Origin of the sequence: Pantoea sp. NGS-ED-1003 (assembly GCF_000738765.1) — a bacterium.
GTDB classification, from domain to species: domain Bacteria; phylum Pseudomonadota; class Gammaproteobacteria; order Enterobacterales; family Enterobacteriaceae; genus Pantoea; species Pantoea septica.
Map to the genome: position 1 here is coordinate 1 of NZ_JPQA01000014.1, position 57,671 is coordinate 57,671.

At 56.7% G+C, this 57,671-nt stretch carries 51 protein-coding genes and 3 pseudogenes (1 of these 54 running past the window's edge); 30 read left to right on the forward strand and 24 right to left on the reverse strand.

Features of this window, described 5'->3' with window-relative positions:
- Positions 1-318 (reverse strand): annotated as a pseudogene (locus tag JS46_RS23675) (IS1-like element IS1A family transposase); the annotation flags it as partial.
- A 132-nt stretch (positions 319-450) separates the two neighbouring features.
- Between JS46_RS23675 and JS46_RS23000 the strand changes: the two are divergent.
- Complete coding sequence (locus tag JS46_RS23000) at positions 451-771, forward strand: hypothetical protein (RefSeq protein ID WP_081876086.1); 321 nt, start codon at positions 451-453, stop codon at positions 769-771.
- Positions 772-902: 131 nt separating this feature from the next.
- On the opposite strand, the gene JS46_RS21470 is transcribed toward JS46_RS23000, so the two are convergent.
- Positions 903-1,862, reverse strand: a complete 960-nt coding sequence (locus JS46_RS21470; protein WP_033755754.1) for a diguanylate cyclase — start codon at positions 1,860-1,862, stop codon at positions 903-905.
- Positions 1,863-2,149: 287 nt separating this feature from the next.
- Positions 2,150-3,043 (reverse strand): annotated as a pseudogene (locus JS46_RS23005) (LysR family transcriptional regulator).
- Positions 3,044-3,140: 97 nt separating this feature from the next.
- Here JS46_RS23005 and JS46_RS23010 point away from each other — a divergent pair.
- The 3 genes and pseudogenes from JS46_RS23010 (at position 3,141) to JS46_RS21490 (ending at position 6,849) form a co-directional block, all read left to right on the forward strand.
- A pseudogene (locus JS46_RS23010) lies at positions 3,141-4,199 on the forward strand (SDR family oxidoreductase).
- 461 nt (positions 4,200-4,660) lie between these two features.
- Positions 4,661-5,872, forward strand: a complete 1,212-nt coding sequence (locus JS46_RS21485; RefSeq protein ID WP_033755685.1) for an AAA family ATPase — start codon at positions 4,661-4,663, stop codon at positions 5,870-5,872.
- Positions 5,869-6,849 (forward strand): ParB family protein, encoded by a 981-nt coding sequence (locus JS46_RS21490; RefSeq protein ID WP_033755686.1) that lies wholly within the window; start codon positions 5,869-5,871, stop codon positions 6,847-6,849. The genes JS46_RS21485 and JS46_RS21490 overlap by 4 nt, the downstream gene beginning before the upstream one ends.
- A gap of 129 nt (positions 6,850-6,978) precedes the next feature.
- Here the strand turns inward: JS46_RS21490 and JS46_RS24285 are convergent, their stop codons facing one another.
- Both JS46_RS24285 and JS46_RS21495 read right to left on the reverse strand, forming a co-directional pair.
- Complete coding sequence (locus tag JS46_RS24285; protein WP_127908357.1) at positions 6,979-7,248, reverse strand: hypothetical protein; 270 nt, start codon at positions 7,246-7,248, stop codon at positions 6,979-6,981.
- 796 nt (positions 7,249-8,044) lie between these two features.
- Entirely contained in the window at positions 8,045-9,025 is a 981-nt protein-coding gene (locus tag JS46_RS21495) for a RepB family plasmid replication initiator protein (protein WP_033755755.1), read from the reverse strand.
- Between the two features lie 931 nt (positions 9,026-9,956).
- On the opposite strand from JS46_RS21495, the gene JS46_RS21500 reads away from it, so the two are divergent.
- Together JS46_RS21500 and JS46_RS21505 are read left to right on the forward strand one after the other, a co-directional pair.
- Positions 9,957-10,202: a hypothetical protein gene (locus tag JS46_RS21500; RefSeq protein WP_033755687.1), complete on the forward strand. Its 246-nt coding sequence runs from the start codon at positions 9,957-9,959 to the stop codon at positions 10,200-10,202.
- A gap of 1,639 nt (positions 10,203-11,841) precedes the next feature.
- Positions 11,842-13,266 carry an amino acid permease gene (locus JS46_RS21505; RefSeq protein WP_033755689.1) on the forward strand — a complete coding sequence of 475 codons (1,425 nt, stop codon included), beginning with the start codon at positions 11,842-11,844 and terminating at the stop codon, positions 13,264-13,266.
- 1,274 nt (positions 13,267-14,540) lie between these two features.
- Here the strand turns inward: JS46_RS21505 and yddG are convergent.
- Positions 14,541-15,452 (reverse strand): aromatic amino acid DMT transporter YddG, encoded by a 912-nt coding sequence (gene yddG, locus JS46_RS21515; RefSeq protein ID WP_033755691.1) that lies wholly within the window; start codon positions 15,450-15,452, stop codon positions 14,541-14,543.
- Between the two features lie 119 nt (positions 15,453-15,571).
- Here yddG and JS46_RS21520 point away from each other — a divergent pair, with 119 nt between their 5' ends.
- The 10 genes from JS46_RS21520 to JS46_RS21565 all read left to right on the forward strand — a co-directional run bounded on the left by JS46_RS21520 (position 15,572) and on the right by JS46_RS21565 (position 23,543).
- Entirely contained in the window at positions 15,572-15,868 is a 297-nt protein-coding gene (locus JS46_RS21520; RefSeq protein WP_033755693.1) for a hypothetical protein, read from the forward strand.
- A gap of 140 nt (positions 15,869-16,008) precedes the next feature.
- On the forward strand, positions 16,009-16,542 hold the full coding sequence (locus tag JS46_RS21525) for an SRPBCC family protein (protein ID WP_033755694.1): 534 nt from the start codon (positions 16,009-16,011) through the stop codon (positions 16,540-16,542).
- On the forward strand, positions 16,543-17,709 hold the full coding sequence (locus JS46_RS21530) for a zinc-dependent alcohol dehydrogenase (protein WP_033755695.1): 1,167 nt from the start codon (positions 16,543-16,545) through the stop codon (positions 17,707-17,709).
- A 76-nt stretch (positions 17,710-17,785) separates the two neighbouring features.
- Positions 17,786-18,061 carry a putative quinol monooxygenase gene (locus JS46_RS21535; RefSeq protein ID WP_033755756.1) on the forward strand — a complete coding sequence of 92 codons (276 nt, stop codon included), beginning with the start codon at positions 17,786-17,788 and terminating at the stop codon, positions 18,059-18,061.
- 233 nt (positions 18,062-18,294) lie between these two features.
- Positions 18,295-18,783, forward strand: coding sequence for a (2Fe-2S)-binding protein (locus JS46_RS21540; RefSeq protein ID WP_033755697.1), 489 nt, complete (start codon positions 18,295-18,297; stop codon positions 18,781-18,783).
- Positions 18,780-19,772 carry a xanthine dehydrogenase family protein subunit M gene (locus JS46_RS21545; protein WP_033755699.1) on the forward strand — a complete coding sequence of 331 codons (993 nt, stop codon included), beginning with the start codon at positions 18,780-18,782 and terminating at the stop codon, positions 19,770-19,772. Before JS46_RS21540 ends, JS46_RS21545 begins: the two co-directional genes overlap by 4 nt.
- Positions 19,773-19,796: 24 nt before the next feature.
- The gene (locus JS46_RS21550) at positions 19,797-22,064 is read left to right on the forward strand and encodes a xanthine dehydrogenase family protein molybdopterin-binding subunit (protein ID WP_033755700.1); all 2,268 of its coding nucleotides are present in this window, start codon (positions 19,797-19,799) and stop codon (positions 22,062-22,064) included.
- 201 nt (positions 22,065-22,265) lie between these two features.
- Entirely contained in the window at positions 22,266-22,586 is a 321-nt protein-coding gene (locus JS46_RS21555; RefSeq protein WP_127908358.1) for a hypothetical protein, read from the forward strand.
- 191 nt (positions 22,587-22,777) lie between these two features.
- Entirely contained in the window at positions 22,778-23,260 is a 483-nt protein-coding gene (locus tag JS46_RS21560; protein ID WP_033755757.1) for a MarR family winged helix-turn-helix transcriptional regulator, read from the forward strand.
- 52 nt (positions 23,261-23,312) lie between these two features.
- Positions 23,313-23,543 (forward strand): hypothetical protein, encoded by a 231-nt coding sequence (locus tag JS46_RS21565; protein ID WP_033755703.1) that lies wholly within the window; start codon positions 23,313-23,315, stop codon positions 23,541-23,543.
- 9 nt (positions 23,544-23,552) lie between these two features.
- On the opposite strand, the gene JS46_RS21570 is transcribed toward JS46_RS21565, so the two are convergent.
- The 7 genes from JS46_RS21570 to JS46_RS21600 all read right to left on the reverse strand — a co-directional run bounded on the left by JS46_RS21570 (position 23,553) and on the right by JS46_RS21600 (position 29,650).
- Entirely contained in the window at positions 23,553-23,816 is a 264-nt protein-coding gene (locus JS46_RS21570) for a hypothetical protein (RefSeq protein ID WP_051905664.1), read from the reverse strand.
- A 299-nt stretch (positions 23,817-24,115) separates the two neighbouring features.
- The gene (locus tag JS46_RS21575) at positions 24,116-24,589 is read right to left on the reverse strand and encodes a heme-binding protein (RefSeq protein WP_033755705.1); all 474 of its coding nucleotides are present in this window, start codon (positions 24,587-24,589) and stop codon (positions 24,116-24,118) included.
- Positions 24,570-25,949, reverse strand: a complete 1,380-nt coding sequence (locus JS46_RS21580; protein WP_033755706.1) for a cytochrome c — start codon at positions 25,947-25,949, stop codon at positions 24,570-24,572. The genes JS46_RS21575 and JS46_RS21580 overlap by 20 nt, the downstream gene beginning before the upstream one ends.
- Positions 25,950-25,951: 2 nt before the next feature.
- On the reverse strand, positions 25,952-27,544 hold the full coding sequence (locus JS46_RS21585; RefSeq protein ID WP_033755708.1) for a GMC family oxidoreductase: 1,593 nt from the start codon (positions 27,542-27,544) through the stop codon (positions 25,952-25,954).
- The gene (locus JS46_RS21590; protein WP_051905665.1) at positions 27,541-28,197 is read right to left on the reverse strand and encodes a sugar dehydrogenase complex small subunit; all 657 of its coding nucleotides are present in this window, start codon (positions 28,195-28,197) and stop codon (positions 27,541-27,543) included. Before JS46_RS21590 ends, JS46_RS21585 begins: the two co-directional genes overlap by 4 nt.
- Before the next feature lie 43 nt (positions 28,198-28,240).
- Complete coding sequence (locus JS46_RS21595) at positions 28,241-28,654, reverse strand: DoxX family protein (RefSeq protein WP_033755710.1); 414 nt, start codon at positions 28,652-28,654, stop codon at positions 28,241-28,243.
- A 108-nt stretch (positions 28,655-28,762) separates the two neighbouring features.
- The gene (locus tag JS46_RS21600) at positions 28,763-29,650 is read right to left on the reverse strand and encodes a LysR family transcriptional regulator (RefSeq protein WP_033755712.1); all 888 of its coding nucleotides are present in this window, start codon (positions 29,648-29,650) and stop codon (positions 28,763-28,765) included.
- A gap of 94 nt (positions 29,651-29,744) precedes the next feature.
- On the opposite strand from JS46_RS21600, the gene JS46_RS21605 reads away from it, so the two are divergent.
- From JS46_RS21605 to JS46_RS21620, 4 genes are all read left to right on the forward strand, one after another.
- Positions 29,745-30,725 (forward strand): hydroxyacid dehydrogenase, encoded by a 981-nt coding sequence (locus tag JS46_RS21605; protein WP_033755714.1) that lies wholly within the window; start codon positions 29,745-29,747, stop codon positions 30,723-30,725.
- Positions 30,722-31,414 carry an RraA family protein gene (locus JS46_RS21610; RefSeq protein ID WP_033755715.1) on the forward strand — a complete coding sequence of 231 codons (693 nt, stop codon included), beginning with the start codon at positions 30,722-30,724 and terminating at the stop codon, positions 31,412-31,414. The genes JS46_RS21605 and JS46_RS21610 overlap by 4 nt, the downstream gene beginning before the upstream one ends.
- A gap of 20 nt (positions 31,415-31,434) precedes the next feature.
- Positions 31,435-32,565: an L-dopachrome tautomerase-related protein gene (locus JS46_RS21615; RefSeq protein WP_051905666.1), complete on the forward strand. Its 1,131-nt coding sequence runs from the start codon at positions 31,435-31,437 to the stop codon at positions 32,563-32,565.
- A gap of 269 nt (positions 32,566-32,834) precedes the next feature.
- Entirely contained in the window at positions 32,835-34,130 is a 1,296-nt protein-coding gene (locus JS46_RS21620) for a CitMHS family transporter (protein WP_033755717.1), read from the forward strand.
- A gap of 64 nt (positions 34,131-34,194) precedes the next feature.
- Here the strand turns inward: JS46_RS21620 and JS46_RS21625 are convergent, their stop codons facing one another.
- From JS46_RS21625 to JS46_RS21635, 3 genes are all read right to left on the reverse strand, one after another.
- Positions 34,195-35,241: an SDR family oxidoreductase gene (locus tag JS46_RS21625; RefSeq protein ID WP_033755718.1), complete on the reverse strand. Its 1,047-nt coding sequence runs from the start codon at positions 35,239-35,241 to the stop codon at positions 34,195-34,197.
- 117 nt (positions 35,242-35,358) lie between these two features.
- On the reverse strand, positions 35,359-36,531 hold the full coding sequence (locus JS46_RS21630) for a M20 aminoacylase family protein (RefSeq protein WP_033755720.1): 1,173 nt from the start codon (positions 36,529-36,531) through the stop codon (positions 35,359-35,361).
- 16 nt (positions 36,532-36,547) lie between these two features.
- Positions 36,548-37,885 (reverse strand): MFS transporter, encoded by a 1,338-nt coding sequence (locus JS46_RS21635; protein WP_033755723.1) that lies wholly within the window; start codon positions 37,883-37,885, stop codon positions 36,548-36,550.
- 167 nt (positions 37,886-38,052) lie between these two features.
- Between JS46_RS21635 and JS46_RS21640 the strand changes: the two genes are divergently transcribed.
- On the forward strand, positions 38,053-39,000 hold the full coding sequence (locus JS46_RS21640) for a LysR family transcriptional regulator (RefSeq protein ID WP_033755724.1): 948 nt from the start codon (positions 38,053-38,055) through the stop codon (positions 38,998-39,000).
- Between the two features lie 110 nt (positions 39,001-39,110).
- Here the strand turns inward: JS46_RS21640 and JS46_RS21645 are convergent, their stop codons facing one another.
- Positions 39,111-40,037: a LysR family transcriptional regulator gene (locus JS46_RS21645; protein ID WP_033755726.1), complete on the reverse strand. Its 927-nt coding sequence runs from the start codon at positions 40,035-40,037 to the stop codon at positions 39,111-39,113.
- Between the two features lie 94 nt (positions 40,038-40,131).
- Between JS46_RS21645 and JS46_RS21650 the strand changes: the two genes are divergently transcribed.
- Entirely contained in the window at positions 40,132-40,620 is a 489-nt protein-coding gene (locus tag JS46_RS21650; RefSeq protein ID WP_033755728.1) for a GNAT family N-acetyltransferase, read from the forward strand.
- Between the two features lie 96 nt (positions 40,621-40,716).
- On the forward strand, positions 40,717-42,159 hold the full coding sequence (locus tag JS46_RS21655) for an amidase family protein (RefSeq protein WP_051905667.1): 1,443 nt from the start codon (positions 40,717-40,719) through the stop codon (positions 42,157-42,159).
- A 57-nt stretch (positions 42,160-42,216) separates the two neighbouring features.
- Here JS46_RS21655 and JS46_RS21660 read toward each other — a convergent pair whose 3' ends face one another.
- Positions 42,217-42,426, reverse strand: coding sequence for a DUF1471 domain-containing protein (locus JS46_RS21660; protein ID WP_033755729.1), 210 nt, complete (start codon positions 42,424-42,426; stop codon positions 42,217-42,219).
- 249 nt (positions 42,427-42,675) lie between these two features.
- Between JS46_RS21660 and JS46_RS21665 the strand changes: the two genes are divergently transcribed.
- Both JS46_RS21665 and JS46_RS21670 read left to right on the forward strand, forming a co-directional pair.
- Positions 42,676-43,170, forward strand: a complete 495-nt coding sequence (locus JS46_RS21665) for an Hsp20 family protein (protein WP_033755732.1) — start codon at positions 42,676-42,678, stop codon at positions 43,168-43,170.
- Positions 43,171-43,251: 81 nt separating this feature from the next.
- Positions 43,252-43,548, forward strand: coding sequence for a hypothetical protein (locus JS46_RS21670; protein ID WP_033755733.1), 297 nt, complete (start codon positions 43,252-43,254; stop codon positions 43,546-43,548).
- Between the two features lie 206 nt (positions 43,549-43,754).
- Here the strand turns inward: JS46_RS21670 and JS46_RS21675 are convergent, their stop codons facing one another.
- The 4 genes from JS46_RS21675 to JS46_RS21690 are packed head-to-tail and all read right to left on the reverse strand — an operon-like array spanning position 43,755 to position 48,532.
- Positions 43,755-44,576: an alpha/beta fold hydrolase gene (locus JS46_RS21675; RefSeq protein ID WP_033755735.1), complete on the reverse strand. Its 822-nt coding sequence runs from the start codon at positions 44,574-44,576 to the stop codon at positions 43,755-43,757.
- 35 nt (positions 44,577-44,611) lie between these two features.
- Positions 44,612-46,240: an MFS transporter gene (locus tag JS46_RS21680; protein ID WP_033755737.1), complete on the reverse strand. Its 1,629-nt coding sequence runs from the start codon at positions 46,238-46,240 to the stop codon at positions 44,612-44,614.
- Positions 46,227-46,649, reverse strand: coding sequence for a DoxX family protein (locus JS46_RS21685; RefSeq protein ID WP_033755739.1), 423 nt, complete (start codon positions 46,647-46,649; stop codon positions 46,227-46,229). The genes JS46_RS21680 and JS46_RS21685 overlap by 14 nt, the downstream gene beginning before the upstream one ends.
- 5 nt (positions 46,650-46,654) lie before the next feature.
- A complete protein-coding gene (locus JS46_RS21690) occupies positions 46,655-48,532 on the reverse strand; it encodes an amidohydrolase (RefSeq protein WP_033755740.1) in 1,878 nt (625 codons plus the stop codon).
- A 335-nt stretch (positions 48,533-48,867) separates the two neighbouring features.
- Here JS46_RS21690 and JS46_RS21695 point away from each other — a divergent pair, with 335 nt between their 5' ends.
- From JS46_RS21695 to JS46_RS21715, 5 genes are read left to right on the forward strand one after another with little or no spacing between them, the layout of a single operon-like run.
- Complete coding sequence (locus JS46_RS21695; RefSeq protein ID WP_033755763.1) at positions 48,868-49,560, forward strand: hydrolase; 693 nt, start codon at positions 48,868-48,870, stop codon at positions 49,558-49,560.
- Positions 49,561-49,618: 58 nt separating this feature from the next.
- Complete coding sequence (locus JS46_RS21700; RefSeq protein WP_033755742.1) at positions 49,619-49,870, forward strand: DUF1427 family protein; 252 nt, start codon at positions 49,619-49,621, stop codon at positions 49,868-49,870.
- Positions 49,871-49,872: 2 nt separating this feature from the next.
- Positions 49,873-50,127 (forward strand): DUF1427 family protein, encoded by a 255-nt coding sequence (locus tag JS46_RS21705; RefSeq protein WP_033755743.1) that lies wholly within the window; start codon positions 49,873-49,875, stop codon positions 50,125-50,127.
- Between the two features lie 44 nt (positions 50,128-50,171).
- Positions 50,172-50,558 (forward strand): response regulator transcription factor, encoded by a 387-nt coding sequence (locus JS46_RS21710; RefSeq protein ID WP_033755744.1) that lies wholly within the window; start codon positions 50,172-50,174, stop codon positions 50,556-50,558.
- A complete protein-coding gene (locus JS46_RS21715; RefSeq protein WP_033755746.1) occupies positions 50,555-56,119 on the forward strand; it encodes an AAA family ATPase in 5,565 nt (1,854 codons plus the stop codon). The genes JS46_RS21710 and JS46_RS21715 overlap by 4 nt, the downstream gene beginning before the upstream one ends.
- Positions 56,120-56,185: 66 nt before the next feature.
- Here JS46_RS21715 and JS46_RS21720 read toward each other — a convergent pair whose 3' ends face one another.
- Entirely contained in the window at positions 56,186-56,800 is a 615-nt protein-coding gene (locus JS46_RS21720; RefSeq protein WP_033755747.1) for a response regulator transcription factor, read from the reverse strand.
- A 142-nt stretch (positions 56,801-56,942) separates the two neighbouring features.
- Positions 56,943-57,671, reverse strand: the 3' portion of a protein-coding gene (locus tag JS46_RS21725) for a tyrosine-type recombinase/integrase (RefSeq protein ID WP_033755749.1). 279 nt of this gene lie beyond the right edge of the window; the window shows 729 of its 1,008 coding nt (coding positions 280-1,008); the start codon falls outside the window, past its right edge; it ends in the stop codon at positions 56,943-56,945.

Sequence of the window (57,671 nt, forward strand, 5' to 3'; positions counted from 1 at the left end):
CCGCGCAGACGATGACGTCACTGCCCGGCTGTATGCGCGAGGTTACCGACTGCGGCCTGAGTTTTTTAAGTGACGTAAAATCGTGTTGAGGCCAACGCCCATAATGCGGGCAGTTGCCCGGCATCCAACGCCATTCATGGCCATATCAATGATTTTCTGGTGCGTACCGGGTTGAGAGGCGGTGTATGTGAACTGTAACTGCCATGTTTTACGGCAGTGAGAGCAGAGATAGCGCTGATGTCCGGCAGTACTTTTACCGTTACGCACCACCCCGTCAGTAGCTGAACAGGAGGGACAGGTGATAGAAACAGAAGCCACTGGAGCACCTCAAAAACACCATCATACACTAAATCAGTAAGTTGGCAGCATCACCTGCATTGACTAACCGGTACAGACTTGTAAGCATGTGAAAAGACAAACAGCATTAGCGCGCAAAGTAAACATGAAACAGTGCATATCTATTCGACAGGCAGCTGCAACGGGCAGAAGCGCGAAGGGCTGGCGCGTGTGCTGATCGAGCGGGACAGCGGGAAAACAGGACTGACATTCCATTATTACGACACTACCTCAAAACGCTGCCTCATGCAGGGGTTAATTGACGGCGTCCTTCAGCTTGATGCCTCTTACCATGTTGTGCTGGTAACCTCCTCCAGGCTGGCGCTGGAAAAAGCCGAAGAGGGCGAAGGGCCAAACCGCGATCTTATTTATGAACTGTACCGCGTTCTGATGGCGAAAGGCTGTACGGTTGGAGGCCGTTTCTCCCTGAGCTAAACAGGACTCGCCGTTGATCTTGTGAACAGTACGGTCCAGTATCATGTAAAATATTTTGCGGGTCATCCTGTTATTACTTATAAAAACGTTTGCAACTTCTTTGGCAGGAGAGTAGCTAAATTTTATCTCTACTAGACTAGTTTCTTCCGGCGCTTTTCGGAATACATGACGCTATCGCTCTCTTTAATCATTTCCATAAGCGAGCTGTATTTACTGGGACTACTGTTAATTACGCCATAAGAGTAGTTGATATTATAGGGCTTGCCTGATTGCTGATTCCAAGCATTCAGGTTTTCGCGCAGCCGGTTCTGAAAGATTAAAGGCTCTTTACCGCTGGCAAGCAGGACGGCAAACTCGTCACCGCCAAGCCGTCCGATAACATCTTTTGAGCCCATTAGCTGACGCAGGTGCGCCGAAAAGACTTTCAGCACTTCATCACCCTCGGCATGGCCCCACATATCATTGATAGGTTTGAATTTATCCAGATCGAAATAGAGAATGCTGAAAGCGTTGCCGTTATGCTGATACTCCCTGAAGCGCTTCTCGCCGCTGTGGTAAAATCCGCGCCGGTTAGGAATGTCGGTGAGGCTGTCGGTCATCGCCATGTTAATGACCTGAAATTCATCTTCTACAATGAACGCGAGATCTTTTAGCGAGGCAACATCTTCGTCAGTAAATTCGCGCGGTTCGCTGTTGACCAGACATAACGTCCCCACTACCGCGCCGTCAGGCAGGCGCACCGGGTAACCGGCATAGAAACGGATAAAGGGCTCGCCTGTTACCAGCGGGTTGTCGTGAAAGCGTTCATCCAGTCGGGCATCGCTGATAATCAGCGGGTCTTCCTGCAGGATCGCATGGGCGCAAAAAGAGATATCCCGTTTCATTTCGCGACCGCTAAGGCCTTGACAGGCAAGCGTCCACTGGCGATCGCGGTCAAGAAGATTAATCACCGCTATGGGCACCTGGAACAGTCTCTGGCCAATTCGCGTCAGTCTTTCAAAGCGCTCATCATCCCTGGTATCGAGCAGATCAATCATATAAAGCGACTTCAGTCGCTCTTCTTCATTTTCCGGAATACCAGGAAATTTCATTTTTACCTCAACATCATCAGTAATACGCGCATCGTTCTGTTCTTTAGCGCTATTGTGGCAAACAATGTACGCCTTCAAACGCAGGATCAAAGAAAAAAAGCGCCCTTTTTCCTTCCTGTTAGCGGGTACGTATTCTTTATAAATCCCAGAGACGTTACGCGGTAGTTTTTATACGACCGACGCCAGCCAGCTGCGCTTGCCGAAACACCATTCATTTTCATTCTATCGGAGCAGGTTTAAGCAAGCGTCTGAGTAAATGTCTTAATTCATATCCTCTCATTTTTCGTTTAAGAACAAAATGTCATCCTAGGCAGATCCCTCAGCAAAGATTCACCCAGCTGCACGATGTGCCTGATTCACCAGGGAATAAAAGGGCATCAGGAAAGACCGCATATAAAAAACGATCTGGCAGACGCTAGATCGGTAGTACTCTAACCAGTTCGCCGGACTGCAACGCCTTCGCAGCCAGCAGCAGCTGTATACCCACAACGCTGATACCGGTCTACAGTGCCTGAAGCAGCCCTTCGCTGTTGCTTGCGTGAAAAATGGTATTGACCATCAGCTCAACCGTTTCATTATCTGCTACCAAAGGAAGCGGCGATGCCTGCGAGATGTCCCTGAAGCGAATGTGAGGCAGCCTAGCCACTTCCGCCAGCGATTCAACCGGCGCTAAATCGGGCGCTGCAAATAATAGCGTTTCAATGCATGCCAGCATGCGCGCTGTAAGCGTATCCGGCTACTCGCTGCTGAGCCGCAGCGCTACATCTACGCCTTCACTTACCAGCTCTGACAGGCGTTCATCAAGTGCCAGCGTCAGGTTTAGATCCGGATTATCTTTTTGCAGCGTCAGCAGGTGCGGCAGAAAAAGCTGTCCCAGCCCGTTTGGCAGCTGTATATGTAATATACCCCGCAACTGCTGTTGTCTGAGTCGCAGCTGATTTTCGATTTCCTACATCGCTTCCAGGAGCGGCACTATTTGACGGCGGTAGTATTCGCCCTGCTCGGTATGCACCTTAACCCGCAGTGCGGTGCAGCAAAATCGTGACAAGTTCCTATTCGAGCGCGGCAATTTTCTGGCTGAAAGCAGATTGCGTTATGCCAGACTGACGCGCTGCTTCGGAGAACGATTCCGCTTGTGCTACCCCTAGAAAGGTTGCAATCGTACTGAGCTTATTCTTCATTTAAGCGTTTTTCTTATAAGTGTCATCTTGTTCAGAGGACATGTGCAGAAAATCACATATAGCACACTTTGTTTCTTTCTTACTCAGGAGAACAGAGATGACGCAGAAAGATACGCCTAAAGTCGCGCTGGTTGCAGGCGCCAGCGGCATTGTCGGCGCAGCCAGATGGTTAACGCCCTGCTGGTTAAAAAATGGCAGATTATCGGGCTATCACGCCGTGCTGAAGCGCATGCATATAACGTTATGACAGTAAATGTCGACCTGCTCAGCGCACTGTAAAGCGCCCAAGCGCTGCAACCGCTTTGTCGGTGACGCATATCTTCTATAACGCCTGGCTGAATGCAGCGAACTGGAGTGCGATGGTTGAACCGAACGTCACTATATTACGCAATCTGATGAGCAATGTGGAACTCGTCGCTTCACTGGAGAATGTCAGCCTGATGCAGGGCTATAAAGTTTACGGCGCTCACTTCGGCCCGTTTAAAACGCCGGCGCGCAAGAGCGATCCTGGCGTGCCGGGCGCAGAATTTAACGCCGCTCAGCTCAGCTGGTTGAGCGACTTCCAGCAGCATAAAAACTGGCGCAGGCAGGCGCTGCGCCCTGGCGTAGTAGGCAGCACGACACCAGGCAATGCGATGAACCTACGCTAAGCATCGCTCTTTATGCTTCGTTGTGTAAGACAGAAGGATTACCGCTTCGTTTTCCCGGTTCGCCTCAAAATTGACACAGCATTGTCGATCATACTGATGCGGGCCTGCTTGGGGGAGCGATGCTATGGGCGGCAACGGCGCCAGACGCCAGCAATCAGGCTTATAACGTTAATAATGGTGATATCTGGCGCTGGAGCGAACACTGGCCACGGATTGCGAACTGGTTTGAGCTGGAGTGCGCGTCGCCGGTCAAGCTTTCTTTTCAGCAGCTGTTCGCAGATTATCGCGTCACCTGGCGTGCTATAGCTGAACGATATAAGCTGCAGGAAGCAGATATTCTGCGACTTAGCGATGCACAGTTCGCAGAATTCGTTTTCGGCTGGGACGACGATATGTTCGGTGATGGCAGCAAACTGCGCCGGACTGGCTTTACGCAGTCATGCGCGAATGACGAGATGTTTTTTAGCTTATTCTCTCAGCTCAGAGCCGCCCGTATTATCTCCTGATGATTCGCTGCGGTTATCCTTGATATGCCAGCGCTGGTCTCTTCTCTTCGTCTTCAAACCTTTGTACTGCGCGGTTATCCATTTACACGCCGCATATATCGCAATGCATAATCCACTGTTCCGCACCTGTGCGCTTTACACTGGCGTTTTTTTATTTCGAGAGTCGCCGTGACCGCAGATCACTTAACGCCATGGGAATTTCAATGTGAAATAATTAATAAAAAAGAATATATTTCAGCAACTTATATTTGAAAAGAGCATGGGTAATCTGGCAACTTTTCAACCTTCCTCATTATCTTTCCGCACTGCTTTTCCGCCCAAAAAACAGCCAGATTGTCATTTGGCAAGGTGAATGAACAAAATATTATGCTCTGTACAATTTTTCACTGAAAACGCAAAAATCTTGCACATAGCAGGACACTCTGTACACTGTCCCGAAATATTGCCAACGGAGCGGAGTGATGAAGAGCAATTACGGTGGAGTAGACGAAACGGCGCGCAGGGCAAACGCTATGTTGCGTAGTATGAGTGACGATATTATCGATAAGCGTCACGAATTTGGCCTCGATCAGTATTACCAGACCTTCACCCGCAATTCGGTTGCTAACTTGCCCAAGCTCAGCCGCCGGGCCGTCGAGCAGGCAATTGACGAAATGGAATCCAAAGGTCACGTGTTTGGCAAAAAGGATGCCGGCAATACAAAGCACTACGCGCTCACGGTACAGGATGTCGTCGATATTTATGCGCATCGTAAAGTACCTAAGTATCGCGATATCCATAAAGGGGAAGGGCCGTTCGTCATCTTTGTGGTGAACCTCAAGGGTGGCGTCTCCAAAACAGTCAGCACCGTTACTCTGGCCCACGGCCTGCGCGTTCATCCGGACCTGCTGCAGTACGATCTGCGCAATCTGGTTATCGATCTCGATCCCCAAGCATCCAGCACGATGTTTCTGAACCATGCAAACAGCATCGGCTCAATTATGGAAACCGCCGCGCAGGCGATGCTTAACGATCTGGACGCCGAACAGCTTCACAAAGAGATTATTCAGCCAACGATTATTCCTGGCGTGGACATCATTCCGGCCTCGATTGATGATGGCTTCGTCGCCAGTCAATGGAACGATCTGGTTCGCGAACACCTGCCGGGCGTACTGCCTTCCGAAGTGTTACGTCGTAACATCATCGATCGCGTCGGCGATGACTATGACTTTATCTTTATCGATACCGGTCCGCATCTCGATGCCTTTATGCTCAACGCCATCGCCGCCAGCGATCTGCTGCTTACGCCGACGCCGCCTGCGCAGGTGGATTTTCATTCCACGCTCAAATATCTGACCCGTCTTCCGGAAATGCTGGAGCAGCTGGAAGATGAGGGCATTAATCCCCGCATTAAAGGCAATATCGGGTTTATGTCGAAAATGACCTCCAAGCGCGACCACGAGATGACGCATGGCTTAGCGCGTGACGTGTTCACCTCTTACATTCTTGACGCTGCTTTGCCGCGGCTGGATGGCTTCGAGCGCTGCGGAGAGACGTTTGACACTATCGTCAGCGCCGATCCCCAGTCTTACCCCGGCAGCACAGAGGCGCTTAAAAATGCTAAACGCGAGGCAGAACGTTTTACCCAGGCCGTGTTTAAACGGATTGAATTTGTCAGGAGTTCGCAGTCATGAAAGAAATGAAAAAAATGGGCCGCACGCTGGGTAATTCTAGCTTTTCGCGCATGCTGAGCGAAACGGAAAGCACGCGCGTTTTTATCCTAAAGTCTGGCGCCGAAGCACGTTTCGCCCTGACGAAAATCTTGCACGATGATATCGAAGCGCAGACCTATGTCGATGCCGCTGTAAACGGCCGCGACCAGGCTTTTCTTACGCCGGAGTCGGTCAGCGATATTTCCCGAACCATCAAGCTCCAGCAGTTCTTTCCCGCCATCGGCCGCGAAGTGGACGGCCGTATCGAAGTGCTTGACGGCTCGCGCCGTCGCGCCGCCTGCCTCTATAACGGCACACCTTTCGAAGTGCTTGTCACTAAAGATGACCTTTCGCTGTCTGACGCGCGCCAGCTTGCTATCGATATCCAGACCGCGAAAGAGCATACGCTGCGTGAGCTGGGCAAGCGACTTATGGTGATGTATCCCGAGAGCATGAATCAGTCAGAGATCGCCAGAGCAGAAGGGCTGTCGGCTGCAAAAATCAGCCGGGCTTTTCAGGCCGCTTCGGTGCCTGACGAACTGATTGGCCTGTTTCCCTCGGTGAGCGATCTCTCTATTAATGATTATCAGACGCTGCTTGATATTGCTGAGAAAGTGGAAGCAAGAAAGGGCAGTCTGGATGAGCTGGTAGAGACGGTGCGCGAGCGCATAGAAGGGGACACCACGCTGGATCCGCATGACCCTACATCGAAATCCAGAATCATTGGTTTCATTCGTTCGGTAAACAGCAGTGCGAAAAGTGCAAAAGCTGACAAGAAAGTCGTGACGGAAAAGATGGCGGTGTTCGCTGACAAAAAACAGTTCGCCCGTAAGAAGACGGATGCGGAAAAACGTCTGGTCACTTATGAGTTTTCACGTATTCCCGCGCACTATCAGGCTGAGCTTGATGCCGCGGTAAAAACGATTCTGGAAAAAATGCAGGCTGAAAGTAAAGCCTGATAACAAGAAGGCCCTGAGCGGTACTCTGTCAGGGCCTCACCTTTAGCACTACTAGCAGCGTATCGCTACTGAGTACCCGCGAAAAAAATACTCTAAGCAGCTGTTTTATAAAAAAACAGGCTAAATATTTCAAACTGAAATTCCCGCCGCTTTCAGTTTTGAAAGCCCTTTTATCACGCTTAAGGGATAACCACAGTATCCATACCAGTATGTGACGTTATGTCTTTTCGGATCTGATAATGCTTTGTTTATTAGTAAAGCCAGTTCGGCCCATGTAAATAACCTTGCCTTATTAAGTCTTAATGACAGCAGATTAAGTTTTGCCCCTGAAATAGGCTTATCAGTAAAATGGTTATTGCATCTTGCTGCTTCTGCTGGCTCTGCCGGTTCTGGTGCCATGTTGTTGAGCCGGGCATACAGGCGCGCAATACGACGTCACCTCATATCAGCTGTAATCAGTAAATTACCTTTTGCGCTGCTGCCACCTTATCTGTTGAACAGTTGTTTTATTGCACGCCTGAAAACCGGCATTTTCAAGACAGCATGCAGTAAGCATCTGCAAAACCTCAATATCTTACACATAATCCCGGGTTTGAAATATTCCTCTTTAAACATTAGGGCAGGGCAGAGATATAAGCTGTAATGAGTAAATTACTCGCTATAGTTTATATTACTTACTACAGCTTATGACATAAGCTGTAGTAAGTATTTGGCTCTTTTTGGAGTTTGTATAAGCTGTAGTGAGTAACCTGAATAAGTTAGTCTGTGCGACGTTACTGGTCGCTGTTGTAGACAGGGTTCAGATCCTGAATGCCTGGTATGTCGGAAGAGAGGGCAGGCTGCATTGGACGAGCAATGGCCCGGTTTCCCTGACAAGGAAAGCTGGCTGGCTGGGTGCTGTGTGATAAAGCATACAAAAAAAGTATATAAGCTGTAGTGAGTAAGTTACTCACTACAGCTTATATTTGTGATGTGCGTTCCAGACGACGTTTCGGATGGCGCCAGAACATATTGATGATTTAAAAGGTAATTTTACGTTTCTCGTATATAACAAGAGACTGCAGCTTTAGGCTCTTGTCAGTAGTGCGGTATCCATAGCGAGATTTACTCACCAGAGGCTATATAAGCTGTAGTGAGTAAACTGACGGGGAATGCATGCTTTTGAACGCCTATCCGCGCAATACTGGAAAGGCAATCACTTGTTTTTGAAAAGCTTTTCCAGGTCTTCCATCGTAATCCCCAGCTTTTCGAGCACCTCGAGCTTTTTCGTCAGTTCGGGATCGGGGCTGGCTGGTGCAGGCACTGCGGTCGGAATGGTTTCTTCGCTCTCGTTCCTGGGCGCTTTGAGCTTAGGGCGTCGATAGTGCACGTTAAAGAAGACCGCACGGCCTCTCTGCACTTCCGTATAGTCTAGGTAGCCAATCTCCTTCAGTTGCTCCATAGCGCGCCGTACGGTCTGGTTTTGAGAGAATACGGGGGATTTAAGGTTAAGCCTGGCGCGCAGGCGCGCAAGTGAGATAGGCGCCGGATTTTTTGGCAGGCTTTCGATAAAGGTATAGATAGCCTGCGCCGACTCGCGCCGCTTGAGGACGTTAATAGCTTTAAGCTGCAAAAGTACTTTACGATCAAACTGATAAAGCTCAAACAACCGGGGATCTGCCTGCAGGATAACGATATCTTTTGCAGTATCGTAGTACGCTGACTGCACAAGGTGCGTAACGTACTCTTTAGAGTGCTCTTTGGTGTTTGCTGTGAATGAGATGACCGTTCCCGCAATTCGCTTCAGAGAAGGGCTTATACGCTCTCTGAGCTTCTTAGAGGAGCGATTAGACGGTATGCCACAGAGCTTGGCGAACTCGACAAAGGGAAGCTGTACCTTATCGCCAATCACCTTATGCTTGGCGAATGAGTGGATAATCCCCACCCAGGTTTTGAAATCATTATCCATGTCCAGCCGCGGGCCGACGATCTCGACTTTATCGAAGCCTTCTGCCTTGGCCAGCGAAAGCCGGGAGAGTTCTTCAGTCGCGTCCGTAACGGACATTGTATTTTTTTTGCTATTTTTTAACGACTTAAGGGTCGGAACAAAAACACCGAGCCGCATAAGCGCAACCGGCTGCACCGTATTATTGGCGTTGGGCGTTAGGGTGACGAGCTCGCCAGTGGATTTGTCCATCTCCTGGAAAAGAGTATCAAGATCTATGCTTTCGTTATCCAAAACAGGCTCCGGATCCTAATCGTTAACGCTATAAACCGTTAATTTAGCTAGTAAAGAGAGTAAAGCACCCAGCAAGCGAGCAGTGGCGCAGGGCACTTTCAGATCCGCTGAGCTGTGGATCGAATATGTATGATCCAGACAGAACAAACAGGACAGCGAATAGCAACATGAAATTAAAGATAAAAATTATCCACAGTTAAGCAGAGAAAACCGTGATTTAACTCACTATAGCTTATCTTGTTTACCAGTTACAGCTTATAATCTACGCTTCATAGCTTATGATTTACTGACTGCAGCTTATATTTTACTTGCTACAGCTTATGGGATCACCCTTTTAGGCCAGAGCTGGCAAGGGCTACAGCGATCGGGGATCTCTTTAGGATCTTATTAGGATCATATAAGGATCGAATTGTTAGGATCTACCCAGTGGATAAATCATTCCATAGGAGACTTCATAGCCTGAAAAGTTTTAGGAGGGCATGCGAAAGACCCTGCGGAGACTTTTCATGATTGAACTGGTTTTTCCAAAACGTAGCAGCAACAGATTTAACAGAGAGCAAGCAAACAAAGCAATTAGCAGGATCGAGGACTTGTCATCATCAAATTACCTTCTGCTGAATTTTTTCAGGATACTTCGCCAGTCACGTTAACCATAGCAGTCAATTATCCTGTTGCTAAACAATCAGCCAACACAGGTATGTCTTCATTTATTGATGTAAACCCTTCTGAGAAAATCATTGTTAAAAAGCATCATAATAGACTCTGCTAATGAAATTAAGCACAATTAATCAGCTTAAAGGTTCATTCCAACTTACTGATCAGTAAGGAGTAAAATATTACTGTACCTGTCTTTTCTATTTTTATTGCCAAATCGAGCAAAGAAAGTCAGGTGGAATCGCTGTTACGTAGCGTTATTGAAACCACTTTAAAGAGGATGGTTGTGTCAGTTATCAACTCAACCGTGACACAGAAAACTTACGCCGTTTTGTCTGGACAGAAGAGTGACAGTCATAAGCGCAAATTGAACAGCATATTCGCGCAGCCCGTATCATCAATGCTGTTTGAAGAGTTGAAATTCTTAATTGACCTTTCTGAAGTGATTCTGCTGGATAAGCTGGCAGGCGGACAAGCCTGATCACTGATAAATGAGAGAACGCTACTCTACTTCGTAAGCACTGTAATCACTGAAGATAGTGTCACCCTAAGTCAGCCTTTATAATGCCGTAAAGGTCTCAAAGAGGTACTTCCGCCACAACATTAAAAATGACTGCCGCAGGTTACTATCAGTCTGAAATGAACATGATATAGCATTATGGTGAAAGCCTGCCGCCAGGAAGGGCAGAAAGCCCAAGACTGGATAAAAACTTTGATCTTATCTTAGTATCCCGAGACTTTCGCAGATAACAATATAAGCTATCGTGCGTAAAAAGCAGGTTTCTTTTTTGTTTTCCTTTAGACGCTAACCTTCCTTTGGTTCATCATTCTATCTATACGCTGTTTAGTTTCCTTTCAATTAAAAAAGATGCTCATTATCTCCGAAAATACTCGAAATAACATACCGTTACGCTTCCAGCATCGCGCTGCTCATCGAGCCCACTTTTGACGCAGCATATTGTCAGCTTCAAAGCTGGGCTATCCATTGGCGCTCTCAATTACTCATCGAAAGTAAAGCGTTTTCATGTGTAGTCCTTTAATTTCATCCTCATATGTGGCAAAGCTCGAATTTTTTTGCATTTACCAGTACGTCTCGCTGTTGATCCTTTATATGTCAGCAAACCATGTAATGTTACGGTACTGCAATAAGCAGACGCTTAGCGCCTCCGGGTGGTTGCAGCATGCATTGTTTAGCGTCGAACGGTGAATCTCGACCCCGCGACATGCGCCCGGCTTGAGCAAACAGGCAGACTATTTCGCTATCGGAAATAAAAAAGCTGCGGCCTGTCGCAGTGAACCACCGCAATAGACTGTTTTTCTTGTATCACATCTGTGATTGTGCTTACCCAATTCATGCATTAGGTATTCATTATCTTGATATTGATATAAATTTTCGGCTAAAGAAATATGGTCAGATAATCCATGAAGACAATAATCTAGGCCTTATTTTCCTGACGGCAGTAAAACTGTGGTTAATTCGTTGACGCTGTTTCGACGGTGACCGCGTAAGCCAATTCCACAGGCCGATTTAAGGTGACTACATATGAATAATTACGCATCTTTTACAACCCGCATGTACTGCATAAGTATGCATTATGTATGCGGTAGTGTTGCATAGAATGCGTTTTTATCAATTTTTTCAGAACTTTGAAAGAGGTCAAAAAGTGAATAGAATGAGTCTTGCTTGTGTTGACTTTGTTACAGACGGCGGCCAGTATGAATCCCAATGAAACAGATGGAATGCCTTAATTAATCAGAAACTACCCGATTAAACATTGTTATCTCTATTTAACGCGAATAATACCACGCGATAAATATATTTATTACGCGATTTGACTGTGCCGCTATATTACTGGCGCGAGTTCCTCTGCGGATCATCACGCTATTCCGCCTATTCCGAAAGGAGAAATAAACATGTCGTCGTATAAATACAGGATGCCCGGCTTTTAACGCGCAGTTTACCTCTACCAGTCGCAGGACGAGCTCGTGCAGATCCTGTGGCTGAGAAGCATCTGTGACTTCCCGCGCTGAAAAAAGAACGATGACCATCAGGGTCGCGCTGACTTTCTGCTCGGGCCTGCTGGGGCCGGGCTGCTCTCCGCAACTCAGAAGGAATTGCCATGACTGAAAAAGAACCGCACGGGCCGTCGGCCAGCTCCACCTCTTCGCCGCAGCTCGAGCGTGGGCTGAGCGAGCGCCATATCCAGATGATCGCGCTGGGCGGCGCCATCGGCACTGGGCTGTTTATGGGTGCCGGCAAGAATATCGCCGTGGCGGGCACCTCGATTCTTATCATCTACGCTCTGGTGGGCTTCTTTATGTATATGGTGATGCGCGCAATGGGCGAGGTGCTGTTATCGAAGCTCGACTATCGCTCCTTCGCCGACTTCGTCGCCGATTATCTGGGCCCCAAAGCCAGCTTTTATCTGGGATGGTCCTACTGGCTGAGCTGGGTGGTGACCTGTATCGCCGACGTGGTGGTCTGCGGCGGCTATATGCAGTACTGGTTTCCTGAAATGTCCGCCTGGATACCGGCACTCATCACGCTGGGCATTCTCTGTTTGTTTAACCTGTTGTCAGTCAAGATGTTCGGCGAGGCGGAGTTCTGGTTTGCCTTAATCAAAGTCATCACCATTGTCGCCCTGATCTTTACCGGCCTGTGGATGGTTGCCACCGGCTGGACCTCGCCCGACGGCGTGCGGGCTTCATTGCAGCATCTGTCTGATCCGGCTGTGTTTTTGCCGCATGGCGTGACGGGCTTTCTCGCGGGTTTTCAGATCGCCATCTTTTCCTATACCGGCGTTGAGCTGCTCGGCACCATGACCGCCGAAACGCGCGAGCCGGAGAAAATTCTGCCGAAAGCGATCAATGCCATTCCGCTGCGCATCATCATTTTCTATATGCTCTCGATGGTGGTGATTATCGCCGTCACCTCTTGGGCGGCGATCTCTCCCGACGTCAGCCCGTTCGTTACCCTGTTTGCCAAAGCGGGGCTGCCTGCCGCCGCCGCGATTATCAACTTTGTAGCGCTCACCTCTGCTATGTCCTCCGCCAACAGCGGCGTGTATTCCAGCACCCGCATGCTCTACGGCCTGTCGGTAGAAAAGCATGCGCACTGGCAGTTTCGCATTCTGTCGAAGAGCACGCGCATTCCCGTGCGCAGCCTGTTTTTCTCCTGCTTCTGCATGCTGAGCGGCACGCTGCTGCTGTTTCTGGTGCCGAACGTGATGACGCTGTTTACCATCGTTTCCACGCTTGCGGCGATACTGGTGATCTACAGCTGGGGCATGATCCTGGTGGCCTATCTGGCCTACCGTAAGCAGCGTCCGGAACTGCATGCGCAGTCGCAGTTTAAAATGCCTGCGGGCATCGTGATGAGCTGGATTAGCTTGCTGTTTTTCGCCTTCTCGGTGGTGATTATGGTCTTCGATCCGGATACGCTGGCCGCGCTTTGCGCCATGCCGTTCTGGTTTTTACTGCTGTGGGTCGTCTGGCGAGTGAAGGCGCGCAAAGCGCACACGCTTAAGGCCGTTCGCAGCGCCTGACGCTGCCTTCGACTTGCCGGCTGCGATCTGCCAAGAAGCCAGGTGGAAAAAGATTGAGAACGATAGCTAATCGTTAGGGCGGGAAGAGAAAAAAAGAAAGCGCTCCTCTGGAGGAGCGCTGCTAATAATTAGCAATGAAACGCCCAGTTTGTGAGCATAAAGAGGAAGCCTGTATGAGGTTATCAAAATATCCCGGCATTGAATCGAATATCAACAAGCGATAACGTTTTTGTTATGCGGTGCATTTATTTATTCGCATAGCCCATAAATGAAAAAAACGCCCGGTAAAGGGCGCAAGCAAGGGGAGTTACATTAATCAAACGTTTCATGAGTTATGGCGCGTAGTCACAATAGCGACCACTTTATTTCGTTGATAATAAAACCTGCTTCAACATCTTTCTCGTAAGCCACTTGCGCTATTGCATTTATCCAGGTCTGCTTTAATCAGCGGCGGCCGCGCCGGTGGGACATCACACTATTTGATTACGATCGCATTCCAGAAAGGGGAGAAAGAAGAAGGGGCAGGCAAGATTAAATGTTGAAGAGGGATTTATGGTTCCAGTCTGATAATGAGGTCTGATTAAAGCATGATATGTCAAATGAGGTGTTAATGAAATCTATCATTTTTATTAACGTCTTTTGATGAAGCTGGAAAGGATGCTAATGCGATTCCCTGACAAACTGGCAGGCTTAATTCTGTTTTTATTTCTTTACTGCTCGGCCGGGTTTCTGGTGTGGCTCTTCCTTATTAAATGTCACACGTTGTTTCGTTTTCTTTTTCATTAATCTGTTGCTGTGCCAGAAATGTTAACGATAATCGTGATCGCAGGTTTTAAAAATTATCCTGTAAACGAACTGCGCAATATGTGTTAACCAGTCTGTATAGCTGTCAGGACTTTTGTGATAAAGGCACTCGGCCGTTTGCAAAATGGCTTTCGCCTGAATTTTGTAAGTAACAAACATTATGAAAAGGATGCCAGCCAGACCCCAAGCGAACTTAATAGAGCTGACTTTTCTGGATGAATCATATATTTGCATTAAATTTCAATAGTTACTGAAAGGAACAATAACAACAATAATGCCATTTTATCGAAAAATCACCTAGTGCTATGTCGCCAGCGTTTTACGCAACCATTACATTATGAGAAGAGACATAAAATAATAGATCGCTGGCTTTTGTAATTTAACTAGTTACACATTTTTGCTGAGATGTACTTACCTTTTTCTACCCAGACCGCGCGGCTGGCGTGCGGTCTGGGGATGTATCTTCGCCTTTATGGGAGCTCGCGCGCAACTTTGTTGCCTGATGGCGTGCGGGTGGACCACCAGCAAAGCAGCGACCCTAGGCTAACCATTGCGGCCCCTTGCCAGAATGATAACGTCAGGTGCGAATGCAGCAGAAATGCCGCCAGTACCGAGGAGAGGATCGGAATAAAGTAGGAGACCGCAGCCAGCAGGTTAACGTTGCCGTGCAGAATGCCAGTATTCCATGCGGCATAGCCAAATCCCATCGCCATTGCGGCCAGCGCCAGGCTGAGCAGCGCCTGCGGCGAAACAGCTAATGCTGGCTGCGGCGACAGCAGAAATTTCACCCACAGGGTCAGTGCAGTCAGGATAAAAAATAGCGTAATGCCGTTGCTGCCGTTCGCAATCTTTTTTGTCACCACGCAGTAAACCGCCCAGATCGCTGCGCCACAAAATGCCAGCCCATAGCTGAGCGGGTTGTCCATAATGTTATTGCCGATCTCGCTCATTGAGAAAGCGTGCTCGCCGCCCAGCACGCGGCAGATCCCCGCGACGGCCAGCAGCAGGCCGGGAATAATCAGCGGGCTGGTTTTTTGCCGGTTAACGAGCGCCGCCAGCACAATCGTCATGCCTGGCCAGAGATAATTCACCATACCGACCTCAATCGCCTGACGGCCGCTGTTGGTAAAGCCGAGCGACAGTGACAGGCAAATTTCGTAACTGACAAATAACAGGCTGCCGACGAGCAGATAGCGCCGCGGAAAGGTGCGCACGCTGGGAAAGCCGACGGTAAAGAGCAGTAGCGCGGCGCTAAAGCTGTAGATCAGCGCCGCGCCGCCGATCGGCCCAAAGCTCTCGCTGACGCTTTTAATCAGGCCGACAATTGTGCTCCACAGCACAATGGCCAGCAGGCCAGTTAGCGTTGCTCTCTTTTGGGACATAACGCTTTACCTCATTTCAGACGTGATCGGCTTAGCAGGTCAGAATACGCAACTGAGTCAGGTCTGCCACCTCTTTATCTATGAACTACCCTTACTGCTTACCCACGGAGGAGAGCAAGATGACTGATGCAACCCTGATCGAAACGCTGCAGTTCGGCCCTGATGATGCCCCAGAGCAGAAATATGAAATTTACGGCGACGACGAAAAAACGCCGACCTATGCGCTGATTTACCGCCAGCACGACGGCGACTGGGAAAAACTGGACGAGAAGCTCACCTTCGCAGCCAGAGATGAGCAAAAAGAGGTGGCCGTCGCCATGGACTACGGCTCTGGCGACAGCCTGCCGGAGCTGCGAGATTTACCCGCGGAAGCCCGCGAACACTGCGAGCGTCACTGGCAAAACAGCCAGCAATAACATGGGCCGGGGAAAGTTCCCGGTTTTTTTTCACCCCCTCGTGCGCCCCTCTCTATCTGCGGTTACGCTCGCAATATCCGATCCTCTGAACTTAACTCAAATTATGTTCATCGCCTGATTGCGCCTTACGGGAGGATCCTTTGGCCAAAAAATTACAACCTGAAGCCGCGGCCGATGTGCTCGTATTGCGGCGCTGGATAACCGTTGGACGTCCCGCTGAAGAGCTGTTTGCGCTCTGGCTGGCACCCGATACCTTACCGCGCATCATGAGCCATTTCGCCACCGTGACGCCCCTTAACAAAAGCGACGCGCAGTGGCAGGTCGACGGGCCGCTCGGCAAACATTACTCATGGGAGAGCCGCATCGTCGAGGCGCAGCCGGGCAACATCATCGCCTGGCAGTCGCTGGAGGGCGCGGACATCCCCAACGAGGGCGAGCTGCTGCTGCGCCCGGCGCCCGGCGAGTGGGGAACCGAACTGGCGCTGACGCTGCGCTTTACGCCGCCGGGCGGTGCGCTGGGCAAAAAGGTCACGACCTTTTTCGATCTCCTGCCTAAAGAGATTGTCAGCAAAGCACTGCACCGCTTTAAAAGTCTGGCCGAAACCGGCGAAATCCCAACCCTTGACGGCCAGCCCGCTGGCCGCCATGCCGACCGTCAGGATAAGGAGAAATAGATGCGCGCACTTTGCTGGAACGGCGTAAACGATCTCAGCGTTGAAACGGTGGCCGATCCCGGCCTGCTCAATCCCCATGATGCGATTATCCGCGTTCGTTTAACGACCACCTGCGGCTCCGATCTCCACGTCATCGACGGCCTGATCCCCAGCATGCGCGAGGGCGATATTCTCGGGCATGAATTTATGGGCGAGGTGGTCGAAGTCGGCAGCGCGGTGAAAAATATTCGCCGTGGCGATCGCGTCGTGGTGCCCTCGTTTATCTCCTGCGGCTCCTGCTGGTACTGCCAGCATCAGCTGCCCTCCTGCTGCGACAACACTAATCCGCAGTGGGAGAAGGGTGAAACGGTGCTGGGCCACCCGACCGGCGGCATTTACGCCTATAGCCACGCCTTTGGCGGCTACGCTGGCTCGCACGCCGAATATGTCCGCGTGCCCTTCGCTGACAACGACTGCTTTGTCGTGCCGGAAGGAGTAAGCGACGAGCAGGCGCTGTTTCTCTCCGACGCGGCGCCGACAGGCTACATGGGCGCGGATTTTTGCAATATTCATCCCGGCGACACCGTTGTGGTGTGGGGCTGCGGCGGCGTAGGCCTGATGGCGCAGCAAAGCGCGTGGCTAATGGGCGCGCATCAGGTTATCGGCATCGACCGCTACCCGGAGCGGCTGGCGATGGCGCGTGACTATGCCGGCAGCATAGCGCTCGATTATACCCAGGTCGATATCAACGAGGCGCTGCTGGAGCTGACCGGCGGTCGCGGCCCGGACAGCTGTATCGACGCTGTCGGCATGGAGGCGCGCGGCGAAGGGCTCAGCCAGGTTTATGATAAAACCAAACAGCTGCTGCATCTGGAAACCGACGTCGGCGCCGCGCTGCGTCAGGCGCTTTACGCTTGCCGCAAAGGCGGCAATATCGCGATTCTGGGGGTATACGGCGTGATGGACAAATTCCCGCTGGGGCTGATGATCAACAAAAGCCTGACGATCCGCACCGCGCAGCAGCACGGCCAGCGCTATATGCATCGGCTGCTGGATCACGTGGCGAAGAACGAGCTTAATCCCGCCTTTATGGCGACGCATCGCTTCTCGCTGGAAGAGGCGCCGCGCGGCTATGAGATGTTCAAGCATAAAGAAGATGGCTGCGTGCGCGCGGTATTCGCCCCCTGAACAGAGCGCCGGGATGGCGCAGCGTCACGTTTTCGTAGTAAAAAAGTCGCAACGTGACGCAACTGAAGGGAACACGATGATTAAGCTTACCGGCCGATTGATTTGTAAAAACACGGAAGAGACGGCGCTGGTGCGCCGTTATCTTCCCGAGCACATCCGGCTGACAAAAGAAGAATCAGGATGCCTTAGCTTCGAAGTGAAGGAGACAGCGGATCCGCTTATCTGGTCGGTAGAAGAGCGGTTCACCAGCCAGCAAACCTTCGATATGCATCAGGCCAGAACCCAAGCCTCGGCGTGGGGGCGGGAAACTGTGGCGATTGCCCGTGAGTACGCCATCGTGGAGATCGCCTGACGTCTCGGAACGTACCGCCAGCAGGGAACCCGCCGCCGCGGCCGGTTCCTTTTTTATGACCAGCCTTAATCCCCTTGAATCGCTATCTGGACAATCAGGCAACAGATTTCCAGAAACAGGCAACCCCGCTTTCGCTTAGCCGTCTAGACTTAACGGATTGCACACCACAATAGACTTCCTCATAACGTGCATAACACGCCATTTTAAACCCCGTTAAATACTGGAAACGAGCTATGTCTGAAAATCTACAACTGCAGCTGGCGATCAACGGGCAACCGCATACGATGCGGGTGGATCCCCGCGTCACCCTGCTTGACGCGCTGCGCGAGCACCTGACGCTTACCGGTACCAAAAAAGGATGCGATCAGGGACAGTGCGGCGCTTGTACGGTGCTCATCAATGGAAAACGCGTGCTGAGCTGCCTGACGCTGGCGGCCCAGGCTAACGGCCAGTCGGTCACCACCATCGAAGGCCTGGCGCAGGCCGACGGCACCCTGCATCCGGTGCAGGCGCGCTTTCTGGAACACGACGCCTTTCAGTGCGGCTACTGCACCCCAGGGCAGATTATGTCGGCCGTGGCCTGTATCGACGAGGGGCATGCCGGCTCGGCGGACGAAATCCGTGAATATATGAGCGGCAATCTTTGCCGCTGCGGCGCCTATCCCAATATCGTCGAGGCGATCCAGCAGGCGGCCGCCGACCTTAGCAAGGAGGCGACATGAACCCATTCGACTACGTCGGCGTCAGCGATGCCGATGACGCGCTGCGGCAGAAGCAGCGCGCGGACAGCCGCTTTCTGGCAGGCGGCACCACCCAGATCGATCTGATGAAATGCGACGTCGAACAGCCCGCCGCGCTCATTGACATCAACCAGCTTGCGGAGATGCGCGAAATTGCCTTTACGGCGGATACGCTGCGCATCGGCGCGCTGGCGCGTATGAGCGAGGTTGAGAATCATCCTGAATGCCAGCAGAACGCGCCCGCGATTTATGACAGCCTGTGGCAGGCGGCGTCGCCGCAGCTGCGCAACATGGCGTCGATAGGCGGCAATCTGCTGCAGCGCACCCGCTGCGTCTATTTCCGCGATCCCCATACCTTTTCAGCCTGCAATAAACGCCAGCCGGGATCCGGCTGCGCCGCGCGCGGCGGCGTCAACGGCAACCACGCCATTCTGGGCACCAGCGAAAGCTGCATCGCGGTTTATCCCGGCGACCTGGCGGTGGCGCTGACCGCCTTCGAGGCGGTCGTCATCGTACGCAACGCCGCCCAGCGCGAACGCCGCATTCCCATCGATGAATTCTACCTGCTGCCGGGCGATACGCCGCATCTGGAGCACGATCTGGGGCCGGACGAGATGATCGTAGCGGTGGAACTGCCGTTAACGCCGGCGCTGCGCCAGTCCCACTATCTGAAAGTGCGCGATCGCAGCTCCTATGAGTTCGCCGCCGCCAGCGCGGCGGTCGGCATCGAGCTTGATGGCGACCGCATCCGCGATCTGCGCATTGCCGTCGGCGGCGTGGCGACGAAACCCTGGCGCGCGCGGCACGTCGAAGGGGCGCTGCGCGGTCAGCCGTTCAACGAGCAAACCCTGCGCCGCGCCGCCGAGCTGGTCGTGCAGGACGCCGAGCTGCTGCCGCAAAACCAGCACAAGAAACTGCTGGCGCCGCGCGCCATCGCACGCGCGTTGATGAAAGCGGGCGGCATGGCTTAACAGGCCGAACAGAGAGGATTAACAATGGATACGGCAGAAAAGAGTTATCAGGCGCTGGGTGAAAAGCGCGAGCGCGGCGACGGCGTCGTTAAGGTGACTGGCGAAGCGCGCTATGCGGTTGAGCATCAGCCGGAAAACGCGGCGTACGGCGTGGTGATCCAGTCCACCGTTGCCAGCGGACGCATTACCCGCATGGATACCGAAAAGGCGCGTCAGGCGCCGGGCGTGCTGGCGGTTTACACCCACCTCAACAGCCTGAAAATCAATAAGCCGACCGCCATCGCCGACGGCGGCGCGGCGCAGTCCACCTATACGCCGATTCAGAACAATAAGATTATCCATAACGGCCAGAATATCGGCCTGGTGGTGGCGGAGACCTTCGAGCAGGCCACCTGGGCAGCCACTCTGGTGGAAGTGGAGTATGAGACGGAGCCGGCGCTGGTTTACCCGGACGATCCGCGCGCCGCGCGTAAAGAGAGCAGCGGCACCAACATCGATCTCGGCGATGCCCATCAGGCGATGGCGCAGGCGGAAGTAAAAATCAAAGGGCGTTACGCGACGCCGCGCGAATACAACATGCCGATGGAGCCGCACGCCTGCGTCGCCTCCTGGCAGAATGAGCGTATGACGGTCTGGGAACCGAGTCAGTGGGTGATGGGCGCGCAGACCGAAATCGCCGAATGGCTGGGCATCGAGGTTGACCAGGTGCGCATCATCTCCCCCTACGTAGGCGGCGGTTTCGGCTCTAAGCCTGTGCCCTATACTCATGTGGCGCTTGCCTGCGTCGCTTCGCGCGCGCTGGGACGGCCGGTTAAAGTCTCTTTAACCCGGCCGCAAACCTTTACCGGGCTCGGCGGTCGTCCGGCGACGATCCAGAACCTTGAGATGGGCGCCTCGCGCGACGGCAAAATTCTGGCGATTATCCATGACGGCCTGAGCGACACCTCGCTGATCGACACCTTCGCCGAGGGCACCAATAAAGTGACAGGCCGTCTCTACGCCGTGCCGAACGTCTATTCGCGTCACTACGTGGCGGCGATCAACACCGTCACGCCAGGCTGGATGCGCGCGCCGGGCGAGAACCCGAGCGCCTTCGGACTGGAAGTGGCGATGGACGAGATGGCCTATGCGCTGGGAATCGATCCGCTGGAATTTCGCCTGCGCAACTGGGCCGATCATGACTATCAGCTGAATGCGCCCTGGAGCACGCGCCGGTTGAAAGAGGCCTACGCCGCCGCCGCTGAAGCCTTTGGCTGGGACCAGCGCAGCATGGCGCCGCGCTCGATGCGCGAAGGGCGCGAGCTGATTGGCTGGGGCATGGCGACCGCCACCTATCCGGTCAGCCGCTCGCCCGCCGAAGCGAAGCTGATTTTCCACAGCGACGGCAGCCTGGTGGTGCAGAGCGCCGGGGCGGATATCGGCACCGGCACCTATACCATTCTGGCGCAGACCGCCGCCGAGGTGCTGCACATTCCTTCGCGTCAGATTCGCGTCGAGCTGGGCGATACTGATTTGCCGCGCGCCGGCGTAGCAGGCGGCTCGCAGCTGGCGGGCAATCTTACCGCGGCGGTGCACAAGACGGCGGAAGCGATGCGCGAGAAACTCTTTACCCTGGCGACCGAATCGCCTGGCTCGCCGCTGTTTCAGGCGGATCGCGAGCAGCTGGTGCTGCGTGACGGCGCAGTATGCGTGAAAAACCAGCCCGATCGCGCCATTCGCTACGACAAACTGGTGGAGCTGAACGACTCGCTGACGCTTTCCGTGGTCTCCGGCACTTTCTCTGAAGAGGAGAGCGAAGAGGATCGCGATCGGGCGGTGCACTCGATGTCGAAGATGACGCGTCCTGAAGCCTTTTCGGCGCACAGCTGGGGCGCGCAGTTCGTTGAGGTGCGCGTCGACGAGGATTTCGGCACCGTGCGGGTTAAACGGCTGGTTTCCGCTTTCGACAGCGGACGGCTTTATAACCCTCAGCTGGCGCGCAGCCAGTGGATTGGCGGCATGGTGATGGGGCTGGGCCAGGCGCTGCTGGAAGGCGGCGTTATCGATCCGCGCAACGCCCGCGTCATCAATAACAACCTGGCGGACTACCTGATCGCCGTGAATGCTGACGTGCCGGAGATCGTCACCATCGACGTCGGCGAGCCGGATCATCACGCCACCCTGATGGGCGGCAAAGCGGTCGGCGAGTTAGGCATTGTGGGCATGGCGGCGGCCATCAGCAACGCCGTCTATCACGCGACCGGCAAGCGCATTCGCGATCTGCCGCTCTCTCTGGATAAACTGATCGACTAAAGCGCGGCGGCGATGCCGGACAGGCATCGCCGTCTCTTTTACGACAGATCCCTTCATTCTTAAATCACCGGCAGTTTTTCATCTTCGTGAATATACTGTTACTCACAGTGCCAGTGATAACAAGAGTCACTCTCTGCCACTCAATGCCATAACGGATCGCATGATCTCTTTCACGGACGAACTTTTCTGAGGAGCCTGTTGATGACATCGTCCGCTGCAAAAGTCAGTGCTGGTCTTGGTCTGGCGTTTCTTATGCTGTTTAATTCCGCTTTCGCCGCGCCCCTGACGTCAGGCGGTTCTCTGACGTTTAGCGGCGCGATCGCCCAGGATCCCTGCCAGTTAACCCCAGGCGCCAGCCGCATCACCTTCGCCTGCCAGGACAACAACGGCGTTCATACGCAGCAAATCGGCCTTCAGCAGGTGGCGCAGGGCGATGTGGTTTTGCCTGGCGTGGACCATGTCAGCCTGACTTACCTTGACCCGCAAAAGTCGAAGGCGGTGGTTCGGGTCGACTATAACTAATTCGCTTTGTTGCAGGACCTGCGAGGCTCTGCAACAGCTCACGCTGGCCGCGTAAAAAGGGAATTTCGATTAATCAGAGATTTCTCTCCGGCCAGTAGGTTGACATCAATTTAATTTGATTCAATATTATCACGACCTCACAGGATGACGCTGTGCCGCTCTCTTTCGATCAGATAATAAGCAGCAACACCATGAATGTAGAATTACCAGAAACCTGCGGCGGCGCTTCGCAAGGCAGCGCGCCTGTTACCGTCGATCAGTTTCTCTGCTTTGCGCTCTACTCCGCGTCGCTGGCGATGACCAAGCTCTATCAGTCGCGTCTGAAGCCGCTAGGGCTGACCTATCCGCAATATCTGGTTCTGCTGGCGCTGTGGGAAACCGACAATGTCACCGTCTCTGAGCTGGGGACGCGCGTCCATCTTGATTCGGGCACGCTGAGCCAGCTGCTCAAAAGGCTGGAGCAGGCGGGCCTGATCAGTAGACGGCGCGACGTAGGACATGACGAGCGTCGCGTGCTGATTACGCTGACGCCAGCGGGAACCGCGCTGAAATCTGAGGCCGCTGGCGTGCCGGCGGATATGATCTCAGTTATGGATACGCCGCTTGAGGAGCTATCCGATCTGACCAGCCGGGTCGCCGCTCTGCGGCAGAAACTGATAAAGGCGATTCCCTGATCGTCCGGATGTAGACATTTCCCAGGCGCAGCTGTCAGGGATTAAAACGATAATGACCAGCATGGACAAAGGCCTTGTGAGCACTGAAAAAGCAGAAGATCCAGACGAAATTCATGCGGCGATCGGAGAGATAGCGTCGCTGCTGTTGAAAGCGGGAAAGCCGCTTGAGCTGGCGGGGCTGAGCACGATGCTCACACAACAAGCTGAACAGACGGCGGATGCGTCGCTGCAAAAAAATTATCGTGATGCGGCACGCTTTGTCGCTGAAAAAATCGGGTCATAACGGCAGCTGTCAGTGAAGAGTGGGCTCGCTCTCCGGCCAGTCGTCGTTGCCAAAGAAGGCGCTGTTCTGGTCCGACTGGCCTGCTGCGCTGATCAACTCGGCAATCGCGCGCTGAAAGGCTCGCTGCCGGATGGGATTGCGCTCAGACGCTGCCATCGTCTGAAGTTGCGCCACGACGTGCTCGGCAAAAACGGGCGAATCCTGCGCCAGTAGCGCCATCACGGCTTCGCCTGTCAAAATATCTACCAGCTTTTCATCGTCATTTTTGCTCATATTGCCATCATATTATTTAGTTTGATCTGGACGCAGGCGAAAACGCTACCCTGAACGGTTGCGTCTCGGGCAGACGTTGCGCCCTGCGCAACGCCACGGTTGCAGAGAAAATTGCTTTGCGCCTGATTAGCTTATCAAGTTTATAACATTTTGCCTTTTGATTTTCATGCAGCAAAATAAATATCTGTTTTAAAAGATTAATTTCTCGAAGTGGATTCTCATTCTTATTCTGACGCAAGGCGAGCAGATTCGCAGCCTCGCGTCATTTCTGTTGCCTCAAGCGCCTGACGCGCGTGTTATTAAGGCTGATGAAGGGTTTTGCTGCCCGCGTCGGCAATGGCGATTTCTGCCGGATTTGCCGTTCCGCTCACGCCAATCGCGCCCGTCACCTCGTCGTTAACTGTCACTGTCGCGCCGCCGCCAAGCGGCACCATATTGGGCAGCGTGGCTATCGCTGGCTCTGTGCCATTGGCTCGCGCCATATATTTGTCGGTCGAGGTGCGATACAGCGCCGCCGCGCGTCCTTTTTGCATCGAAGAGTCAATACAGCCCGGCGGCGCGTTATCCATGCGTTTGAAGGCCAGCAGCTGTCCGGCTCGATCGAGCACGGCAATGCAAACCTGCGCTTTCAGCGACTGCGCCTGCGTCTCCGCACGCGCAATAATGCGCTGTGCATCATCGGCGCTCAAGATAGTTTGGGTCTGCGTGGCGCTGACTGTGGCGGTCCACAACGCGGCAAGGGCGCAGAGTGCGCTACAGAGAGGTGCTTTCATGGAGTCTCCTTTTATGAGATCGATATCGCCATACTCCCAGACAGATCAGCAGTGCCAGCAGGCCTGCTCCTGCCCACGGCGCGCGCTGCAACCAGAGCGAATGCCTGGGATGGCGCAGGGTGTGATTAACCTGCTCTTCGGTAATGTGCTGTCCGGCCGCGCCGAACTGTGTTGAGACATAGTCCAGCAGACGCGCCAGCTCGGCGCTGCTCATCTGGCTGGAGAATGCCGGCATAAAGGCGTGGCCTGACGCGGTGGTGCGGTCTACCCCCTCTGCGACGGTCATAATCAGATTGGCGGGATTAGCGTTGAGCACCGCCGAGGTGCCGGTTAGCCGGGGAAAGGTTTGCGGCGCGTCACGGCTGCCTTCGCCCTGCGCGCCGTGGCAGCTTGCGCAGGCGGCGTTATAAAGCTGCGCGCCGCTCATCTGCTCGCCGCCGATGGCGCCGCGCAGCGTCGCGGACGGTCCGGTCTCGAACGCTGCAATAGCGCGCGGAGGTGGCGTCGGCGCAGCATGCGTACTGGCCGGCGCGTGACCCAGCGTCAACAGATAGCGGGCGACAGAGCGTCGATCGCTGTCGGTCAGGCGGGAAAAAGAGTTTTCCACTACGGTCGCCATTTCGCCCGCCGCGATGGCTTTGCCCGGCAGCGAGCCGGTTTTAAGGTAGGTCGCCAGTTCCGTTTCGGACCAGGCGTAAAGGCGCGCCTGAGTCAGATCGGGTGCCTGCCAGCTGCCGACGGCTCCGCCGCGCAGGAAGCTCGCGCTTTTCTCCGCCATCAGCACGTTGCGCGGCGTGTGACAGCTGCCGCAATGTCCCAGCGTTTTCACCAGATACTCGCCGCGCGCGTCGCCGATCGCTTCAGCGCTGCCGCTGGCGAGTGGCTGGGGTGACAGGAACAGGCCGTTCCAGAGCGCCATCATCGCGCGCCAGGAGAAAGGGAAAGGGAGCTGCGTCGCGGGCACCTGATGATCTTCGGCGGGCACGCCCGTCATAAACCAGGCGTACAGCGCCGCGATATCCTCATCGGTCAGCGAGGCAAACGCGGTATAGGGCATCGCGGGATAGAGATAGCTACCATCCCGCCGCCGGCCCTCGCGCATGACGCGGCGAAAATCCGCCAGAGAGTAGTTTCCGATGCCGTTAACGCGCGATGGTGTGATATTGGTGGCGATAATGTCTCCCAGCGGCGAGGAGATGCGATAGCCGCCGGAAAAGGGATGACCGTTATCCGGGTTGCGATGGCAGGCGGAACAGTCGCCTGCGATAGCCAGATATTCGCCGCGCTTCAGAGTGGCGCTATCGGGCTGCGCTAGCGCCAGCGCGGGTAAAAACAGCAGGAGAAAGGTTGCCGTTCGCATGTTCACAGCTCCCGAATCAGCGTATCGGCCAGACGGAGCGCCAGCGCGATGCCCGTCAGGGTGGGATTTACGGTGGCGGAGGTGGGCATCACGCCGGTAGAGGCGATAAACAGGTTGGCGTGATCCCAGCTGCGGCAGTGCGCATCGACCACCGAGTCGCGCGAATCGTCGCCCATTATCGTGGTGCCCATGATGTGATACTGATTGCGCCAGCCGGTGGGCGCCTCCACCATCTCGCCATTAAACGCCATCAGGAAATTAGCGAAGTCGCGGTAGGCCTGCGGTCGCATGCCGCGGACATAGCTGTCCAGCTGATAGTTAACCTGCAGGGTCGGCAGGCCAGCCCCGTCGCGCCGCGTTGGGTGAGGAGTGACCCGGTTCGTGGGGCTGGGCAGGGTTTCGCTCATGGTGCTGATATTCATAATGCGCGAGGCGCGGTCGCGTATCGCCGCGTCCAGCTCGCGTCCCACCAGCCCCTGCCTGAGCAGCGCGGGTGTCACATCGCTATTCGGCACCAGATTGCGCAGCGCGTAGCGGATAGCGGAGTGTTGCGCGCGGGTGGGTTCATCACGTCGGGTGGCGATGCTGCCGTGCTGCACCGAGCCGCGTCCAGTCCAGAGCGGTTCGTCGGCAAGAAAAGTCATGCTCAGTCCGGTGTGATCCATCAGGTTGCGTCCGACCTGATCGGAACTGTTTGCCACATCAGACATCAGCAGCAGCTTCGGAGATTCCAGCCCATGCGCCGCCACCACGAACGCCTTTGCGCTCAGGCGCACGTCGCGGCCGTCAGGTTTGCGATAGTGCACCGCGACGATGTGGTTTTTCGGCCCCTTCTCCAGCTTCCAGGCGACCGACTCGGTGCGCAGATCGACCCCCAGCGCCACCGCTTTATCAACGTGCATATCCCCTGAGTACATCGCCCCGATAGGGCAAACAGGTTCACAGTTATTGTTGCCGGCGCAGGCGGGACGGCCGTCATAAGGGCGAGAAACGCGCGCGTGCGGCTCATGGATCACCTGGTAGCCTAACGGTCCGAGCTTCGCCTGCATGCGCTGCACCATGTAGGGCTTCGCCTCCGGCGGCAAGGGATAGGGCGCGGAGCGCGGCGGCCAGGCGTCGCGTCCCTGACCGCTCTGATCTTCCTCTGCGGTGCCGACCACGCCCACCTCGCGCTCCGCGCGCAGATACCAGGGTTCCAGATCGTCATAGGCAATCGGCCAGTCACGCCCGACGCCGTAAACGCTTTTCAGTTTGAAGTCGTTGGGCAGCAGCCGCCAGCAGGCGGACGCCCAGTGACGCGTGCTGCCGCCAGCCACCTTGAGAAAGCTGGTGACATAGTGGAAATCGTCATCGCCCTGCGTCTCAATATAGCCGTCGCTGTAGCTGTTCGGCGCCCAGGGCAAATTAGGATAGGGTGCGCACCAGTTGCGTTTACTGGGACTGTTGCGATAGTTGTCGACCACTTTCCAGCGCGGAATATAGGGTCCGGCCTCCAGCATGATGACCGACTTGCCCGCTTTCGCCAGCTGATATGCCGCATTTGCTCCCAGGGCGCCCGATCCGATAATCACTACGTCGGCGTCATAGTGCGTCATGAGCCATCTCCAGTGCCGTCGGTGAGGCGCAAGGCCTCCGCATAGGTTCTGGCGCGTCCTTCCACCATTGCCAGCCAGGCCGGTTGCGGCTGCGCGATGCCAGATGCCGCGCGCGGCGACGCCTTTCCCCAGGCGTGAATCGTTGCCGGCATCTGTGGCGCGCTGACGCCATCCGGTACCGCCTGCCAGTAGTCGCTGCCGCGCTGCGAGTAGGAGGGGCGCGGCGTAAGGTCGGCGGTGGGCTCGTACATCAGGGCGGAGAGAAAACTGACAAAGTGCGCGTCGTCAGTAGCGCGCGTGGTGGCGGGATTGCCGGTATAGCCAAGGTACCAGGGGGTAATGATGGCCAGCGCGGTGTTGACCTCCTCTTCGGACAGCGACGCCAGCAGCGCCTCAGGTGCGCGAGCCTCGCTGCGGCTAAGGTGTTCGGCCAGCTGCGCCAGACGCTGGGGAAACAGCGGGTTCTGGCGCGTTAACAGCGCGTACAAACGCTGACTGATGGTCGGATCCAGCTGCTGGCGTCCGGTTAGCGCCTGGCTGACACGGTGAAAGCGGTTCTCTGGTTCGGCGGCGGTGGCCAGCGAGCCAGTAATGGGCACGCTAATGATGATGCCTGATGCGAGCATCAGACGCAGAAAGTGACGCCTGTTCATTTTTACTCCGGGTACGGGTAAGGAAAAGGAAATAACATTTTTTTTAAATTGAGATGCGCTTATTATTTTTGAAATATATTTTTAGCCAGTTATCCAGACTCCATTTTCCTGCGCCATGAATAAATAAAAGTAAAAATCCCGCACAGTAGGAGATGTTTTTCAACCAGACCATAAGATGCACATGCGAATAGCCGGGATAAAACAGAAAGCCTGACGACAGCGAAAGTGCCACCATGAAAACACAGGTAAAACGCGTCAGAAATCCAAATGTTATCGCCGTGCTTCCCGCCACCTCCAGTAAAATAACCCAGGGGGGAAAATAGCCGGATACGTGATGTTCACGTATAAGAATTATATTCTCATCATAATGAATTATTTTATCCAGGCCGGAAATAAAAAAGAGTCCGACCGCAAACAGGCGCGACAGCGCCCATATGCCGTTTTTAACGTTGCGCATTTTTTTTATTAAGTCGGGTTAGATGTCTTATTTTTAAAATAGGCTGCGTAATAAAATCTTTTTTTGACTTTTCGTGCGGTAGCGATATTTACCGCACGGTAAAAGCGATTACCACTGCCAGCGTTTTTCCGCCAAATCCACCAGCAGGCGCGCCGCGGGGGTTAGTTCGCTCAGGGAGCGGAACTGCCAGCCAAAGGTGCGTGGCATCATCACCAGCGGCAGGGGAATTTCAACCAGCGCGTGCTGTGTCATATCTTCATGCAACAGTCGGCGCGAGAGAAAACTCAACAACTGGGTCTGGGCCAGCACCTGGCGCAGCGGCGACAGCGTATTGCTCTCCATCTGCACGCGCGGCGGGGCATATCCGCCGCTGCGCAGACGCTGTTCAAGCCACTGTCGCGTGGCGACCTGCGGCGACGGCAGCAGCCACTGAAACTGGTCCAGCTGCGCTGGCGTAGGATGCACGCCAGCCAGCGGATGAAAGCTGCTGGCCGCTACCACCACCGGATCTTCCGTCAGCGGTCGGGTGGCAAGCTCATGATTTTCTTCGGGCAGGAATCCCAGAATCAGGTCGAGCCTGTTCTCACGCAGTCGCGACTGCAGCAGATCGTTCAACCCGACCTGCACCTCGAGCACCACCGTCGGCGCGCGCTGCAACAGCTCGCGCGTCAGGTGCGGCAGCATAAATTCGGCGGCGGTGGCGGCCACGCCCAGGCGTATCACGCCCGCTGCCCCGGATCCCAGCGCGTTTAAATCCTGCCGGGTGACCTGCATCAGGTGCAGCACTTTTTGAGCGCGTTCACAAAGTAGCAATCCCGCCTCGGTCAGTTTGATGCCGCGTCCCACCCTCAAAATCAGCCGCGTAGCGCACGATTTTTCCAGCCGCTGAATGCACTTTGTCAGCGCAGGCTGCGTGATCCCAAGGGCTTGCGCGGCGTTGCCCAGGTGTGCCGTTTCGCGCACCACCAGCAGGTAACTGAGATCTTTTAGCTCCATTCATTCCTCTCAGGAATCAATTAATAAAAAAAGCGGAATACTTTTTATCGTTCCATCCTGCCAGGCTAGATGAAAATTAACAAGGGAGTAACACATGAGCTGGACCATTCTGATGACCGCGCCTGTGCTGGGCGCCGGAGGTGAACGCGCGCTGGCAGAGGCGGGGTGCGAAGTCCACTACCTGCGCGGCAGCCAGGATGCGGCGGAAGTCGAGGCGCTGATGGCACAGATTCCGTTTGACGCGGTGATTTCGCGCACCGTAACCCTAAGCCGCGCGGCTATCGCCGCCTGCCCAACGCTAAAAGTGATCTGCAAGCATGGCGTCGGTGTCACCAATATCGACGTCGAGGCGGCGACATCATTTGGCATCCCGGTGCTCACCACGCCCGGCACTAACGCGCAATCAGTCGCCGAGCTGACGCTGGGGCTGATGCTTAACGCCGCGCGCCGCATCAGCTGGCAGCAGCAGGAGATTGCCGAAGGCCGCTGGACGCGCAACGACAGCAGCATGGAGCTGAGCGGTAAAACGCTGGGGCTGGTAGGGATGGGGGAGATCGGCCAGCGCGTCGCGCGCATGGCACGGGCCATGGGCATGCGGGTGCGCTTTTACGATCCCGCACTGCGCGACCCGCAGGCGATTACTGCTGGCGAGCAGTTGGCGTCGCTCGACGCGCTGCTGGCGCAAAGCGACGTGCTGAGCCTGCATTGCCCCGTTAACGCGGCCACGCGTCAGATGCTCAACGGCCGCACGCTTGCGCTGCTTCCCGCGGGCGCGCTGGTGATCAACACCTCGCGCGGCGAGCTGATTGACGAAGCGGCACTGGATGAGGCGCTGCGCAGCGGTCAGCTTTTCGCCGCCGGCCTGGATACCGTGGCGACGGAGCCGCTGCCAGGCAATCACCCTTTTCGCGCCCTGAAAAACCTGACGATAACGCCGCATATCGGCGGCGCTACGCCGGAAGCGCTGGATAAGGTCGCCAGTTTCTCTGCCCGCCAGTGTCTCGATTTTCTCAAGGGTCTGCCGGTGAATCCGCTGACCTGTGTTAACCGCGCGGTACTTAAGGAGCCCTCATGACCCCATCTGCGACCTGGCCTGCCGGCTACTTTATTGGGCAACGCGATCGTCTGCCTGACGCTGACACTATCGACGCCTTTCGCCGCTTGCCGGTGCCCAACATCGGCGACTGCATGGGCCGCTCCTGCGGCGCGCTGGGCCTGCTGCCTTGGCATAACGATCCCGCGCTGGTGCTGTGCGGCCCGGCGCTGACGGTAAAAGTACGACCCGGCGACAACCTGATGATCCATAAGGCGATAGAGATGGCGCAGCCTGGCGACGTACTGGTGATCGACGGCGCGGGCGATCTGACCCAGGCGCTGATCGGCGGCCTGATGCGCACCTCCGCCCTGACCAAAAAAATCGCCGGTTTTGTGATTGATGGCGCCATCCGCGATGTGAACGAGTGGGCCGAGGGCGGCGTCGCGCTCTGGGCGCGCGGCAATACGCTGCGCGGTCCGAGTAAAGAGGGGCCGGGCGAAATCAACGTCACTATCCAGTGCGCCGGACTGGTGGTGAATCCGGGCGACCTGATTGTCGCCGATGCCGATGGAGTGATCAGCATTCCCGTGGCGCAGCTGGCTTCGCTGCTGCCGCGCGTGCGGGAGCATGAGCAGCGCGAAGCGCGCATCCGCGAAACGAACCGGCAGGGCAGCGCCGATCCCGAGCGCTTCAATGCAATTCTGCGCGCGAAAGGATGTCCGCTGTGATCGACAGAAGGAGAGGAAAGATGAAAAGTACAGTAAAGATGATGTCGCTGCTGACGGCACTGGTCGCAACAACGCCGGTTTTGGCGCAGGATCGGCTGCCGGCTGAGCTGCCAACCCTGCAGGACAGCCGTCTGCAGCAGGTGGAAACCTCGCCGCGCGTCTGGAACGGGGTCACGGTAAGTCCAGAGGGGCGCATTTTCGCCTCGCTGACGCAGTCAGAGGGCGCGGGACCGCAGCTGGTCGAAGTGAAAAACGGCGCGCTCGAGGCCTGGCCGAACGCGGAATGGAACCGCTGGGAAAGCCAGGATCCCGCCCATCACTTTTTACACGTCAACGCGCTGCGCTTTGGCCCGGACGGCGATCTCTGGGTCATGGATGCCGGCAATAAAGGCATCGGCACCGGTGATAAGGCGGTCGAGCAGGGCGCAAAGCTGGTGCGCATCGACATTCACAGCCGCAAGGTAGTGGCGAGCTACCTGTTTAAGGCGCCGACGTTAAAAGCTGAAAGCTATCTTGACGATGTACGCTTCAACGGCGATTTCGCCTATATCACCGATCCCGGCGCGGTGGGGCTGGTGGTGTTGAATTTGAAAACGGGCAAAAGCTGGCGGGTGCTGGATAACCATCCGCTCTCTATTGATCATCTGCCTATCTACGCCGACGGGAAAAAGCTCTTTTTGCGCGACGGGCGGGAAAAGCGCGTAGGGCTGGATCAGCTGGAGGTCTCACCGGACGGTAAATGGCTCTACTATCAGGCGATTCCGGGCCCGATGGCGCGTATCGAAACGCGCTACCTTAACGACGCCGGGCTCTCGTCGGAAGAGGTCGCGCGCCACGCGGAGAAGTTTATCGATACCTGGAGTACGGGCGGCACCGCCATCGACGCGGAGGGCAATATCTACGCCTCGGACATCAATACCCGCGCCGTAAAACGGATAACGCCGCAGGGCAAGGTCAGCACGGTTGTGCAGGATCCCCGACTGGTGTGGATTGATGCGATGTGGATCGCTGACGGACAGCTCTGGATGCCGTCGGCGCAAATTAACCGCACGCCCGCCACTACCGGCGGTAAACCCTCAACCGTTGAATATTCGGTCAAACTCTATCGCCTGGATTTGCCAGTGCATCCGTCGCCGCGCGATCACCGTTAATTTCAGCGCTGTTTAGCCGAAGCTGTAAATAACCGCGGGCGTGAAGCGCTATACGATTTTCTACGTAGAGTTTCACGCTCGATTATTATCACCTCGCGCAATTTTAAAATTTATAAGAAATATGAAATAGCGCACATTAACAATCCTTTTAAAGATTGTTTTAGCTGTTGATATTAAAAATAATTATCAAATAAATATTTATTTTACATGCCGATACGTTCTCGTTTGTCGCTGACAAGCGCGCCTTAACCCTGCAACAGGATAAAATTATGCTGCTGACGATCAGCCTGCTGATGCTGGCCCTTTTTATTGGTTTATTAATGACCAAAAAACTTTCTGCGCTGACAGCATTAATTGTGGTGCCGACTTTCTTTGCATTACTAGCCGGCTTTGGCGCCGAGACAGGCGATATGGTCATTAAGGGATTGCGCACTGTGGCGCCCACCGGCGTCATGCTGATTTTCGCCATGCTCTATTTTATGAGCGTCACTGACGCCGGCATGTTCGACCCGGTGATTAAGCGTATCGTTTCCGCCGTGGATGGGGATCCCGTCAAAATATTCATCGGCACCGTGCTGCTGGGATTTATTGTGGCGCTGGATGGCGATGGCGCTACGGTGTATATGATCGTGCTTTCCGCCTTTCTGCCGATTTACGAGCGCGTCGGCCTGTCGAAATTAAAAGCCGCCTGTCTGCTGCTGCAGTGCACGGGGCTGGGCAATATGCTTCCCTGGGGCGGCCCCACGGCGCGCGCGGCAACGGCGGTTCACGTTGAAACCAGCACGCTGTTTATTCCGCTGCTGCTGCCCTTGCTTGCCGCTATTGTCTGGACGTTTGTAATGGCATGGATACTGGGTCGCCAGGAGCGTAAGCGTCTCGGCTGGCAGCGCGACACGGCGGTCCGCCACGATATTCTTTTCGAAGAGAGACCCTGCGTCGCCTGGCGTTTCTGGACCAACTGGCTGCTGACCATCGCCTTAATTACCCTGCTGGTGCTCGATATTGTGCCGATGGCCTACCTGTTCATGCTGGCTACAGCCATTATGTTTCTGGTTAACTTTCCACAGCTTAATCAGCAACAGGCGCAGCTGGCACGTCATGCGCCCGCTATTTTGTCGGTAGCGAGCCTGATTTTCGCCGCTGCGGTATTTACCGGCATTTTTTCCGAAACCGGCATGGCGAACGCGCTGGCGCAGGCGATCGTTAATATCATTCCGCCCGCGCTGGGCCCCTATTTAGCCGCCATTACCGCGCTGATTAGCGTGCCGGTGACCTGGCTGGTCTCCAATGACGTTTTCTATTTCGGCATGCTGCCGGTGTTGGTGCAGGCAGCTGGTCATTACGGCATTGCGCCGGTTGAAATGGCACGCGCCGCGCTGGTCGGACAGCCGGTGCATATTCTCAGCCCGCTGGTCGCCTCGACCTATTTGCTGGTGGGGATGCTGAAGCTGGATTATGCGCAGACGCAACGCGGCACGATGCGCTGGTCGTTTATTACCAGCATGGTGTTTTTCGCCAGCTGCCTGCTACTCGGCGCCTTTCCGTTTTATCAGCGCCTGTCATAAGACCGTCGGTCAACAGGCGCAGGTTTTTCAGCTATCGGGCGCTGTTACGGCAGCGCCCGATTTTTTATGGAATCAGCCTGCCGCTGCGCATCGCCTCCAGATGCGCGATCAGCACCTCGTCGGAACGTTTAGTCATGGCCTCGAAGCCGTGCTGACGCGCTTTGGTCACGTCGAATATCGCATCTTTCTCGACGTGAAAAATAAAATCGCCAAAGCCGCCTAGCGCCAGGCGATCGATATCGCGCTCCTGCAGCTGCGCCTTATCGGCAATCGAGGCCCAGAGCGGCTTCAGAGCGTGGAGACGCTCGCTCAGCGAGATCGGCTGCGCCTCGCCGACAGGCACGCCGAACCATTCCGCCAGTTTTGGCCAGACGTGGCTCCAGCGAAAGACGTCGCCGTTGGTGATATTGAATGCGCCATAGTGGCTATTTTCAGCGGCCCAGATCGCGCTCTGACCGAGAATGCGGCTGTCGGTGATATTGACCAGCGTATTGCGCCAGGCCGCGTCAGGCCCAGGGAAGTGCAGGGCGGTGCCGGTTTCGCGGCATAGCGTGCCGTACACGCCAAGCAGATTGCCCAGATTCATCGGCGAGCCGAAAGAGTGGCCGATGACAATGTCCGGACGCAGCGCCGTCCAGCCGATACCCGTCTCGTCGCCTAATTTCCGGGCATAGTCCTCGTGGCGGAAATAGAGATTAGGCGGGAAATGACGGCTGTCCTCTTCCCGCGCCGGCGTGCGATAGACTCCCAGATGCGCGCCGTAGACCTTGCCGCCCTGTACGAAGATGATGTGCTTTAACGCCGAACCGGACGCGCGCACCGCCGCGATCAGGTTTTCAAACATCAGCGCGTTAACGTCCGCCTCCACGCCCGGGTCGGGATCCTGGCGCAGCGCGGCATAGAAAATATGGGTAACGGATTCCAGCGCCTTATGGTGCCGGCTGAGATCGTCCGCTGAGGTGAGATCGGCGCTGAGGTGAGGAGAGGCGTGGGGACTATGCGGCGATCGTCCGAGCGTGGTGATCTGCCAACCCGCCTGATGAAAGGCATCGTGAGCGGCAAAGCCGACGACGCCGCTGGCGCCCGCTAAAAGTAGATGCTTGTGCTGCATAAGGCTCTCCGTATGGTTGCGAAAAGGGGAAGCCGCAGGCTATCCCCTCTTAAAGCGTAGAAGCTGGCCGCCGCCTCATCGAAAAAACCGGTCAGGCAGCCTCCATGCCACGCCGACTCACCGGCGCGGCAAAAAGGCCTCGGTTAACCGCACCCAATAGGTGGCGCCCGTTGAAATGCAGGCGTCGTTAAACTGATACAGGGGGTGATGCACGGCATAGTCGTTCTCGCCTGTGCCGGTTCCCAGCCAGAGATAGCAGCCCGGGCGCGCCTCCAGCATAAATGCGAAATCTTCACTGCCCATCACGCTTTTCACCTGTTGCGGATCGGCAACGCTGTCGGCGCCGAACGCGTCGCGCGCCACCTGTAACGCGAATTCCGTCTCCTTCACATGATTAACCGTCACCGGATAGCCAAAGTCGGGCTCAATGCGCGCGGTGAGGCCGAAACTTTCCGCCTGCGCCTGGACCAGCGTCTGGATCCTGGCTTTAACCGACTCGCGTACCTGCTGGCTGAAGGTGCGCATATTGAGCTTCAGTTCCGCCTTATCGGGAATGATGTTATGGGTCGCGCCGCTCTGCAGGCTGCCTACCGTGACCACCGCCGCCTCCTGAGGATCGACATTGCGCGAAACAATGGTCTGCAGCGCCATGATTATCGCCGCGCCCGCTACAATGGGATCGCGGCAGTTCTCCGGCGTTGAACCATGCCCGCCCTTGCCCTGCAGCGTAATGGTCATGCTGTCAGAGGAGGCCATCAGCGCGCCGGGTTTGGTGACGAACGTGCCGGCAGGCAGCAGCGGCATATTGTGAAGGCCGAATATGGCATCGCAGGGAAACAGGGTGAAAAGGCCGTCCTCCATCATCCGCCGCGCGCCGCCGACCGACTCTTCGGAGGGCTGGAAAATCAGATGCAGGGTGCCGGAAAAAGGGCGCTTCTCCGCCAGATAGCGCGCCGCCGACAGCAGGATAGCGCAGTGTCCGTCGTGTCCGCAGGCATGCATTTTCCCGGCGACCGTGCTGCGCCACGGCACCTCGGTCAGCTCCTGCATAGGCAAGGCGTCCATATCGGCCCGGAGGGCGAGACGTTTTTCGCCGTTGCCCACCTTCAGCGTGCCCACGACGCCGGTGCCGCCCAGGCCTCGGTGCACCTCGTATCCCCATTCGGTCAGAAGCTCGGCGATGCGCTGGCTGGTGCGGAACTCTTCAAATCCTAACTCCGGATGCTGATGAAAATCGCGGCGAATGGCGATCATCTCCGCTTCATATTCCAGGATTTCAGTGATCAACATACTCTCTCCTTCAGGGTCAGTCGTCGGCAAGCGGGGCCTGTTCACGCCAGGCCAGCAGGGCGGTCAGCGAAACGACCGCGCTAAAAAGAAGATACCAGGCGGGCGCCATGGCCTCGCCGGTGACGTTTAGCAGCCAGGTAACGTTGAACTGGGCGAAGCCGCCGAACAGCGTCACGCCGATGGCATATACCAGCGCCATGCCCGATGCACGCACCTGGCGCGGAAAGGCTTCAAGAATCAAAAGAAAGAACGCCACCGCGCTGATATTGGCCAGTACCTGATCGACCGCGATAAGCAGCAGCACCAGCAGCATTGACGCGCCCTGCTGCAAAGCGGCGAAAATGGGCCATATCAGCAGCATCGATCCGAGCGCGCAGGCGAGCAGGATCGGTTTGCGTCGCGGTAGCTTGTCCGCGAGCTTACCGGCGAAAAAGGGCACAACCAGGGTCAGCAGCGCAGCGATAATACTGATCCAGTATGAGGCGGCGGCAGGCTGGTGCAGGGTATGCACCATATAAGCCGGCATGTAGTAGACGATAAGATAAAATGTCGTCGTGCTTTTCATCACCAGCAGAATACCCAGCAGCAGTTTGCGGCGATGCGTGCGCCAGATTTCGCGCGCCGGATTTTCCTGCCGCGCCGCCTGCGTGACGGGCGGCTCGTGAAGATGGCGGCGGATATAGATCCCCACCGGCATGATCGCCAGCCCGAGAATAAACGGAATGCGCCAGCCCCAGGCGTAGAGCGCTTCGCTACTCAGCGTGTGCGTCAGCAGCGCGCCCAGCGCGGCGCCTGTTAGCGCCGCGCCACCCTGACTGGCCATCTGCCAGCTCACGCGCACGCCGCGCTGCGATTTATTTCCCGCCTCCATTAGCCAGCTGGTTGCCGCACCGACTTCGCCGCCCGCTGAAAATCCCTGCAACATCCGCCCGGTCACCAGCAGCAACGGTGCCCAAAGGCCGATCTGCGCGTAAACAGGCGTAAAGGCCACCATCATCACGCCCATCGCCATCAGTCCCATTATCAGGGTAAGAGCTGCTTTACGGCCGTGCGTGTCGGCATACTGCCCCAGGAGCAGGCTGCCGAGCGGACGCATGATAAACCCTACGGCGAAGGTCGCAACGGCCAGCAGCAGCGAGGCGGAATCGCTGCTGGCAGGAAAAAAAAGATGACCGATGATGACGGAGAAAAAGCTGTAAACGGTGAAATCATAAATCTCCAGGCCATTTCCCAGCGTCACCGCCAGCAGCGATTTCGCCTGCCGACTGCGCGGCCGTGAGAGAGCCGCGTCAGGAACAGAGAGCGAGGCGGAAAGCTCGGTGTCCGCAGAGGCATATCGGGCGGTCTGTTTCATACGCTGATCCTTAGGGTAATGACGCGGAAAAGGTGAGAAACAGCACTATTGCCATAAAATAAATGTATATCAACCATGAGTAATTTTTATAGGTCAGGTTATATTGGCTGACCTTTTATAGCGCGTTTTTTGCACCATCCAGGCACGCCGCGGTGGGGAGGAACAAAATGAAATTAAAGCTGAACCAGCTTGACGTACTGCTGGAGGTCGCGGCGCAGGGCAGCCTCAGCAAAGCCGCTCGGACGCTGCATTTGACGCAGCCCGCCATCAGTAAAACCATTCAGGAGATAGAGGCGGAGATCGGCATGCCCATTCTGGAGCGCACCTCGCGCGGCGCTACGCTGAATGAGTATGGTCAGGTGCTGCTGCGCCATGCGCGCGATATCGATCAGTCTCTGAGCCAGGCGCGTGAGGAAATCGACAGTCTGCTGGGCAAGTCGATGAGCCAGCTGCGCATCGGATTTACCTCCGCCGCCGCCTGGGGCCCGTTTACCACCACCCTGCTGCGCTTTCAGCAGCGCCTGCCGGGCGTAAAAATCATTGCGATGGAGGCGCGTACGCATCAGCTCTACGAGGCACTGGAAAATAATCGCATCGACCTGGCGATCATCTCCGCTACGGCCGGCATGGGAACCGCGCCGATGTACCATGAAACCCTGTACGCCTTGAGCAATACCCTTATCGTTGGAGAAGATCATCCGGTGACGCACAGAGTATCTTTGCGCAACCTGCTGGATTCTCACTGGCTGGACTGGGATGAGCCGGGCGAACACTCCATTCTGGCGCAGGTCTTTCGCCGTTATAACCTGCCTCTGCCCTCCCGCATTACGCACTGCTCATCGCCATGGATAATGGCGCGCATGATGGACGAAGCGCCGATGGTGAGTATGTGGACCTCCGTTCGCCTGCGCTTTCCCGGCTATCACGACAGGCTGCGTCCGCTAACGGTGAAAGAGGTATTGCCCGCCACCCGTATCGGTATCCTTTGCCCGAATATCGGTCGTCTTTCCAGCGCGGGGCACGCCTTTATCGAAATGTTACGCGTTAACAGCCGCGACTGGCTGCAGCAAGGCGAAGCGCACGAAATGGTGGCGCTCGACGACGCTGGCGATTAATCGCGGCGAGCGATAAAAACGCTTCTCTATATACGCGCTGCTTCTCCTGCGGCCGTGCCGCTTCGCCATAGCCGAAAGCAGGGTAGGTATGCATCGGCGCCCTAATGACTTTAGCTGCTCGCGCACTCTTTTTTCTGCTGAACGCTTTGAAAAATGGTGTTTTTAAGCCAGTCTGTCGAGCTTTTTTTCCCGCTGCGTTTGTGGGAGTAAATTTTTACGGTAAAGCGGGGCACGGCGAAAGGCACCGGAAAGGTTTTCACGTTAGCGATCTGCTCCAGCCGGCGTGCCACGGAAGAGGGGATCGCCATCAGCAGTTCGCTCTCTGCGACGATAAAAGGGGAGCTCAGCATCGACGGGGTTTTTAGCGTGATACGCCGCGTCAGCCCGATTCGCGCCAGGTGCGTGTCCAGCAGCCCTTTCTTTTCGTTCCAGGGCGTCACCACCAGATGTCCGGCAGCAAGATACTCCTCCAGCGTCAGGGTCGCGCGCGCGGCATGGCTGAGCACCACAAACTCGTCGCTGAAGAGGTCGATCTCTTCCAGATCGGGATGTCTGATCCCATCGGGTTCGCTGAAGCTCAGCGCCAGATCCACTTCGCCCGCCAACAGCTCGTTCAGCGCCGGATTATGAGGCAAATAGCAGAGCTCGAAATCGATGCCCGGCGCCGTTTTCTGAATGCTGTTCATCAGCCCGGGAAAAACGCTGAACGCCGTATAATCTGTCACCGCGATGCGAAACGCCTCCTGGCTCTTGAGCGGATCGAAAGGCTGCACCGGGCTGAGGTGTTGATTGAGAGCGGAGAGGGCGTCGGCGATGTGGGGCGCCAGCTGATAAGCATAAACGCTGGGACACATCTTATGCCCCTCGCGATAAAACAGCGGATCCTTCAGAAAATCGCGCAGCCGGGTCAGCGCATGGCTCAGCGCCGAGGTGCTCATCGCGAGCTCCTCTGCCGCAAGCCTGACGGATCGATGCCGGAAGACTGTATCAAACACAGGCAACAGGTTAAGGTCGAGCCGTCGCAGCACATGATGCATGGAATTCACCTTTAATTGATTTTATTGCACTTAATTCATTGAACGATACCGATTATCCTTAACGCCATCAAACGGTTTGGTTAAGGGAAAATTTATGCGTGTTACGATCCGGCAGGCCAGCCTGGAAGATACTGACGCCATTTATAATATGATCAACGGCTTATCCGTTTACCGCGAGGCGCCGCAGGAATCTGTTCCCGATATTGAAGAGGTTAGAAACTCGCTTTTTTCCCCCGAAACCAATGCCGAAGCCTATATCTGCGAGATTGACGGCATAATTGCTGGTTATTCAGTGATTTCCATGAGCTACTCCGCCTGGCTGGGCCGCAGCAGCCTTAATATGGAAGATTTATACTTTACCCCTGACTACCGGGGACGCGGCGCGGGCAAATCGATGCTGCAGTATATCGCTCAGCTGGCGGTCAGACGGCAGTGCAGCCGTATTGAGTGGAACGTGCTGGAGTGGGATAAGTCTGCCAAAGAGTTTTACCACAGCATCGATGCGCTTCCTCTGAGTGAATGGGTGCGCTACCGGCTTGACGGCCCCGCTCTGGAGAAGTTCGCCGCGCGCGAAACGCTTTGAGGCTTTTCTCGCGTACAGCGCACCTTAGTGTCTAAGTCCGGCAGCGCGGTTGCGCTATTTTTAGCGTTCCTGCGTCGACATTCCGGACTGTGAAACATGACCGATCTCTTTTCTCTTCTTGCCACCGGCTCGGCACGCGCTATCGGCGCGGCTATCGCGGCGGGCGAAATTACCTCTCTCGAAGCGACCGAATGGTACCTGAACCGTATCGAGCAGTTTGATAGCGACATTAACTGTGTCAGAAGTCTCTCTCCCGTTGCCCGCGAAGAGGCGAGGCGCGCAGACGCCGAGCGCGCGGCGGGCCGATCCCGAGGGCCGCTGCACGGCGTGCCCTTTCTGGTTAAAGACAATATTTTCACGCTGGATGGCTGCTTTGCCTCTGCCGGCGCCAGCGCGCTGGCGACTTTTCGCCCGCCCTTTGAGGCCAGCCTGATTACCCGTCTGCGCGACGCCGGCGCCGTGCTGCTGGGCAAAACCAATATGACGGAGTTCGCCGACTTCGTATCAGAGATCATGCCGGCAGAATTCAGCGGCGCGGGCGGCGCGGTGCGCAATCCGCTCGGCCTGCAATATGGCCGGGGCCAGGGGTCAAGCGTCGGATCGGCGGCGGCGGTGGCCGCCGGTTTTTGCGCCTTCGCCATCGGCTCGGAAACGCAAAACTCTCTGCAGGCGCCAGCCGTGCACAGCTCGATCGCCAGCTTTAAGCCCTCGGTGGGCCGCGTCAGCCGCTACGGTGTGATCCCGCTGGTGCCCAGTCAGGATTCGCCGGGGCCGCTGACGCGCACCATTGAGGATGCGCTATCGGTGTATCAGGCGATAGCGGGCGCGGATATGCAGGATACGGCAACGCTTGCCGGTTTTACGGAGGCATCCGGCGGCGCATCGCTACAGGGGCTGCGCATCGGCGTGCCACGTCGCTTTATCGCCGATAGCGTGCTGACGGAGAGTCGGCAGGCGGTGTTTGAACGGCTGCTGGCGGCGCTGGCGGGGGCGGGGGCCGTCATCGTCGATCCTTGCGATCTGCCCGCTGCGGAGCAGCTGAATACGGTGCGCTCCTGCGTGTTTCGCAGCGAATTCCGCGCGAGCCTCAACGGGCTGCTTGGCACGCTTGCGCCTTGCGGCATCGCCTCTCTGAACGATCTTATCCAGTGGAATCGCGCGCATCCGGACGCGATCCCCTACGGACAGGGGCTGCTTGAGGCGGCTGAGGCCGCGCCGGACATCCGCGCTGAGCAGTACCGCCGCGATCGCCGCACCGATATCGCGCTGAGCCTGGATACTGGCATTCTGGCGGCGCTCAGGGCGAGCCGCGCCGACCTGCTGCTCTCGCCGATGGCGGCTGCGGCTAAATGCACCGGCAAAGCGGGCGCGCCCGTCGCCGCGATCCCGGCCGGTCAGGATGCGGAAGGCTTACCCTTCGGCATAACCCTCTATTCAGCGCCCGGGCAGGATCTTCTGGTGCTGCAGGCCGCCGCGGCGGTTAAACGCGTCATCGGCAAACGCATCGTGCCGACCCTCGGCGACAGCCGTCGCGGCTGAAGCGCAAAAGAAAAGGGGCCGCTCTCAGGCGGCCCCTTTTCTCTGTTTTCGGCGCAGTTATTTGGTCAGACGAGCCGTCATATGCACCTGGTTGCCTGCGTAGGCCTCCGTGATGCTGTAACCGGTGCCAGCCAGTTTTGCCTGCGCGGCAATCTGCGCTTCGGCGCCGTCCAGGGTCGAGGCGGTAGCGGTCACTGTCTGAGCAAAGCTGGTAGAAGAAAGCAGGGCGAACAGCGCAACAGCAACGAAAGTTTTGATGGTTTTCATGGTCGATTCCTCAGAGATATTTTTAGGTTTTGAGGCGTTCTGCCTCGATGGAATCAATAATAGAGATTTCGGACAGGCGTGAAAATCCCTGTCTGTTGCTGAATAAAGTCAAAAAATTTGATGATAAAAAAATCGCGCCGGGCGTCCTTGAAAATTCTCCGGGAAACTCTATAAATGTCACTGGGCAGGTGAGACGCCTGTTTCCCCGATGAGCTTTTGAATGAACGATCAATTCAGGAGGTTATCACTATGGCTTCACGTACTTTCCCCGTATTTCCCTTACTCAGCGACGCGCTTTTTTCCGATCGCTTCAGCCGCATTGACCGTCTCTTTAGCCAGCTGACCGGCGATACGCCTGTCGCCGTTACGCCCCCTTACAACCTGAAGCAGCTCGACGATGAGCGCTATGCGCTTACCCTGAGCGTGCCCGGCTGGAAAGAGAGCGAGCTGGAAATCGAAGTGGCGGGCGGCCGGCTGACGGTAACCGGCCGGAAAGAGGAGCGCACGGAAAACGAGGCGAACGCGGACGGCGCGCGCAGCGACGGCGGCTGGCTGCACCGCGGCATCAGCCGCACCGATTTCCGCCTGAGCTACAGCGTGCCGGAACATATGAAAGTGACCGAGGCGAGACTGCAGGACGGGCTGCTCAACGTCGGTCTGCATCTGGAGATCCCGGAAAGTGAAAAACCGCGCCGCATACCCATTGCGCACCATACAGCAGACGTGATTGAACACCAGGCGTAAGCGCAGCCTGACCGTACCGGGGAGGGCGCCGGATCCGGCTCCCTCCCGCTATGCATCTATCTGGACAGCAGGAGGTGTTTCATGAAGCGCATTATCGTGCCGGCAGACAGGCAGCTTTACCCGTCAGTAGCGGATGAAAGTGTCATGGCGGTCAGGATGAAACTGGGGAATTCGCGGCTGCAGGTCAATTACCAGCGCGTGCCGGGCGGCATTATGCCGGTGGTCGCCGCTGATTTTTTCAATGAGAAAGGGAAACTCTATACCCTGCACTACCATCTGCCGCCCGATACGCCGGAGCGAACCGATCGCCGGATTTCGCTGCTGATGCGGCTGATTGAAAAAGAGGCGAGTCAGACGTCAATGGCGGCAGCCTACTGAGACAGGCTCTGCACGGGTTTACCTGACAGCGAAACAGGGGGAGAAAATGCTGACCGCCTTACTGGTAAATGCGTCCTTTACGTCGACGCTTCTGGTCATGACGGCGTATGCGCTGAAAGATATTGATAAGTGACAGCGCTTCATTCGCCGGCTCAAAGCCGCCCTGCGTTAACGCAGGGCGGCTTTTGTCAGCGCGAAAAACGGAGTCAGAGGGCGTTCAGGAACGCCAGCAAATCTGCATTCAGCCGATCGGAGTGGGTCACCGCAAAGCCGTGCGGCGCATTGTCGTACACCTTCAGCTGCGCGCCTTCGATCATTTCCGCCGCCAGCTTGCCGGTGGTTTCGAACGGCACCACCTGATCGTTGCTGCCGTGGATCACCAGCGCAGGCACGTCGATTTTCGCCATGTCGGGGCGGAAATCGGTGGTGGAAAACGCCTTAACGCACTCCAGCGTGCCTTTAAGCGATGCCAGCAGCGCTATGTTCAGGGTCTGCGTCAGCACGCCTTCAGAGACGGTCTGGCCGGCGTTGGTGCCGTAGAAAGGCACGGCAAAGTCGCTGATGAACTGGGCGCGATCCTTGCGTAAGCCAGCCAGAATACCGTCAAACACCGACGGCTCGACGCCCTGCGGAAAGCCTTCCAGCTGTCCGAAGGCAGGCGTCACCGCGCCCAGCAGCACCAGACCGGCCACGCGCGCGGAGCCGTAGTTGTTGATATAGCGCGTCACGTCGCCGCCGCCCATCGAGAAGCCCACCAGCGTGACCTCCTGCAGGTCAAGACAGGTGATCAGGTCGTTGATGTCCGACGCGAAAGTATTGTAGTCGTAGCCGGTCCACGGCTGATCGGAGCGGCCAAAGCCGCGGCGATCGAAAGCGATGACGCGATAGCCGTTCTCCGCCAGGAAGTTCAGCTGGTTATCCCACATATCAGCATCCAGCGGCCAGCCGTGGCTGAAGAGAACGGGTTTGCCGTTGCCCCAGTCTTTAAAATAGATTTGCGTGCCGTCGGCGGTTTTAATCGTGCTCATGGTCTTTTCCTTGTGATGTTGAATGAAAAAAGCTGTTATTCAGGCGCAACCAGATAGCGTGCGACCGGTATCTGTTCGCCCTGATGGAATGCATAAACGCGGTTCTCAATTTTCTTGTCGTTCATGGTGTAGCGCTCAAGCTGACGCAGATGCTCCATCCAGGATCCCACCACAAAGGTTTCGACGAAGATGCCCGGCTGGAGAATGTCTTCGTAGACCGCCCAGTTGATGGCGCCCCCGCGACGGCGAACGCGTCTCATATCCTGCATGCAGACCGTAAAGGCGTGGGCGTCCGCCTGGCGGATCTGATACTCGTAGCTCACGCGCACCGGACCTCGGTCGTGATGGATCTCCAGCGCTGGCACCGGCTCGGCGATCTCGCTGACGTCGAGATTGAGGTCGGGATCCTGATCGAGCCGCCAGCGCAGTACCGTCAGGCACGCCAGCGCCATGCCCAGGGTGGCGACGCAGAGCGAAACCGGGATGCCGTAGCGCGACGCCAGCTGTCCCCAGATGGCGCTGCCCACGGTCATCGAGCCGAAAAACACGGTGAGATAGACCGCCAGCGCGCGCGCTTTCACCCAGCGTGCCGCGCTGCGCTGCGCGCCCAGGTTAAGCGTCGACAGCACGGCAATCCAGGCGAAGCCGGTGAAGAACTCGAACGTGTTCAGCAGCCAGAAGTGCCGGACAAAAGCGAGCGCCAGCATGGTGGCGGCGAACATCAGGCTCGCCAGCACCATCAGCCGATCGGGGTTGAAGCGTTTACGCAGCCGCGGCAGCAGCACCGCGCCGCTGATGGCGCCCACGCCGATAAAGGCCAGCATAATGCCGTAGCCGCCCGGACCCAGCCCCAGCTCGCGGCGCGCTACCAGCGGCAGCAGCGCCCAGCCGGCGCTGCCGAACAGGAAGAAGGCGACGGTGCGCACCAGCACGTTGCGCAGCACCGGCGCGGCGTGCACGTAGCGCAGACCGGCGCGCACCGCTGAAAAGAAGTGCTCCGGGGGCAGCCGCTGGACGCTCGGCACCTCTTTCCAGCGATAGAGCACCCACGCCACGCCGAGCACCGAGAGGGCGTTGAGCATAAAGACCACCCACGGCCCGGCGAACGAGAGGATCAGGCCGCCAAGCGCCGGACCGATGGCGCGGCTGATATTGATGCCGAGCGAGTTCAGCGCGATGGCCGGGCCCAGCTCATTTTTGCTGACCAGATCCGGCACGATCGCCTGGAACGGCGGCGAGCTCATCGCCGCGCCGGTGCTCATCAGAAAGGCGGCAACCAGCAGCACCAGCGGCGTGACGTGCCCGGTGAAAGAGAGCAGCGTCAGGCCGGCGGCGGCGATAAAGACCCACAGCTGCGAGAACAGCAGATATTTACGCCGGTCGACAATATCGGCCAGCACGCCGGAGGGCAGCGCGAACAGGAACATCGGCAGGCTGCTCGCCGCCTGCACCAGCGCCACGCTGAGCGGATCGGCGCTCAGCGTCAGCATGGTCCAGTTCACGCCGACGTCATTCATCCAGGAGCCGATGTTAGAGACCACCGTCGCGATCCACAGCATGCGAAACAGCGGCTGACGCAGCGGCTGCCAGGGCGACGCGGCAGCCGCGGCTGGCGCCGTCGCTTCGCCCTGGGCGACGTCATGAATATCGTTAACCTGCGCCATAGCGAACCTCTCTGCGCGTGCCGGCACCGAGGCGCCACTGGCCCGGACCTGTCATCGCCAGGGTAGTGAAGATAATCAGCAGCAGCCAGCCGAACTGGCCCTCCGCGATGCTCCAGCCGGGATGAACAAACAGCATCGCCACCAGCAGCACGCCGATAATCGGCAGGCAGGCGAGGCGGGCGAACACGCCGATCAGAATAAATAACGGGCAGATGACTTCGGCGAAAATAGCCGGCAATAAGCTCATCCAGGGACCAAGGCCGAAAGGATCCTCGATACGCGTCAGTTCTTCGCTGAAGTGAAACACCTTCGGCAGCCCGTGCACGTAGAGCAGCAGCAGGCAGCCGGTGAGGCGCAGGAAGAACAGCCCCGCGTTAATGCGGGGCGGCTGAGAAAAGGAGATCGTCATGATGATCAGAACGCGAAGCAGCTGCAGCCGAGCGCGCCCCAGAAGGCGTTCTCCTCGGAGACCGGCAGGCTGGCGCCGCGCGCGATGTCATGGGAGTGGCTGTGCACGCCGCACGGGCCGCTGCACTGGTGCGGCATCTGCTGCATGCCCACGCGGGTGGCGGCGGTCGGCGGCGCGCTGCGGTAGTGACCCGGCACCTTGACCACCGGCGACCACTCAGGCAGAACCGGAATCGACGGCGGCGCTTCGCTGCTGAAGGATCCGGCGGCATAAACGATGTTGCCGTCCACCAGCGTCAGCACCGACTCAATGCCTTTGATCTCCTCTTCCGGCACGCTGAAATAGTCTTTGCTCAGCACCACCATATCCGCCAGCTGGCCCGCCTTAATCTGTCCCTTTTTGCCCTGCTCGCTGGAGAACCAGGCGCTGCCCTGGGTCCACAGCATCAGCGCGGTGTCGCGATCGAGACGCGCGTTGACGTCATACATCTGCATGCCGCCGACGGTGCGGCCGGACACCAGCCAGTAAAGCGCGGTCCAGGGGTTATAGCTGGCGACGCGCGTGGCGTCGGTGCCGAGGCCGACCGGCACGCCGGTCTCCAGCATGCGCGCGACCGGCGGCGTGTGACGGGTCGCTTCGATGCCGTAGCGCTCGGCGAAGTATTCGCCCTGGAACGCCATGCGGTGCTGCACCGCGATGCCGCCGCCCAGCTCTTTGATGCGGTCGATATTGCGCTGGGTAACGGTTTCGGCATGGTCGAAGAACCAGTGCAGGCCGTTAAAGGGAATGTCGCGGTTAACTTTTTCAAAGACGTCGAGCATGCGGCTGATCGATTCGTCGTAGGTGGCGTGCAGGCGGAACGGCCAGCGGTGCTCTACCAGATGACGCACCACGCGCTCCAGCTCATCTTCCATGCCCGGCGCCAGATCGGGGCGCGGCTCAAGGAAATCTTCGAAGTCGGCGGCGGAGAAGACCAGCATCTCGCCGGCGCCGTTGTGGCGGAAGTAGTCGCTGCCCTGGCCCGGCGTCAGCATATCGGTCCACTTCTCAAAATCTTCCAGCTCATGTCCAGGACGCTGAGTAAAGAGGTTATAGGCGATGCGGATCGTCATCTGCTTCTTCTCATGCAGCTCGGCGATCACTTCATAATCTTCCGGGTAGTTCTGGAAGCCGCCGCCGGCATCGATGGCGCTGGTGAGGCCGAGACGGTTCAGCTCGCGCATAAACTGACGGGTGGAGTTGACCTGCTGCTCCAGCGGCAGCTTCGGTCCTTTCGCCAGCGTAGAGTAGAGGATCATGGCGTTAGGACGCGCAATCAGCATGCCGGTCGGGTTGCCGTTGCTGTCGCGCTGGATCTCGCCGCCCGGCGGGTTCGGCGTATCTTTGGTGTAGCCCACGACTTTGAGCGCCGCGCGGTTAAGCAGGGCGCGGTCGTAGAGGTGCAGCACGAATACCGGAGTATCCGGCGCGGCTTCGTTGATCTCCTCCAGCGTCGGCATGCGACGCTCGGCGAACTGAAACTCGGTCCAGCCGCCCACCACGCGCACCCACTGCGGCGTCGGCGTGCGCAGCGCCTGCTCTTTCAACATGCGCAGCGCATCGGCGACCGACGGCACGCCTTCCCAGCGCAGCTCCAGGTTGTAGTTCAGGCCGCCGCGGATCAGGTGCAGGTGCGAGTCGTTGAGGCCGGGAATCGCGGTGTGGCCCTTCAGGTCGATGACTTTGGTGCCTTCGCAGTGATGCTGCATCACCTCGGCCAGGCTGCCCACTTCCAGAAACTTGCCGTCGCGAATAGCGACGGCATCGGCGATCGGGTTGCCGCGATCGACGGTATGAAATCGGCCATTGGTGAGAATGACGTCTGCTTTACCAAGGGTAACCATAGAATCTCCTGAATTGAGTTGTCCGACGCGGCACGGACGGCCGCAGACAGAGCATTGTCCTGCCGTAAGCGCAGGCTACTGGGATGGCGGGATTATGATCGGGAGGTCTGGAAAGCGTCTAGTTATACAAAAGGATAGGTATACCCTGGTATAGGTATACGTTCGTATAGTTATACCTAAAGATAATAGTTTGAAAAAAAAAGCTTCCTACACTGCGCTCAGACAGTGACCCACCGGTTCAGCGACGCAACGCCATCGGGGTATCAGGGAGGCTGTCAATTTACGCCGTTACTCTTTCCACGGTACTTAGCAATATAACCTCAATGGGCAAAGACATGACCAATCGCAAACTTGAAGTATTGACGCCGCAAAACTGCCAGATCATCTTTATCGACCAGCAGCCGCAGATGGCGTTTGGCGTTCAGTCAATCGATCGTCAGGTGCTGAAAAACAACGTTGTGGCGCTGGCGAAAGCGGCGAAAGTCTTCAACATTCCGACCGTACTGACGACCGTTGAGACGGAAAGCTTCTCCGGCAACACCTTCCCGGAGCTGCTGGACGTATTCCCTGGCCAGGACATTCTTGAGCGCACCTCTATGAACTCCTGGGACGATCAGAAAGTGCGCGACGCGCTGGCGGCAAACGGCAAGAAAAAAGTTGTCGTGTCAGGTCTGTGGACCGAAGTGTGCAACAACACCTTCGCGCTGTGCGCCATGCTGGAAGGCGATTATGAGATCTATATGGTGGCCGACGCGTCAGGCGGCACCACGAAAGAAGCGCACGACTACGCGATGCAGCGCATGATTCAGGCTGGCGTGATCCCGGTAACCTGGCAGCAGGTGATGCTGGAGTGGCAGCGCGACTGGGCGCACAAAGAGACCTATAACGCCGTTATGGATATTGCGAAAGAGCATTCAGGCGCCTACGGCATCGGCGTGGATTACGCCTATACCATGGTGCACAAAGCGCCTTCTCGCCAGAAGAGCGAACACCGTACGCTGGCCCCGGTTCCGGCGAACGTGCGTTAATCTGTCGAGCGGGCCGGCCCTTCACCGGACCGGCCCGCCATGCTAAGAAGGAGGACCTGTGAGTCCTTTATTGATCTCTCTGGGAGCGGGCGTATTAATCGGCCTGGTTTACGCGCTGCTTAAGGTCCAGTCTCCGGCGCCGCCGGCCGTCGCGCTGGTGGGACTGCTCGGCATGATCGTCGGCAGTTCCCTGGGCGGGCAGCTGTTTCACCAGGATGCCACCGCGCAGGTTCCGCCAGCGGCGCCGTCGCCGGTCGTCGCAGACGCTCGCCCGACCTCTCATTCATCCATCGCCAACCACGCAGGCTGACCATGCTGAAAACCTATTCTGTCTCGCTGGCGGTCGGCATTCTGGCCGGCCTGATTTATGCCGCGCTCGGCGTCAACTCGCCCGCGCCGCCGATTATTGCGCTGCTGGGGCTGTTCGGCATGCAGGTGGGCGAACATCTTATTCCGCTGGCGAAAAGCGTGATTAAGCGCGAACCGGTGAAGCTGCGCTGGTTTCGCCATGAGTATCACCATAGAATCGGTGACACGCCCCCGCCCTCAGGTGACAAAGCCTCCTAAGGAAGCGCCTCCCGCAGGCCTGAGTTTCATTTAAGGAAAACAGCATGCAGCTGTCGCAGCGCATTGTCGTCGTCGATGATGAACGTTCTGTCCGCAGTGGTCTTACCAACCTGCTCCAGTCTGAAGGTTATCTCACCCAGGCCTTTGAGTCGGCAGAATCTCTTCTCTGTGATGAAGCAGCGATGGCGAATGCCGCGCTTTTTATCATTGATGTGCAACTGAAAGGCATGAATGGTTTCGAGCTTTTCATCAATCTGACCCGGCGGCTGATTAACCCGCCGGGCATCATCATTTCCGGCAACGGCGATGACAGCATGCTGCGGTATGCCATTAACCTTGGCGCTGTCGCCTTTTTGCCAAAGCCTATCGAAATTGATACGTTGTTTGAACATATCCGTCAGGCGTTCTCCTCAGGGGCTGCCCGCCAATGAGCATAAATCCGCAGGCGTTAGAGACAACAGAAACCGATCGCGTCACGCTTTCAGACGATATCTCTTTTACTCCCCTGGCGCAGGAGGGCAATGTCGACTGGCTGCTGTGTCGGCATGGGATCACCGGCGAAACCTTTGTGCTGGCGACCGCGGGCACGGAGGAGTCGATTTTTCAGGTAACGCAGCTGCTGAAAAATGAGTACGCGCTGCGCGTTCGCCTCTCCGATCACTGGGCGTTGAAGCCCCTGAGTCACACCCTTTATCAGGGACGATACGCCCTGATTTACCGGCCGTTTAATTACCGTACGCTGGCGGATGTTTTATGTACCCCCCCTGGCGCCATTTCTGAATTTCTTGCCAGCGCCGCGATGCTCTGCAGCGCCCTGAGCCTGATGCATCAGCAGGGCCTGGTGCACGGCGATATCAAACCGGCGAATTTTTTCTATGCCGACGACGGACGTATTCTGCTAGGCGGCTTCGGCCTGTCGTCGGTCGACAGCGATCTGCTGCTGCAGCCTCGTCTGCCGGTCGCGGGCGGCACGCTCGCCTATATGTCGCCTGAACATACCTCCCGCTCGGCGCATCCCGTCAGCCGCGTAAGCGATTTATACAGCCTGGGCATCGTGCTGTATGAACTGCTCACCGGCAGGCTGCCCTACGGCAGCGCCGAGGGCGGCCACGCCGAATGGGTCCACCACCATATCGCGTCGGAAGCGCTGCCGCCGCATCTGATACGCCAGGAGATCCCGATGGTTCTCTCCTCCGTCATCCTGCGGCTGCTGGCGAAATCGCCGGAATACCGTTACCAGACGGCGGAAGGCGTACTGGCCGATCTGCGGCGCTACGCGTCGACCCTGATGCCGGACGGCATGATCGAGTCTTTTGCCCTCGGCATGCAGGACTCTCAGGCCGCGAATTTATCGCCCGACACGCTCTGCGCCGATCATCCCCAGGCGACCGATATTCTGGCGGCGTTTGACGAGGTCAGCAAAAGCGGCAAGCACAACCTGGTCGCGATCGGCGGCGTGCCGGGTGCGGGCAAATCCTCGCTGATCGCCTCGTCGATTAAGCTGCTGCGCAATAAAAAAGCGCTAATGACGGTGGTGAAGGCGGATCGCCACTCCCCCGTGTTGCCCTACGCGGTTTTTACCGCCGCCTTCAGGACGCTGACGCTGCACGTGCTCGGCCTGCCCACCGAAGAGATGGCGCGCTGGAAGTCGCATATCGCATGCCTGCTGGGTGAGTATGCCGGTCTGGCGATCAATCTGGTGCCGGAGCTGGGCATTTTACTCAATCAGAAAGCGGCCGTGCACGCCCATACGCACTCGCAGGACGCGAGAAACCGTTTTAATCTGGCGGCCTGCAACCTGGTGAAAGCCTTCACCGCGCCCGGCCGGCCGCTGGTTATTCTGATCGACGATGTGCACTGGGCCGATCGCGCCACGCTGCAGCTGCTGCAAAACCTGCTGGCGCTGAGCGAAGATATCCCGCTGCTGCTGGTGATCACCTATCGCGACAGCGTGTCGCTGCCCTGTCCGACAATTGACGATAACCTGAAGCGCATCCGCGCCTGCGCGGCCCGCATTACCGATATCACGCCGGAGCCTTTCAGCGAAAAAAATATCGCGAGCTGGCTGGCGGGGCTCTTCCATACCCGCAGCGGCGAAACGGCGGAGCTGGCGCAGGTTATTCACGAAAAGACCGCCGGCAACCCGCTCGCCACCCACGACTTTTTCCGCCAGGCGCTGCGCGACGGCCTGATCACGCACAATGCGCCATTCCGCTGGGCCTATGATGCTCAGGCGCTGAAAAACTGTCACTATGCGGCAAACGTCGCCGCCAGCGTTCTGCAGCATCTCACCACGCTGCCGCTGCCGACCCGCCATCTGCTGGGCAAGTTCGCCTCGCTGGGCAGCGCAGGGGAGCTGGATACCATGAGCCGCATCCTCGGTATTGCCGTGGCAGAGATCGAGCAGACGCTGCTGCCGGCGGCGGCGGCGAAGCTCATCGCGCTGAACGGCAGAGAGTACGCCTTTATGCATGACAGCATGCATGAAGCGGCGCTCGATCTGCTGGAGCCGACCGACAAAGACGCCTTTCACTATCTGGCCGCGCTGCACTATATGCATCTGTCGGATCTTGAGGTCACCAATGCCGTGCTGTTCAGGGCCGCTCATCACCTGCTGTCGATCAGAAATGGCGGGATGCTGGCGCATGACGCGCAAACCTTCAGCCAGCTGATGCTTAAGGCGAGCCGCCGGGCGAAAGATACCGGCGATTATGTTTCGGCGCTGCGTTACCTGCAGACCGCGCGCCTGCTCAACAGCAGCGTGGGCAGCGACGACCAGAGCGAGTTTCTGCTGGAAGAGGCCGAATGTGAATTCCTTAACGGCAATCTCTCGGTGGCGCTGGCGCTGTGCTCGGAAATCGCGGCCTCGCCGGGCGAGATCACGGAGAAAGCCGAAGCGGCCTGTTTGATCGCTGAAATTCATATGCGCCAGTCGGACAGTAAACTGGCGCTGGAAACCGCGCTCGCCTGGCTGGCGGTGTTTGGCATTCAGCTAAACCGCTACCCGGACCGCCTGGAGTGCGACAGGGCGCGAGTTTCGCTTAAAGAGGCGGTCGGCAAAAATCCCTACGCGCGCTTTCGCGCGCTGCCGCTGCTTAGCTGCAAAAAAACCGAAGCGATCATGAATCTGATGGCCAGCGCCAGCACCTTTGCCGCCTTCAGCAACCCGCGCCTGCACTTTATGATCCTGTGCAAGCTGCTGCATCTGTCGATGGAGCGCGGACTAAGCGGCGCATCGACCCTGGCGCTCTCCTGGTATGGCGTGGTGTGCGGCGATCAGTATGATGAGTACAGCCGGGGCTTCGCCAGCACGCTGCTGGCGCGCGAGCTGGTCTATAAGCACGACTTCGTCAGCTTTAAAGCGCGCACGCTGCTGCCGCTCGACCAGGTCAGCATCTGGACGATGCCGCTCTCCTACGCTATCGAGCGTGCGAAGGCCGCCTTCGACGTGGGGGTAGAAACCGGCGACCGCACCTCGGCCTGCCTGGCGCTGCGTCATATCGTCATGAACTATCTCGCCCGCGGCGATCATCTCGAAGCGGTGCATACTTCTATTACGCGCGGCATGCTGTTTGTCCGCAAGGCGCAGTACCGCGACGTAGAGATGATCCTCAGCATGCAGCTGGATTATGTGCTCTTCCTGCGCAAGCCGCGCGGAAGCGAGTTTTCAGGCCATGATTTTCTGCCGCCGATGCTGGACGCGGTCAGGCCGGAACAGGCTGTGGAGCCGATGTACCTTATTCAGTTCTGGTCACGGCTTTATAAAGGCATGGCGCACTTTTTCGCGGCGGAATATGCCTGCGCAGCGCGGCATTTTGCCGACGCGGCGCCCTTTACCGACCTTATTCCCGGCCACGTGCACATGCTGGATTTTCATCTCTACAGCGCGCTGGCGCTGACCGTTCCCCTCACGCCGGGCCCCCTCAGCGGTCAGCTGCGTCAGCAGCTACAGCATCATCTCGACAAGATCGTGACCTGGGCGAACGAAAATACCAAAACTTTCGCCGATAAAGAGGCCCTGCTGCGCGCCGAGCTGCTGCGCCTCGACGGCGAGGCCGGGCAGGCCGCCGAACAGTTTGAGCGCGCCATCACACTGTCGCGCGAAGGGCAGTTTCATCATATCAACGGGCTGGCGTGCGAACTGGCGGCGCGTATGGCCTATGCGCGCAACATGGGGTTCGCGGGCGACGCCTACATTAAAGGCGCGATGTCCGCCTGGGATCGCTGGGGCGCGGGCGCCAGGGTGCGCCAGCTGGAAATGCTCTATCCCTCTCTCGCCGGGCATCATACGCAAACGGCCCTGAGCACTGTCTCCTTCGAGCAGAGCGCACTGATCAGCGATCTGCAAAGCATGGTGACCGTGATGCGCGCCCTCACCGAAGAGATTAATCTGGATCGCCTGATTCATATTCTGATGATGATGCTGGTCGAGCGGGCGGGCGCGCAGCACTGCATGCTGATCCGGCTGACCGACGGCAATATTCCGGAAATCCAGGCGCGCGCCTCCACCACCGTCGAAGGGGTAAAGGTACGCATTGTGCGCGAGCTGCCGACCGCAACCGATCTGCCGCTGTCGATCTTATCAGCGGTGATCCGCACCGGGCAGGAGATCCGCACCGGCAAGCCGGAGGTGTTCAGCCCCTTCAGCCAGGATAACTATCTGGTGGCGTCGGGCGCGGCGGTAATGTGCGTGCCGATGTTCAGGCAGGCGCAAATGGTCGGTGTCCTTTATCTGGAAAATCGGCTGATGCCCGACGTTTTTACCGCCGACCATTCGCGCATCGTGTCGATGCTTGGGGCGCAGGCCGCCGTTTCGCTCGAAACCGCGCGCCTCTATGCCGAACTGGTTGACGAGAACAATCAGCGCCGCAAAATTGAAAAGCAGCTGCGCGCCAGCCAGACTTCGCTGATGCTGGGCGAAAAAATAAGCCATACCGGCACCTGGCACTGGCATCTTGAGCCGGATATTCAGTACATCTCCGACGAATATAAGCGCATCATGGGACTGCCAGAGACCCAGACCACCACCTCGATGGCGGAGTTCCAGAGCCGCGTGCACCCGGACGATATCGTGTCGCTGCGCGAGCTGATTGAAACCAGCGTCGAGAAGGGCGTGGTGATGCAGGCGGAGTTTCGCATCATTCGCGACGACGGCGAATGCCGCTACATCAAGGGCATTGGCGAGCCGAACTATAACTGGCCTGAGGTGGCGGAATATTTCGGCACCCTGACCGATATCACCACGCAGCGTCAGTCTGAAGATGCGGTGAGGATCGCTCAGGCGGAGCTTGCCCGCGTCGCGCGCGCCACCACGGTGGGCCAGCTGACCTCTTCCATCGCCCACGAGATTAACCAGCCGCTGATGTCGATCGTAGCTAACGCCGGCGCCGGTCTGAGATGGCTGAAGCGTGAACCGGCGCAGCTCGACAACGCCAGCCAGAGTATTGAGGAGATTATTCGCGAAGGCCGCCGCGCGGGCGATATTATTCGCGGGCTTCAGGCGCTGACCCGTAATCAGGTAGCGGAGTTCGCCTCGGCAAAGCTGCACCATATCGCGCGAGATATCTTAAACCTGTCGCGCCTCGAGCTGGAGCGACGGTTCGTCTCGCTTGAACTGGATCTTGCCGCTGAGAATGACGTGGTTTTTTGTGAGAGCGTTCAGATTCAGCAGGTTCTGCTCAACCTGGTGATCAATGCCATCGAAGCGATGACGGATAATCCCGGCATGCGCATCCTGCGCATCTCCTCATCGCATCCGCAGGAGGATCTTATCCGTATCGCGGTGGCCGACAACGGCTCGGGCCTGGCTGAGGAGGTGATTGGTAAAGTGTTCGATTCGTTCTATACCACCAAGGCGGAAGGGATGGGAATGGGGCTGACCATCAGCAACGAAATCATCAGGCGTCACGGCGGCGAACTGCAGGCAGAGAATCGTCCGGAAGGGGGGTGCCTGTTCTGGTTTACGCTGCCCGTTGAGCGCGCCGCTGGGTGATAAAAACGCTCCCGCCGGCCCGGCGGGAGCGCTATACCGCGTGCAGCTCAGCGGAGCAGGGCGCGGCTAGCTTTCGTTCAGGATGGCCAGTTTTTCCGCCGCCCTGACCAGGTCCGACACGGTTCGGACTTCCATTTTTTCCATTACCCTGCGCTTATGCACCTTCGCCGTGATTTCGCTGATCCCCATCTCTGCGGCAATCTGTTTGTTGAGCAGGCCGCGAACCACATACTGCATCAACTCTTTCTCACGCGGCGTCAGCGACGAGTAACGCGCGGTAATGGCGCGTTTTTCCTGCGACGCCGCCGCGCTTTTCTCCGACAGCGCCAGCGCTTCCTCCACCACCCTCAGTAATTCATCGGGCATAACGGGCTTGGTGAGGAATTCAAAGGCGCCCGCCTTCATCGCCCTGACGGTAATCGGGATGGTGCCATAGCCGGTGAGAAAAATGGTGGGAATGGAAAAGCCGCGCTCCGTCAGGTGCAGCGAAACGTCGAAGCCGTCGAATCCGGGCATATTCAGGTCGACGATCAGGCAACTGGGCGTAAGGTAATCGGTCTGGCTGAGAAACTCAGACGGGGAAAGAAAAGTGGAAACCCGGTACCCTTCGGAACCGAGCAGATTCTGCAGCGCGCCAATGACCGATTCTTCATCATCGACAATATAAATTGTTTTATCCATAAATACTCATTCTGACTCTTACGAGTTCTGATTTTGCAGGCGATTCAATAAACCATGCACAGCAGAGTAAAAACAATAGTTTGCGTTTATAATCATGCACATGGTCTGCCAATGATTACCACTGTTTGCCATCGTTAACCATCTATGCCGCCACTTTACCGCCACTGGTAGCTAATGGATTTAGCTTTGCTGCTTCTTCTAAATGGTCAGGCGCAAAGTGGGCATATCGCATTGTCATCTTTATATCTGTATGCCCAAGGACGCGCTGTAAAACTAGGATGTTTCCACCATTCATCATAAAGTGGCTTGCAAATGTATGGCGTAATACATGCGTAAGCTGGCCCGCTGGTAATTCAATTCCTGTTTTATTAAGTGCGGAGCGGAATGCGCCGTAGGAGTCGGGAAAAATTCTACCTGTTTTATCATCAGGAATAATTTTATAGATATCCTCAGTGATGGGGACGGTTCTATTTTTCCGACCTTTAGTTTTTGTAAAGGTGATCTTGTATTTGGTGATCTGGCTTTTTCTAAGTCCTTCAGCCTCTGACCAGCGCGCGCCGGTGGCTAAGCAAATTTTTACCAGAACATCTAAACCATGATATTCACTCTTGCTGCATTCAGACAATAAGCAGTTAATTTGATCGTGCGTTAGCCAAGCCATTTCGGATTCTTCCGTACGAAATGGGCGGATATGTTTAAGGGGATTCTCTCCTTTCCATTCACCTAATCGGCTTAATTCATTAAACACTGCGCGAAAGTATGCCAGCTCTAAATTCAGGGTTCGTGGAGAAACTTCGGTTACGCGATTCGTGCGAGCAAAATCACCCTGCAGGCGACGCTCACGATAGCGAGAAAACATTTGTGCATCAAA

Bases quoted from the DNA above. Each gene is read 5' to 3' on its own strand.
- JS46_RS21575 (WP_033755705.1), bottom strand. From the start codon at position 24,589: ATGAAAGCACCTCTCTGTAGCGCACTCTGCGCCCTTGCCGCGTTGTGG.
- JS46_RS21625 (WP_033755718.1), bottom strand. From the start codon at position 35,241: ATGCAGCACAAGCATCTACTTTTAGCGGGCGCCAGCGGCGTCGTCGGC.
- JS46_RS24285 (WP_127908357.1), bottom strand. From the start codon at position 7,248: ATGGCACCAGAACCGGCAGAGCCAGCAGAAGCAGCAAGATGCAATAAC.
- JS46_RS21535 (WP_033755756.1), top strand. From the start codon at position 17,786: ATGATTAAGCTTACCGGCCGATTGATTTGTAAAAACACGGAAGAGACG.
- JS46_RS21605 (WP_033755714.1), top strand. From the start codon at position 29,745: ATGAGCTGGACCATTCTGATGACCGCGCCTGTGCTGGGCGCCGGAGGT.
- JS46_RS21550 (WP_033755700.1), top strand. From the start codon at position 19,797: ATGGATACGGCAGAAAAGAGTTATCAGGCGCTGGGTGAAAAGCGCGAG.
- JS46_RS21540 (WP_033755697.1), top strand. From the start codon at position 18,295: ATGTCTGAAAATCTACAACTGCAGCTGGCGATCAACGGGCAACCGCAT.
- JS46_RS21495 (WP_033755755.1), bottom strand. From the start codon at position 9,025: ATGGACAAATCCACTGGCGAGCTCGTCACCCTAACGCCCAACGCCAAT.
- JS46_RS21580 (WP_033755706.1), bottom strand. From the start codon at position 25,949: ATGCGAACGGCAACCTTTCTCCTGCTGTTTTTACCCGCGCTGGCGCTA.
- JS46_RS21485 (WP_033755685.1), top strand. From the start codon at position 4,661: ATGAAGAGCAATTACGGTGGAGTAGACGAAACGGCGCGCAGGGCAAAC.
- JS46_RS21655 (WP_051905667.1), top strand. From the start codon at position 40,717: ATGACCGATCTCTTTTCTCTTCTTGCCACCGGCTCGGCACGCGCTATC.
- JS46_RS21600 (WP_033755712.1), bottom strand. From the start codon at position 29,650: ATGGAGCTAAAAGATCTCAGTTACCTGCTGGTGGTGCGCGAAACGGCA.
- JS46_RS21565 (WP_033755703.1), top strand. From the start codon at position 23,313: ATGACCAGCATGGACAAAGGCCTTGTGAGCACTGAAAAAGCAGAAGAT.
- JS46_RS21590 (WP_051905665.1), bottom strand. From the start codon at position 28,197: ATGAACAGGCGTCACTTTCTGCGTCTGATGCTCGCATCAGGCATCATC.
- JS46_RS21595 (WP_033755710.1), bottom strand. From the start codon at position 28,654: ATGCGCAACGTTAAAAACGGCATATGGGCGCTGTCGCGCCTGTTTGCG.
- JS46_RS21675 (WP_033755735.1), bottom strand. From the start codon at position 44,576: ATGAGCACGATTAAAACCGCCGACGGCACGCAAATCTATTTTAAAGAC.
- JS46_RS21630 (WP_033755720.1), bottom strand. From the start codon at position 36,531: ATGTTGATCACTGAAATCCTGGAATATGAAGCGGAGATGATCGCCATT.
- JS46_RS21715 (WP_033755746.1), top strand. From the start codon at position 50,555: ATGAGCATAAATCCGCAGGCGTTAGAGACAACAGAAACCGATCGCGTC.
- JS46_RS21635 (WP_033755723.1), bottom strand. From the start codon at position 37,885: ATGAAACAGACCGCCCGATATGCCTCTGCGGACACCGAGCTTTCCGCC.
- JS46_RS21720 (WP_033755747.1), bottom strand. From the start codon at position 56,800: ATGGATAAAACAATTTATATTGTCGATGATGAAGAATCGGTCATTGGC.
- JS46_RS21665 (WP_033755732.1), top strand. From the start codon at position 42,676: ATGGCTTCACGTACTTTCCCCGTATTTCCCTTACTCAGCGACGCGCTT.
- JS46_RS21610 (WP_033755715.1), top strand. From the start codon at position 30,722: ATGACCCCATCTGCGACCTGGCCTGCCGGCTACTTTATTGGGCAACGC.
- JS46_RS21710 (WP_033755744.1), top strand. From the start codon at position 50,172: ATGCAGCTGTCGCAGCGCATTGTCGTCGTCGATGATGAACGTTCTGTC.
- JS46_RS21470 (WP_033755754.1), bottom strand. From the start codon at position 1,862: ATGAAATTTCCTGGTATTCCGGAAAATGAAGAAGAGCGACTGAAGTCG.
- JS46_RS21620 (WP_033755717.1), top strand. From the start codon at position 32,835: ATGCTGCTGACGATCAGCCTGCTGATGCTGGCCCTTTTTATTGGTTTA.
- JS46_RS21570 (WP_051905664.1), bottom strand. From the start codon at position 23,816: ATGAGCAAAAATGACGATGAAAAGCTGGTAGATATTTTGACAGGCGAA.
- JS46_RS21490 (WP_033755686.1), top strand. From the start codon at position 5,869: ATGAAAGAAATGAAAAAAATGGGCCGCACGCTGGGTAATTCTAGCTTT.
- JS46_RS21555 (WP_127908358.1), top strand. From the start codon at position 22,266: ATGACATCGTCCGCTGCAAAAGTCAGTGCTGGTCTTGGTCTGGCGTTT.
- JS46_RS21545 (WP_033755699.1), top strand. From the start codon at position 18,780: ATGAACCCATTCGACTACGTCGGCGTCAGCGATGCCGATGACGCGCTG.
- yddG (WP_033755691.1), bottom strand. From the start codon at position 15,452: ATGTCCCAAAAGAGAGCAACGCTAACTGGCCTGCTGGCCATTGTGCTG.
- JS46_RS21640 (WP_033755724.1), top strand. From the start codon at position 38,053: ATGAAATTAAAGCTGAACCAGCTTGACGTACTGCTGGAGGTCGCGGCG.
- JS46_RS21660 (WP_033755729.1), bottom strand. From the start codon at position 42,426: ATGAAAACCATCAAAACTTTCGTTGCTGTTGCGCTGTTCGCCCTGCTT.
- JS46_RS21505 (WP_033755689.1), top strand. From the start codon at position 11,842: ATGACTGAAAAAGAACCGCACGGGCCGTCGGCCAGCTCCACCTCTTCG.
- JS46_RS21585 (WP_033755708.1), bottom strand. From the start codon at position 27,544: ATGACGCACTATGACGCCGACGTAGTGATTATCGGATCGGGCGCCCTG.
- JS46_RS21695 (WP_033755763.1), top strand. From the start codon at position 48,868: ATGACCAATCGCAAACTTGAAGTATTGACGCCGCAAAACTGCCAGATC.
- JS46_RS21520 (WP_033755693.1), top strand. From the start codon at position 15,572: ATGACTGATGCAACCCTGATCGAAACGCTGCAGTTCGGCCCTGATGAT.
- JS46_RS21650 (WP_033755728.1), top strand. From the start codon at position 40,132: ATGCGTGTTACGATCCGGCAGGCCAGCCTGGAAGATACTGACGCCATT.
- JS46_RS21680 (WP_033755737.1), bottom strand. From the start codon at position 46,240: ATGGCGCAGGTTAACGATATTCATGACGTCGCCCAGGGCGAAGCGACG.
- JS46_RS21690 (WP_033755740.1), bottom strand. From the start codon at position 48,532: ATGGTTACCCTTGGTAAAGCAGACGTCATTCTCACCAATGGCCGATTT.
- JS46_RS21670 (WP_033755733.1), top strand. From the start codon at position 43,252: ATGAAGCGCATTATCGTGCCGGCAGACAGGCAGCTTTACCCGTCAGTA.
- JS46_RS21705 (WP_033755743.1), top strand. From the start codon at position 49,873: ATGCTGAAAACCTATTCTGTCTCGCTGGCGGTCGGCATTCTGGCCGGC.
- JS46_RS21615 (WP_051905666.1), top strand. From the start codon at position 31,435: ATGAAAAGTACAGTAAAGATGATGTCGCTGCTGACGGCACTGGTCGCA.
- JS46_RS21685 (WP_033755739.1), bottom strand. From the start codon at position 46,649: ATGACGATCTCCTTTTCTCAGCCGCCCCGCATTAACGCGGGGCTGTTC.
- JS46_RS21530 (WP_033755695.1), top strand. From the start codon at position 16,543: ATGCGCGCACTTTGCTGGAACGGCGTAAACGATCTCAGCGTTGAAACG.
- JS46_RS21645 (WP_033755726.1), bottom strand. From the start codon at position 40,037: ATGCATCATGTGCTGCGACGGCTCGACCTTAACCTGTTGCCTGTGTTT.
- JS46_RS21560 (WP_033755757.1), top strand. From the start codon at position 22,778: ATGAATGTAGAATTACCAGAAACCTGCGGCGGCGCTTCGCAAGGCAGC.